General features: G+C 58.6%; 45 protein-coding genes, 1 tRNA gene and 3 pseudogenes. 6 read left to right on the forward strand and 43 right to left on the reverse strand.

The window, feature by feature from the left end:
- Positions 1 to 187: 187 nt before the first annotated feature.
- The 7 genes from KHU33_RS11055 to KHU33_RS11085 form a co-directional block, all read right to left on the reverse strand.
- Positions 188 to 1,234, reverse strand: coding sequence for an ABC transporter substrate-binding protein (locus KHU33_RS11055; protein ID WP_211462907.1), 1,047 nt, complete (start codon positions 1,232 to 1,234; stop codon positions 188 to 190).
- 242 nt (positions 1,235 to 1,476) lie between these two features.
- On the reverse strand, positions 1,477 to 2,598 hold the full coding sequence (locus tag KHU33_RS11060) for an NAD(P)/FAD-dependent oxidoreductase (RefSeq protein WP_211462908.1): 1,122 nt from the start codon (positions 2,596 to 2,598) through the stop codon (positions 1,477 to 1,479).
- Positions 2,595 to 3,980, reverse strand: coding sequence for an FAD/NAD(P)-dependent oxidoreductase (locus KHU33_RS11065; protein WP_211462909.1), 1,386 nt, complete (start codon positions 3,978 to 3,980; stop codon positions 2,595 to 2,597). Before KHU33_RS11065 ends, KHU33_RS11060 begins: the two co-directional genes overlap by 4 nt.
- A complete protein-coding gene (locus KHU33_RS11070) occupies positions 3,973 to 4,272 on the reverse strand; it encodes a (2Fe-2S)-binding protein (protein ID WP_211462910.1) in 300 nt (99 codons plus the stop codon). The genes KHU33_RS11065 and KHU33_RS11070 overlap by 8 nt, the downstream gene beginning before the upstream one ends.
- Before the next feature lie 28 nt (positions 4,273 to 4,300).
- On the reverse strand, positions 4,301 to 5,098 hold the full coding sequence (locus KHU33_RS11075; protein ID WP_211462911.1) for an ABC transporter permease: 798 nt from the start codon (positions 5,096 to 5,098) through the stop codon (positions 4,301 to 4,303).
- 25 nt (positions 5,099 to 5,123) lie between these two features.
- A complete protein-coding gene (locus KHU33_RS11080) occupies positions 5,124 to 5,975 on the reverse strand; it encodes an ABC transporter permease (RefSeq protein ID WP_211462912.1) in 852 nt (283 codons plus the stop codon).
- Entirely contained in the window at positions 5,968 to 7,044 is a 1,077-nt protein-coding gene (locus KHU33_RS11085; protein WP_211462913.1) for an ABC transporter ATP-binding protein, read from the reverse strand. Before KHU33_RS11085 ends, KHU33_RS11080 begins: the two co-directional genes overlap by 8 nt.
- A 187-nt stretch (positions 7,045 to 7,231) precedes the next feature.
- On the opposite strand from KHU33_RS11085, the gene KHU33_RS11090 reads away from it, so the two are divergent.
- Together KHU33_RS11090 and KHU33_RS26370 are read left to right on the forward strand one after the other, a co-directional pair.
- Positions 7,232 to 8,068: an IclR family transcriptional regulator gene (locus KHU33_RS11090; RefSeq protein ID WP_211462914.1), complete on the forward strand. Its 837-nt coding sequence runs from the start codon at positions 7,232 to 7,234 to the stop codon at positions 8,066 to 8,068.
- 440 nt (positions 8,069 to 8,508) lie between these two features.
- Positions 8,509 to 8,787: pseudogene (locus KHU33_RS26370) on the forward strand (ParB family protein); the annotation flags it as partial.
- Here the strand turns inward: KHU33_RS26370 and KHU33_RS26955 are convergent.
- From KHU33_RS26955 to KHU33_RS11145, 11 genes and pseudogenes are all read right to left on the reverse strand, one after another.
- On the reverse strand, positions 8,735 to 8,866 hold the full coding sequence (locus tag KHU33_RS26955; protein WP_456236949.1) for a hypothetical protein: 132 nt from the start codon (positions 8,864 to 8,866) through the stop codon (positions 8,735 to 8,737). The pseudogene KHU33_RS26370 and the gene KHU33_RS26955 sit on opposite strands and share 53 nt — an antisense overlap.
- A gap of 130 nt (positions 8,867 to 8,996) precedes the next feature.
- A complete protein-coding gene (locus KHU33_RS11100) occupies positions 8,997 to 10,382 on the reverse strand; it encodes a cation:proton antiporter (RefSeq protein ID WP_211462916.1) in 1,386 nt (461 codons plus the stop codon).
- Positions 10,383 to 10,428: 46 nt separating this feature from the next.
- Complete coding sequence (locus KHU33_RS11105) at positions 10,429 to 11,883, reverse strand: amidase (protein WP_211462917.1); 1,455 nt, start codon at positions 11,881 to 11,883, stop codon at positions 10,429 to 10,431.
- 64 nt (positions 11,884 to 11,947) lie between these two features.
- Positions 11,948 to 13,717, reverse strand: a complete 1,770-nt coding sequence (locus tag KHU33_RS11110; RefSeq protein WP_211462918.1) for an NAD(P)/FAD-dependent oxidoreductase — start codon at positions 13,715 to 13,717, stop codon at positions 11,948 to 11,950.
- 74 nt (positions 13,718 to 13,791) lie between these two features.
- Positions 13,792 to 14,436: a peroxiredoxin-like family protein gene (locus KHU33_RS11115; RefSeq protein WP_211462919.1), complete on the reverse strand. Its 645-nt coding sequence runs from the start codon at positions 14,434 to 14,436 to the stop codon at positions 13,792 to 13,794.
- A gap of 44 nt (positions 14,437 to 14,480) precedes the next feature.
- Positions 14,481 to 15,269, reverse strand: a complete 789-nt coding sequence (locus KHU33_RS11120; RefSeq protein ID WP_211462920.1) for a DNA alkylation repair protein — start codon at positions 15,267 to 15,269, stop codon at positions 14,481 to 14,483.
- Positions 15,262 to 16,920: an FAD-binding oxidoreductase gene (locus KHU33_RS11125; RefSeq protein ID WP_211462921.1), complete on the reverse strand. Its 1,659-nt coding sequence runs from the start codon at positions 16,918 to 16,920 to the stop codon at positions 15,262 to 15,264. Before KHU33_RS11125 ends, KHU33_RS11120 begins: the two co-directional genes overlap by 8 nt.
- 12 nt (positions 16,921 to 16,932) lie before the next feature.
- Positions 16,933 to 17,805, reverse strand: coding sequence for a class I SAM-dependent methyltransferase (locus tag KHU33_RS11130; RefSeq protein WP_230414189.1), 873 nt, complete (start codon positions 17,803 to 17,805; stop codon positions 16,933 to 16,935).
- 48 nt (positions 17,806 to 17,853) lie between these two features.
- On the reverse strand, positions 17,854 to 18,900 hold the full coding sequence (locus KHU33_RS11135) for a GNAT family N-acetyltransferase (protein ID WP_211462922.1): 1,047 nt from the start codon (positions 18,898 to 18,900) through the stop codon (positions 17,854 to 17,856).
- 369 nt (positions 18,901 to 19,269) lie between these two features.
- Positions 19,270 to 19,767, reverse strand: coding sequence for a MarR family winged helix-turn-helix transcriptional regulator (locus tag KHU33_RS11140; RefSeq protein WP_211462923.1), 498 nt, complete (start codon positions 19,765 to 19,767; stop codon positions 19,270 to 19,272).
- Positions 19,768 to 19,825: 58 nt separating this feature from the next.
- Positions 19,826 to 20,161 (reverse strand): annotated as a pseudogene (locus KHU33_RS11145) (tyrosine-type recombinase/integrase); the annotation flags it as partial.
- On the opposite strand from KHU33_RS11145, the pseudogene KHU33_RS11150 reads away from it, so the two are divergent.
- Positions 20,142 to 20,408: pseudogene (locus KHU33_RS11150) on the forward strand (IclR family transcriptional regulator domain-containing protein); the annotation flags it as partial. The pseudogenes KHU33_RS11145 and KHU33_RS11150 sit on opposite strands and share 20 nt — an antisense overlap.
- A 533-nt stretch (positions 20,409 to 20,941) precedes the next feature.
- Here the strand turns inward: KHU33_RS11150 and KHU33_RS11155 are convergent.
- A tRNA-Gly gene (locus tag KHU33_RS11155) sits at positions 20,942 to 21,017 on the reverse strand.
- A gap of 386 nt (positions 21,018 to 21,403) precedes the next feature.
- Here KHU33_RS11155 and KHU33_RS11160 point away from each other — a divergent pair.
- Positions 21,404 to 22,777, forward strand: coding sequence for a cytochrome C (locus KHU33_RS11160; RefSeq protein ID WP_211462925.1), 1,374 nt, complete (start codon positions 21,404 to 21,406; stop codon positions 22,775 to 22,777).
- A 92-nt stretch (positions 22,778 to 22,869) separates the two neighbouring features.
- Positions 22,870 to 23,154 (forward strand): high-potential iron-sulfur protein, encoded by a 285-nt coding sequence (locus KHU33_RS11165; RefSeq protein ID WP_211462926.1) that lies wholly within the window; start codon positions 22,870 to 22,872, stop codon positions 23,152 to 23,154.
- Between the two features lie 16 nt (positions 23,155 to 23,170).
- Here the strand turns inward: KHU33_RS11165 and KHU33_RS11170 are convergent, their stop codons facing one another.
- The 23 genes from KHU33_RS11170 to KHU33_RS11280 form a co-directional block, all read right to left on the reverse strand.
- Positions 23,171 to 23,947, reverse strand: a complete 777-nt coding sequence (locus KHU33_RS11170) for a response regulator (protein ID WP_211462927.1) — start codon at positions 23,945 to 23,947, stop codon at positions 23,171 to 23,173.
- Positions 23,944 to 24,501, reverse strand: a complete 558-nt coding sequence (locus KHU33_RS11175; protein WP_211462928.1) for a type II secretion system protein — start codon at positions 24,499 to 24,501, stop codon at positions 23,944 to 23,946. The genes KHU33_RS11170 and KHU33_RS11175 overlap by 4 nt, the downstream gene beginning before the upstream one ends.
- Complete coding sequence (locus tag KHU33_RS11180) at positions 24,470 to 24,910, reverse strand: type II secretion system protein (protein ID WP_211462929.1); 441 nt, start codon at positions 24,908 to 24,910, stop codon at positions 24,470 to 24,472. The genes KHU33_RS11175 and KHU33_RS11180 overlap by 32 nt, the downstream gene beginning before the upstream one ends.
- A 2-nt stretch (positions 24,911 to 24,912) precedes the next feature.
- Entirely contained in the window at positions 24,913 to 25,383 is a 471-nt protein-coding gene (locus KHU33_RS11185) for a type II secretion system protein (RefSeq protein WP_211462930.1), read from the reverse strand.
- Positions 25,380 to 28,169 carry a cohesin domain-containing protein gene (locus KHU33_RS26780; RefSeq protein ID WP_211462931.1) on the reverse strand — a complete coding sequence of 930 codons (2,790 nt, stop codon included), beginning with the start codon at positions 28,167 to 28,169 and terminating at the stop codon, positions 25,380 to 25,382. The genes KHU33_RS11185 and KHU33_RS26780 overlap by 4 nt, the downstream gene beginning before the upstream one ends.
- A gap of 17 nt (positions 28,170 to 28,186) precedes the next feature.
- Positions 28,187 to 28,738: a hypothetical protein gene (locus tag KHU33_RS11195; RefSeq protein WP_211462932.1), complete on the reverse strand. Its 552-nt coding sequence runs from the start codon at positions 28,736 to 28,738 to the stop codon at positions 28,187 to 28,189.
- A 1-nt stretch (position 28,739) separates the two neighbouring features.
- Complete coding sequence (locus tag KHU33_RS11200; protein ID WP_211462933.1) at positions 28,740 to 29,297, reverse strand: hypothetical protein; 558 nt, start codon at positions 29,295 to 29,297, stop codon at positions 28,740 to 28,742.
- Complete coding sequence (locus KHU33_RS11205) at positions 29,294 to 29,833, reverse strand: hypothetical protein (protein WP_211462934.1); 540 nt, start codon at positions 29,831 to 29,833, stop codon at positions 29,294 to 29,296. Before KHU33_RS11205 ends, KHU33_RS11200 begins: the two co-directional genes overlap by 4 nt.
- Positions 29,834 to 29,845: 12 nt before the next feature.
- Positions 29,846 to 30,712, reverse strand: coding sequence for a hypothetical protein (locus KHU33_RS11210; protein ID WP_211462935.1), 867 nt, complete (start codon positions 30,710 to 30,712; stop codon positions 29,846 to 29,848).
- Entirely contained in the window at positions 30,693 to 32,444 is a 1,752-nt protein-coding gene (locus KHU33_RS11215; protein ID WP_211462936.1) for a GspE/PulE family protein, read from the reverse strand. Before KHU33_RS11215 ends, KHU33_RS11210 begins: the two co-directional genes overlap by 20 nt.
- A gap of 4 nt (positions 32,445 to 32,448) precedes the next feature.
- Positions 32,449 to 33,681 carry a type II secretion system F family protein gene (locus KHU33_RS11220; protein WP_211462937.1) on the reverse strand — a complete coding sequence of 411 codons (1,233 nt, stop codon included), beginning with the start codon at positions 33,679 to 33,681 and terminating at the stop codon, positions 32,449 to 32,451.
- Between the two features lie 9 nt (positions 33,682 to 33,690).
- Entirely contained in the window at positions 33,691 to 34,155 is a 465-nt protein-coding gene (gene gspG / locus KHU33_RS11225; protein WP_211462938.1) for a type II secretion system major pseudopilin GspG, read from the reverse strand.
- Between the two features lie 770 nt (positions 34,156 to 34,925).
- Positions 34,926 to 35,558, reverse strand: coding sequence for an SCO family protein (locus KHU33_RS11230; protein WP_211462939.1), 633 nt, complete (start codon positions 35,556 to 35,558; stop codon positions 34,926 to 34,928).
- A 44-nt stretch (positions 35,559 to 35,602) separates the two neighbouring features.
- Positions 35,603 to 37,204, reverse strand: a complete 1,602-nt coding sequence (locus tag KHU33_RS11235; protein WP_407928270.1) for a c-type cytochrome — start codon at positions 37,202 to 37,204, stop codon at positions 35,603 to 35,605.
- A gap of 197 nt (positions 37,205 to 37,401) precedes the next feature.
- Positions 37,402 to 38,271, reverse strand: coding sequence for a LolA-like protein (locus KHU33_RS11240; RefSeq protein WP_211462941.1), 870 nt, complete (start codon positions 38,269 to 38,271; stop codon positions 37,402 to 37,404).
- 13 nt (positions 38,272 to 38,284) lie between these two features.
- A complete protein-coding gene (locus tag KHU33_RS11245) occupies positions 38,285 to 39,133 on the reverse strand; it encodes a LolA-like protein (RefSeq protein WP_211462942.1) in 849 nt (282 codons plus the stop codon).
- Between the two features lie 78 nt (positions 39,134 to 39,211).
- Positions 39,212 to 39,742, reverse strand: a complete 531-nt coding sequence (locus KHU33_RS11250) for a hypothetical protein (protein WP_407928271.1) — start codon at positions 39,740 to 39,742, stop codon at positions 39,212 to 39,214.
- A 59-nt stretch (positions 39,743 to 39,801) separates the two neighbouring features.
- Positions 39,802 to 40,125, reverse strand: coding sequence for a hypothetical protein (locus KHU33_RS11255; protein WP_211462944.1), 324 nt, complete (start codon positions 40,123 to 40,125; stop codon positions 39,802 to 39,804).
- Positions 40,126 to 40,240: 115 nt separating this feature from the next.
- Positions 40,241 to 48,820, reverse strand: coding sequence for an Ig-like domain-containing protein (locus tag KHU33_RS11260; RefSeq protein WP_211462945.1), 8,580 nt, complete (start codon positions 48,818 to 48,820; stop codon positions 40,241 to 40,243).
- A 16-nt stretch (positions 48,821 to 48,836) separates the two neighbouring features.
- Positions 48,837 to 50,462: a multicopper oxidase domain-containing protein gene (locus tag KHU33_RS11265; protein ID WP_211462946.1), complete on the reverse strand. Its 1,626-nt coding sequence runs from the start codon at positions 50,460 to 50,462 to the stop codon at positions 48,837 to 48,839.
- Positions 50,463 to 50,472: 10 nt separating this feature from the next.
- Entirely contained in the window at positions 50,473 to 51,972 is a 1,500-nt protein-coding gene (locus KHU33_RS11270; RefSeq protein ID WP_211462947.1) for a multicopper oxidase domain-containing protein, read from the reverse strand.
- A gap of 148 nt (positions 51,973 to 52,120) precedes the next feature.
- Positions 52,121 to 53,263 (reverse strand): sensor histidine kinase, encoded by a 1,143-nt coding sequence (locus KHU33_RS11275; protein WP_211462948.1) that lies wholly within the window; start codon positions 53,261 to 53,263, stop codon positions 52,121 to 52,123.
- A 529-nt stretch (positions 53,264 to 53,792) separates the two neighbouring features.
- Positions 53,793 to 54,398 (reverse strand): lytic transglycosylase domain-containing protein, encoded by a 606-nt coding sequence (locus KHU33_RS11280; protein ID WP_211462949.1) that lies wholly within the window; start codon positions 54,396 to 54,398, stop codon positions 53,793 to 53,795.
- 731 nt (positions 54,399 to 55,129) lie between these two features.
- On the opposite strand from KHU33_RS11280, the gene KHU33_RS11285 reads away from it, so the two are divergent.
- Positions 55,130 to 55,741, forward strand: coding sequence for a hypothetical protein (locus KHU33_RS11285; protein ID WP_211462950.1), 612 nt, complete (start codon positions 55,130 to 55,132; stop codon positions 55,739 to 55,741).
- Positions 55,742 to 55,834: 93 nt separating this feature from the next.
- On the opposite strand, the gene KHU33_RS11290 is transcribed toward KHU33_RS11285, so the two are convergent.
- On the reverse strand, positions 55,835 to 55,931 hold a 97-nt coding region (locus KHU33_RS11290), incomplete at its 5' end, for an integrase core domain-containing protein (protein WP_211462952.1).

Below are 55,931 nucleotides of genomic sequence, written 5' to 3' on the forward strand. Positions count from 1 at the left end.
CTATCTGACCCACGTGCTCAACTGCACTCAGTCTAATCGGCATCACTCTGCCCGACCGCCTCTACATCCTGATTATCCGATGTCGATGCGGCATGCTCAATATACGAGAGTCAAGTTTCGCGATGAAGCACTGCGAAAGTTGACTCTGACCCCAGATGACTCTTGTCCGGCCCTTGCCCGGCAAACTTCAACGCTCGATCATGCGGCTCCAGCGGTCGTTCCAGGCGGCGCGGTCTTTGTTGATGACATCCCAATCGACCGTGTTGATGTTTTTCATCAGCTTGTCGATATTGCCGATCTTGGCTTGCACCGATTCCGGGATCTTGACATTCTTGTTGATCGGAATCGCGTTGGCGTATTCCATCGCCTTGGCTTGCGAGCTGGCGCTCAACAGGTATTCCGCCAATTTTTGCGAGAGCTCCGGCTCGGAATTATTCTTCAGCGCGCAAGCGCCCACCATCAACATCACCGCGCCCTCTTTCGGCGTGGCGAATTCGGCGGGGATGCCCTTGGCTTTCAAATTCGCGATTGCGGTTGGCGTCAGCGGGAAAATGGCGGTTTCGCCGGTTTGCACCATCTCGGAGATTTTCGCCGAGCTGGACAGATATTCGAGCACGTTAGGACCGACCGTGCCGCCCCATTTCTGGAAACCCGGCTCGACGTTCTTGTCAGTGCCGCCGACCAGACGGTTAAACATCAGGAAGCTGTGCAGGCCGAAGGTGCTGCTCTGAATCGACTGGAACACCACTTTTCCCTTGTATTTCGGATCGGCGAAATCCATCCAGGAAGTCGGCGCGGCCCAGCCTTTTTCATCAAACATCTTTTTGTTGTAGCCGATGCCGACGGTGCCCAGTTCGATCCCCACCGCCTGGTCATTCGCCATGCGGGCGAAAGGATAGATCTCCTTGAATACCGGCGCCTCTTTCAATTTCTGGCACAAGCCCATGCCGACCGCGCGATACATGACGCCATCGTCGAGAAACACCAGATGCATTTGCGGCTTGTCTTTTTGCGCCGACATCTTGGCCATGATGTCGGCGGAAGTGCCCGGGACCACCACGATCTTGACGTTATTGGCTTTTTCAAAATCAGGGAATATATAGCTGGTGTAATTCTTTTCCATGCTGCCGCCGTTCATGCCGACATACAGCGTGCGTGTTTCGGCGTTACTTGCGGCAGCGACGCCTAATGCCGAAATGAATCCTGCCGCCAGGATAATTTGCTTGAATTTCATGTTGCCATCTCCTCAAAGATTAAACGCCCCCCAATACACCCAATACACCCAATACACCCGATATACCCGATATACCCGACACAGGCCTGCCACCTGTGTAACCTCAATCACATCGATGTCAACGTGGTTAAGGCGACCTCGAATAACTCCTGTTGCGTCATTCCCGCGAACGCGGGAATCCATTTTGATCACTAACTTGGATCCCCGCGTTCGCGGGGATGACAGAGTTTGTAGAGGTGGCCTTAACTTGTACCGCTGAATCTGGCAATGCTGAAAGCCTGGATTGGGGTCGCCGTAGTCTGCTGCACCACCAGCTCCGCCAGCACTTCCCCCACCGCCGGCGCTAACTGAAAGCCGGCGCCGGAAAAACCAAAAGCATGAAACAGGCCAGGAGTCGTAGCACTGGGCCCGAGCACCGGCTGATTATCCGGCAACGCGCCCTCGACGCCAGTCCAGCTGCGAATCACCAAAGCGTTTTGTAGCACCGGAATGAATTCGCAGGCCATTTTCATTGAAGCAAACATGGAGGCACTGCTGGGGCGTGTCGCCCCGATCGCCAACTGCCCTGTGCCGCGACCGCCGCCAAGGATAAAATTTCCACGCGTCACCTGGCGCACATAGAAGCCGCCGCCGACAATGCCGACGTTAGGTTCGACCAGTTTCGGCATCGCTTCGGTCACCCACATATTTGGATAAATCGGATATTCCGGCACATGCTCGCCAAACTGTTCTGCAAACGCGGCGCCCCACGCGCCGGCGCAGTTCAACAGGAATTTCGCTTTTACTTCCAGCCCGTTGCTGCAACGAACCGTAAACCGTTTGCCGTCGAAGCTGGCGGTTTCTACTGTCGTGCCTTCGCGGATGTCGGCGCCGTGGCGCTTTGCCGCCAGTGCAAAAGCCGCAGCCACCAAGCGCGGATTGGCATGGCCGTCGCCGGCGCACAGAGAGCCGCCGGCAACCTTGTCGCCCAGCCACGGGTAACGCTGGCGCAGCACTGCCCGTCCCATGATCTCAAGCTGCAGGCCAAATTCGCTGGCCTGCGCGCGGTAATCCTCCAGCGACGCCAGCTCCTCCTCGTTACGCGCCAGCTTCAGATGGCCGGAGACTATATATTCGCAATCGCTGCCGACCAGTTGCGGCAAGTTCTGCCAGATCGCATGCGAACGCTGCGCCAGCGGCAGTTGTACCGCGGGCCGGCCCTGACGCCGCACCCCGCCGTAATTGACGCCGCTGGCTTGCGCGCCGCACCAGCCCTGCTCCAGCAACAGCACCGAGCGGTTCATGCGGCGCAAGGCCAGCGCCGCCGAGCAAGCCATCAAGCCGCCGCCGATGATGGCGACATCCGCTGTCAAGTGCTCGCTCATGAAATCTCTCGCGCAGAATTGAACTCCACGCCGACCGCCACCGGAAACGGCTTGACCGGCGGCTGCCCGCGCAGCCGTCCGACTTGCGCGATTGATTTGCCGGCGCTGCACGCCAGGATTTCTGCGGCGGCGGCGCTGCAAACCCGTCCCTGGCAACGTCCCATGCCCACCCGGGTCAGCGCTTTGAGGCGGTTTATTTCAACCGTGCCGGCCTGCTCCACGCTATGGCGCAACTCGCCCGCCGTAATTTCTTCGCAGCGGCAAATGATCTCTTCATCGGCACACTCGCGCGCCCATTCGACAGGCACCGGGAATGCCCGCTCCAGCCCGCGGCGAAAGGCTTGAATGCTTTGCAGCGCGCGGTCAAGGCGGCGGCTCTCGCGGACGTCGACCGCTTTTCCCAAGTCTTCAAGCAAAGCCAGCGCGGCGCGCTTTCCCGCCAGTTCGGCGGCGTCTGCGCCGGCGATGCCGCCACCGTCGCCGGCCAGGTATACCCCTCTGACGCTGCTGCGTCCGGCCACATCGCGCTGCGGCAGCCATTGCTGATTGAGTTGATTGAATTCGAAGGCGCAACCGGCCAGATCGGCTAGCTGAGTTTCCGAGCGCAAGCCGAAACCGCTAGCCACGGCGTCGCATTCCAAGGTCTCGGCGCGGCCGTTCTTGTGCCATGTAATGGCTGCCACTTTTTGTTCGCCGGCGACGGCAATCTTTTGCACGCCCTCCACTACCTTGACGCCATGACAGCGCAGCCACGCGAGAAAGTACAAGCCTTTGGCCAAGGTGAGCGGTTGTTTAAGCAGATCAGGCGTGGCCCGCAACTTGCCGGAGAACGCCGCGGTATCCAGCACTGCCGCGATCCTGGCGCCTGCCTTGGCATATTGATAGGCCAGCAGATACAGCAAGGGGCCGCTGCCGACCAGGACCATGCGGCTGCCGATCACGCAGCCCTGTGCTTTCAACGCGACCTGCGCCGCCCCCAGGGTGTACACGCCGGGCAACAGCCAGCCGGGGAACGGCAAAATGCGATCGATGGCGCCGGTGCATAACAGCAGATGCGAATACGGCAGCGACTGCTGCTGGCCGCGGCCCAGCAGATCCAGTTGCCGGCCGGCGCAATTCCACACCAGGGTTTCGGGCAGATAATCGATATCGCTGCGCAGTCTGTCAAATGTACTGTGCAATGCATCCGCCTTGGCCGACTCGCTTCCGTATAACTGCTTTTTCGAACGCACGAATCCGGCGGGCGGCTGGCGATATATCTGGCCGCCGGCGCGCTGGTTTTCATCGACCAGCAGCGGCCGCAAACCGGCCGCCACCAGGATCTCGGCGGCACGCACGCCTGCCGGGCCGGCGCCGACAATCACGATCCGTGGCTCATTCATTATTCGCGCCTCCTGAAACCGAACTCAGCAAGCGCATGCCGCTTTGAATTTCGGTGCTGCAGGCGCGCACCGGCCGGCCGTCTTCAGTGCGCATCCAGCAATCCTGGCAGGCGCCGATCAGGCAAAAACCGGCGCGCGGCTGGCCGCTGAATTCAGACAGCCGCAAGCTATCGGCCTGCGTCAGGACCGCAGTCAATACGGTGTCGCCCGCCAGCGCGGTAACGGCGCGGCCGTCGAGCGTGAAGCTAATCGATTCACGCTGCGTTTCGGCGACTCTGGTAAATAAGCTCATCGCTTTGCTTCCAATTCCTGACATGGTCTCATCCCTGCTGGCCGATCAGCACCTTGTCCAGCCCGTAGACCCGATCCAGCAGCAGCATCGCAGCGCCGGTAATCAAGATCATCAACGCCGACACCGAGGCCATCATCGGATCGATCGATTCGGTGGCGTACATGTACATGCGCACCGGCAAAGTGACGGTAGCCGGGGTGGTCACGAAAATCGACATGGTCAGTTCATCGAAACTATTGATAAACGCCAGCAGCCAGCCGCCGGTAATGCCAGGCAATATCATCGGCAGGGTGATACGCCGAAACACGGTCCAGGCGCCGGCGCCGAGCGATTGCGCCGCCTGCTCGGCGCTTTGATCCATGCCCACCACTGCCGCCAGCACCAGCCGCAATACATAGGGGCTGATCACCACCACATGGGCCACCACCAGCCAGCCGAACGAACCGCTGACACCCATGCTGGCAAACAAGCGCATCAGCGCCACCCCCAGCACCAGGGTGGGAATGATCAGCGGCGACAGAAACAAGGCATTCAGAAAATCGCGGCCGGCAAAACTCAGACGTCCGATCGCCAGGCCGGCCGGCAGCGCCACGCACAGCGAGACCGTGGCCGCTAGCAGAGCCAATAGCAAACTGTTGTTGAACGAATGCACGAAATCGGGATGTTCAAAGATGGCTTTGAACCAGCGCAATGAAGCACCGTGGGTTGGCAGCGACAGCGTGTCTTCCGGCGTAAACGCGACCAGGCACACCACCAGCAGCGGCGCCAGGACGAACGCCACCACCAGTGCATGGAATATCAGTGAAACCGGGCCATTGTTGCGCATGCGATCTGTTCTCCAAATAACTCGACTAGCCCAGCGTTCTGGAATACTTGCGTTCCAAAACCCGGTTGTAACTCAACATGATGAGCAGATTCGCCAGCAGCAAAATGATGGCGATCGATGCGCCCAACGGCCAGTTCAGGGAGCCGAGGAATTCGTCATAGACCGTGGTCGCCACCACTTTCAGGCGGCGTCCGCCCAGCAAGCCTGGAATCGCAAAGGCGCTGGCGCTCAGGCCGAACACGATCAGGCTGCCGGACAGGATGCCGGGCAAGACCTGCGGCAGCACGATCCGCCGCAACACCGTTGCCGGCGAAGCGTTCAGCGACAAGGCCGCCTGGGCGACGGTGGGATCGAGTCTTTGCAACGAGGTCCACACCGGGATCACCATGAATGGCAGCATCACATGCACCAGCGCGATCACGATTGCGCCGGTGGTGTAGAGCAGTTTGAGCGGTGCAAAACCAAACCAGACCAACGTCGAATTGACCAGCCCGTTGGCGCTCAGCAGCATGCTCCAGCCGAAAGCGCGCACCACGACCGACACCAGCAAGGGGCCGAGAATAATGATCAGGAAAATCGAGCGCCACGGTTTCGCCATGCGGCTCAATACATACGCTTCCGGCGCACCGAGCAATATGCAGATGAGCGTGGTTAACCCTGCCACCCAGAAGGTGCGCAAGAAAATCGAATGGAAATATTCATCGCTGAAAACCTGCCAGTAATTATGCAGGCTGAGGCTGGCGCTGATGCCGGCATTCGAATCGAAGCCATAGAAGGACAGCAGCAAGGTCAGCAGCAATGGCGCCAGCACCATCGTGAAAAAAAGGATCATGCCGGGAGCGGTCAGCAGATACGGCAGCGACGGCGACTTAGCCATTCTGTGCCTCACGGTGTTCGCGCTTGACTATGTGCAGCGCATCCGCCGCCCAGCGTAGTGAAACCTCTTCGCCATCGCGGCATGCGGCATTGCCGCAGTTCTGCCAGGTAGCCAGCAAATCGCCGAGGCCGGTATCGATGCGATACAGCCATTGGTTGCCCAGAAACACGCCGGAGCGCACCCGGCCGCGAATGATTTCATCCTGCGGGCTGCAGCGTTCCAGCTTTTCCGGGCGCAGGCACAGCGTGACCCGTTCGCCGATCTGCAGCGTTGCATCGCTGGTGTTCAGCAATTGGCCGTGCACACTGAGTGCCGATCCGTGCCGATTGACGGCGGCAACCTGCCCCTCAAACAGATTGGCCTTGCCGACGAATTGCGAGACGAACTGGTTCACCGGACACTCGTAGGCATCGAACGGTTTAGCGATCTGTATCGCCCGGCCGGCGTCCATGACGACGACCCGATCGCTCATCGACAGCGCTTCCGACTGGTCATGCGTGACCATGATGGTAGTGGTGCCGACCTTGCGCTGGATCTCGCGCAGTTCGAGCTGCATGTCTTCGCGCAATTTGGCGTCGAGATTCGACATCGGCTCATCCAGCAGCAGCACCGGCGGTTCAATCACCAAGGCCCGCGCCAGCGCCACACGCTGGCGCTGGCCGCCGGACAATTCACGCGGATAGCGGTGGCTGAATTTATCCAGATGCACCAGCGACAGCGCCTTGCGCACCCGTTCTGCGCGTTCGGCCGCGGCGATCTGCCGCATTTCCAGGCCGAAGCTGACATTGGCGCTGACCGTCATGTGCGGAAACAAGGCATAGCTCTGGAACACGATGCCCAGGCCGCGCCGGTTGGGTTTCTCTTGGGTGATATCGCGGCCGTCGAGGATCACGCGCCCTGCACTGGCCTCGACAAAACCGGCAATCATTTGCAAGGTGGTGGTCTTGCCGCAACCGGAAGGCCCGAGCAGGGAAACGAATTCACCCTTCTCTACCGTCAGGTTGAGTTGTTCAACCGCGGTGAAGTCACCGTAATGTTTGGATAGGTTTTCCAGCTGTAGAAACGACATCGACTTGTCTCCCATGACGGTCGGTTTTGATCCCAATACGCTTACCACCAAGCTATTTCCGCAATATAGTGAAAAGAAAAATCAGGGTCAATGCAATATTCCATATAGCAGACTAATTATTTGATATATTCCATTTAATGGACAATTATTAGATATATATATAAATTAATTTCATTTGGAGGAAATAGTGAAAGATCAAGATGTTTCTGCCGGAACCAGTCTGCAACGCGGCTTCGCGATTATTCGCGCATTGGCGGCAAGCAATGGCGACGGCGCCAAGCTGACCCATATCGCCAGCGCAACCGGCCTGGCCCAGCCCACCGCGCACCGGATTCTGCGCGCACTGACAGGCGAAGGCGTAGTCGAACAGGACGAACGCAGCAAAGCCTATCGATTGAGCGTGGATTTTTTTTCCTTGGCTGCGCGCGCCGGCCATCGCGGCAATTTGCGCGATATCTGCCGGCCGATCCTGTTGCGGCTGTCAGCCGCGCTGGGCGACACCATGTTCCTGCTGGTGCGCAGCGGCTACGACGCCATGTGCCTGGACCGCAGCGAGGGGCCGTTCCCGATCCGCTCGTTCACCGGCGATATCGGCGGCCGGGTCGCGCTCGGCGTTGGTCAGGGCGCACTGGTGATTCTTGCCTTCTTGCCGGAAGCCGAGCGCGAAGAAATCATCCGCTTCAATCTGCCGCGCCTGCTGGATCTGGGTTTATACGACGAGGTGTATTTGCGCACCGAAATCAAGCGTTCGCTCGAACTTGGTTACGCAGCTAGTCATGGCGTGGGCTTGCTGCCTGGCATGGCCGGGATTGCGGTGCCGGTGCTGGACCGGCAAGGCCGCGCGGTGGCAGCCTTGAGCGTTGCCACGCTGGCAGAAAGATTAAACGCCGACCGCTTGCCGACCGTGGTGCAGATACTCAAGAAAGAAGCAGCGATCGTCAGTGCGCAGATCAATCCGTTCGATCCGGTGTTGCGCCGGCCGGCGCAGATACTCGGCGGCTTGCCGATTGAAGCGCCTAAATGATTTCGCTCTTTGCTTTACTCAGCCGAATGACAAACGACCCGGTCGCAGATGCGAACGAGTCGTTAAATAAAGCCTGATGCTTATCCCGGCCTCGGGCAACTCCTACTGCGTCATTCCCGCGAACGCGGGAATCCATTTTAATCACTAACTTGGATCCCCGCGTTCGCGGGGATGACACAGTTTGTAGAGCTAGCCTTATGTGCCGATGTTGTGCGGCGACAGCATTCTGAAGATGCTGTCGAAGACGGCGTGTTGATGCCGACAGATAAGCCGATAAAGGAGAAGACTCCCAAGACCCAGTCCTATCTGGAAAGTGGCCCCGGCGAAAGGTGAATCTACTCTTGTATCGGCTCGCTGCTGAACAATGATGGCGCAACGATAGCGAAACTCCGAAAAAAAACCATGCACGCAAATACTCGGCGAGACACATCAGGAGAAAAATCAAGGCAGGATTTTTTACTGAAACGGTAAGGAAGATTTGTTCATCTTCCTTGCCTGGAATTGTCGACACGCACATGGTTGTAACGCCGGACGAGCTGTATCCGTATGAGTTCGATCCTCGAGTGACACGCAATCCGCGACACAACGAGATCAAGGAGTCAATTCGCGAACGCGGGCTAGATGCGCCACCGCCGATTACACGACAGCCTGGCGCCGCGCACTACATTATTCACAATGGCGGGAATACACGCCGGGCGATATTGCGCGAACTATGGGCAGCAAAGCACAGAGCGGACACCAACGCCCCTGAGTAATGGAGTCAGGAATTGCTTCCCAGGTGTGTCCGATGCTGCACATCCAACGCAATTTCGTTTGCGAATCGAAATAGTGCACCGAAAAACACCGAGCACAATGTGCCTGGGCCAAGATATCGGGGTGCCGCCTTTTACTAGGAATGAGCCCGAAGAGCCTAGCGGACGTCCAAACCTCAACGCTCTTTCAGTGCCGATAGATCGACTGCTGCACTACTACTTTTCGGGCTGCCCTCTAGCTCGCGTCGCTGCTCGCTCATAAGCCAACGAATTAAAGGCGTCGTAATGAAAGTACTGGCAATTGCCATGATCACTAGCATGGTGAAGATCTGCTTTGGCAGGACACCCAGGTCGTACCCAATATTCAAGGCAATGAGCTCCATCAATGCTCTGGTATTCATGGAGACACCGATGGCCGCTGCGCTGCGTCGACTCTCTCCCATGATCCGGCTGGCGATGTAGGCGCCGCCAAACTTTCCGACAAATGCCAGCAGGCAGACCAATCCGCATATCATCCAGGCACGGGGAGTATCCAACGTCCCGATATCAGTACGCAGGCCTGTATAAGCGAAGAACACAGGAACAAAGAAGACGTAGACAAAGCTGCTTACCCGCTCCTTCCATTTCTCCACAAACTCCCTGTTATCGTGGAGAGCCACGCCGATTACGAATCCACCAATGATGGCGAATATCCCCAGATGGCTAGTAATGGAAGCCGAAATGAAGAGAAGAATCAGCATGTACGCAATGGTCTTGGTATTGAGTCCTTGACCACGAACCATCGTTTTCGACAGCCAACGCAACAGCAGTGGCCTGACTACGATGAATACGATAGCGACATAGGCGACGATAGCGGCGGCATTGAGCGCGAATGAGACGGGTTGGAACTGGGAAACCACGATTGTCGAGACAACCCCAAGCAACATCCATCCCAAGATATCATCGAAGGCGGCAGAGCCAATCGTGATAGCTGCGGTCCGAGTGTGCGAGAGACCAAGTTCCATAAAAATGCGGCCCAAGATAGGGATGGCCGTTATCGACAAGGCAGTAGCAAAGAACAAACGGAACGCTAACAAATTAGGGCGAGGCTCACTGAGCGTATCCCAGAACCAGGCCGCAGCAAAGTAACCCAAACTGAACGGAACAACAATTCCTACGACGCTAATAACGATAATTGCGCTGCGGCCTCGACGTAGATGTTCTTTGAACTCGAACTCAAGACCAATCTGGAACATTAACAGGATCAGTCCGACCTGCGCTATTCCGACAAATATCGAGGAGGTATCCGGTGCAAAAATCGCCTGCATAGCATCCGGGAATATTGCTCCAAGTAGACTCGGTCCAAGGACCACGCCCGCAAGGATTTCTCCGGCGACCGCGGTTTGACCGAGCATCCTGCGACTGATCCAGACGACGATTCTGGTCACGATTAGGATGATGATGAGCTGATACAGAAGTTGCGCCGTAATCTGCTCTGCAGACGATCCAACTGCAGATTGCACCTGCTGCATCAAACCAGCTGATTGTTCGGCCATCGATGCCATTCCATTAGAAGTACTCATGAACTTGCCCTTGCAGATTAAGAAATTTTCGTACGAATGTTCGGGGTTAGGCAGTAGTCGGTGGCATACGCCAGCCACCGAGCGCGCACTCAAGCTCGAGAGCGACAGAGAGGGTTAGATGGTCGGCGCCATGGGGGCCGACGATTTGGACGGAAAGTGGCATCCCCTTCTCGTCCATACCCACCGGGGCGACAGTCGTGGGCATTTCCAATGCGTTAAACAATGCACACAGGCCGATATCGAAAGGACGGAGAATCGTATGCCCATGCAGGGGAGCCGCACGCGAAACCGGGGGTAGTAAAAGCACGCCATCAGTGCCCAGGGTTTCATTCAATCGCGAGCGCAGATCCATACCGAGGGAGTAGTACTCGAACATGGTGGAGCTGCGCATAGGCATCCACCGTTCAGATAGGCAAGCAAGCACAGCAGGGAAAGTGTGATTCGGCCGCCCGATCGAGCGCAGCAAAATTTCTTGGGCGAGTGCCGGAAATTTTCCCTGACCGATCATTGCCCGTATACCAGGTCCGCCGACAGCGCCAACAATCGCAGCCCATATCTTGAAGGCGTGTTGCAACGCGGGATCGCTCCAAGGCAAAACCACAGCCCCGCGCTGTTCGAGCGCACTCGCCGCAATGCGTACTGCCTGGGCCGCGGAGGCTCCCACAGTCCTGTCTTTGCTCAACAGTGGCTCCGGACAGACGAGTACCCGTCGCCCATTTAACATTGAGGAAGTCGGTTCAAGCCTAGGCCGTGACTCCATGTTGAGGTCGCAGCCGTCAGGCCCAGCGATGACCCGCAGGACCAGCATAAGGTCCTCAGCGTGACGGGTGAGTGGACCTGGCGCGAAATACTTGGCCATGCCTTGCGCGCCCTTGCATTGGCGGAACATCTCATCCAGAGGCGTATGCCCAGTCAGCGGAGCAAGACCGCTTGATGGCTTGTGGCCGAAAACGCCGCAATAGGCAGCAGGAATCCGTATCGATCCTCCTCCGTCGGTCCCTAAGCCAAATGACGATCCGCACGCGGCGACAATAGCCGCCTCCCCACCGCTGCTTCCGCCGGCTGTGCGACTTCGATGCCACGGATTTGATGTTCGACCGTAGACGATGTTGTCCGACTCGGGCCACAGTGCCATTTCGGATTGGTTTGTCAGGCCGATCACAATTGCCCCCGCCGCGCGAATTCTGGCAACGACGGTGGCGTCCTGATTGCAGCGTGATCGATTGCGTAGCTTTGATCCGCATGTCTGCGGCAGTCCTTTGAATCCCAACCCTTCCTTGACGGTGCACGGTAGACCATGGAGGGCACCTAGAGGCTCACGACGCAGAGCTTTCTTTTCTGCCAAGCGGGCTTCTTTGAGCGCATCATTAAAACGCTCCACGACTATCGCGTTGAGACGCCCATTCACCTCACGCGCCCGCTCAATGTAGGCGCGTACCACTTCCACTGGCGAAATCTCGAGCGTACGAATCAGCGCTGCGGTCTGCACAGCACTAATCATGAACAAATTGCTGCCTGAAGCGCCGGATGAGGCAGGAGGCAACTGTGGCCTTTTATCCCTTGGGTCAGTCAACTAACGAAACCTCTGTCTGAAGAGGTTTGTGTTGCTCGATGCTCGGCGCCCGTTCACCCGCTTCTTGCATGCTGTTCAGTGGGGGGCAACCGGCACGATCGAATTCGGGGAGCTTGAGGAACTCCCCGCTCGTCTCGAAGGGAGACGCTAGCAGGGACGAAGATGGCCCATACTTGTAGAACAATGAAGGACGCACACGAAGAATCAGTGCACGTATCGCATCTTTCGACGCCCCGAAAAGATGCCGAAATGCCAGCCGCGCATGCGTCGGCGTCGGGCGCCAACGTACAAGCGCCATCAGTTTCAGTCGAAAAACAACGAGCAACCAGAAATAGCGGGAAGCATACCTGGGGCGTGCCGCTTCATCCGCACGATAGAGATCAAAGTTGACGGATCTCGAATACAGATTCGGTAGTAACTGAGGATCCACCGTTGGGTTGCTCATGGCGACAGCGTCCAATAGGCATGGGAAGGGATATGGGGCCGGTTGCTCGTCAACAGAATAACGAGGAAGCAATTCGGCGAACTGGCGGGCCTGGTTTCCATCGAGGAATCCGCCATTCATATACGTTGGCAGAAGAATATGGAAATACGCCATGTTCGCAAACAGCAGAGTCCATGCCATCTTCAACGGATCGTGCATGATCTCGTACCATTTGCTCCATGTGTCCTGCAGAGCAAGCTGCGCCTGAATATGGGCCTCCAGACAATCAACATACGATTGATGAAGGCTGCCGTCCTGGTCTTTCTGAATCATCGCAGCAACGTGGGGAATCTGTTGTGCAACGTACGCTAAGCCTGCACTGTTGGCGGGGTCGAATGTGAACGCTGCGTCACCGATGAGGAACCACCCGTCAACCGAGTAGTGCTTCGTCGATTCATACATATAGTTTCTGTAAGAGTTAACGTCATGCACAGTTCCTGACCGAATCATGTCACCCAAAGCAGAATGATCTTTCTCTATGTGGTTCAAGAAGTCGTCGATGCTTTGTATGTCTTGCTCATGCATATCCGGCCGATAAGTGATGCCGACGCTAACAAAATCTTCACCACTCTCCGAGCGCATCGGAATGATCCAGACCCAATAGCCACGGCCATAGAAGTGGTGCGTGACGTAATAGGGGTCGTAGCAATGATGCTCAACCCGATGCACTTGGATGTTCGCGAGCCGAGTACGATCGAAGCTCTTGAGCCGGAACCAGAAGGAGCTCCGCTGATACGTTGGAGCTTTCTTTAGTTCGAACTTCCGCGCCAAGAATCTATTTCGACCAGAGGCATCAACTACCCAGTCCGCTTCTATAGACCAGGCACCGCCCTCACGCAATTTGATGCCGATCCGATGTAAACGACGCTCCCCAATATTCAACTCGATATCCGTCGCATCGCCGTCTACGAAAGTAATCCCAAGATGTTCATTGATCTGGCGAATGTCCCTATCAAATGTCCATCGATTCAGGTTGAACGCGGGCATGCGGATGACGCCTGGAGCCTCGTGGACGACATATCGAGAGTTCGACGCAGAGGCGAGTTTGAAATAGTAGGTGAGGCCATACTTGTGATAGTGGCGTTCTTCTAGCAGTTGCGAGAGACCCAACGCCTTGAGAAAGTGCGTGGTCAATTCCACGGTCGACTCACCGACCAGTGGGCGAGAACGATCCTGCCTGCCGACCACGACAACTTCGATATTTGGCAACCGCTTGTGAAGGTACATCGCTGCAAGATTACCGGCGACACCAGCACCAATTATGACGATCTTCTTCATGTACTCGGATCCATTCTGCGTCAAGCACTGCTTAAAGGTAGATGCCGACTCCTCGAAAGGAGCCGGCAACAGTATTACAGGGCGAGTAGCACCTTAGTTATTTCTGCAGGCTCCATGCGACGGGTGTAGTCCGCGTCTACAGCAGCGTAGGCAGTCCGACGATCTTTATCAATAATAAATGTTGATGCCAGTGGTAATTCGTAGTTGTCGTCTCCATTGGCGACCGGTAGATCCACTCCAAGAGCGGAATAGATCGGACGCATGTTCTCAGCGAGCGTAAACACCAGTCCATACAAGCGTGCGACGTTGTTGCCGACGTCGCTGAGCACTGCGAACTCAGTAGCCAATTGCTCGGAAGTCTTGCTGGTCGCTTCGGGAGTTTGGGGAGATATAGCTACCAAGGTGGCGCCAGCCGCCTTTATCTGCCCCAGTTCACGTTGTAGTGAAGCTAAGGTGAGATTGCAGAAAGGACACCAGAGTCCGCGATAGAACACGAGGACAACGGGGCCGCGCCCGAGCAGTTCATCGAGGCGTACGAGTTTTCCCTGCGCGTCAGGCAACTCGAACAAGGGAGCCAAGGCTCCAGCCTTCAGTGCCTTGCCCGCAGCTCCCGAGGCCACCAGCGCCTGGGAAGCTTGCCCCATTGCCGATGCTACATCCGCGGGGAGCTTCTCGCCCATTGAGGCTTTCAACGCGTCGATTTCAGATATTAGTGACATTCCAATCTCCTTTTTGAAACAAATAGCCGCTTCTTAGTGACCGGTCATCCCGCCACTTTCCGCAGACTTCTCATGGCCTTTTTGGTGATGCGTAGGGTGGTCGCATTGCCACTGCCTTCCCATCGTTCGCAAAGGTCCTTCACCCATTTCGGCGTTGTCTTACTTGCATCATTCAGCCAATTCGCTACAGAGTCCTGGACGTATCTCGACGGATCCGTCTTCAATGGCTCAAGCAGTGGCTCGGCCACCGAGGGGTTCGACTTCAAGAGCCCGATGTGTTTGCTCCAAACGCCACAAGGACGCGTGCTCTCGACCGCAAATCGCCGCACGTTAGGGTCTTGCTCTGCGGTCCATGGCACCAACAGCTTCACTGCCTCGATCACGTCTTCAGCAATGTAGGGACGTACCGCCATCCATGCCCATTCACGGACGCCAAAGTGGGAATCCGCGGCGAAGGGCCGTGCCGACTCCAGGCGCTCCGATAGCGGAATATCAATAGCCGCTCGAATTGAAGCGAACGCCGCCCAAGAGCGCACAGTGTCCGAGGGGTGCTGGATCAGTTGTTTCAATACCGTGCCTCCCGACGCTTTTTTTCGTCCGCGGAGCATCTGATCAAGCGCACTGCCTATGGCCGGGAGTTGATGGCTGATCCCCTTGCCTTCAACCAGGCGCAGAACTGCAACAACGTGAGCAACGTCGTCACCAAATCCCAATGAGGGGAGCACTGCCTCAAGTAGAGATGCCTGATTGATGGCCAAGCACTCCGCTAGGTTTGTGGTCTCGCCGAGGCCGCGTTCAAGTTCTGCAATTCTTTCAGGTGAAACACTAGACATGATGAGGCTCCTTCTGGATCGTGGTGATGGCAACTGCCTGCTCCTCGAACGGTAATGTCCACCGCCCGGGTGAAATCAGATCCAACGGGTCTAGTGCATCCTTAATCTTCTGTGCCGTTCGCCAGAACGGTGTCTCACTGTTCGTCACCATCGCCGCGTATCTGGGGTGGAGTCGGTACGGGAGAAAGCCTGCCCTGCGGCCCTCGGCGAAAAGTGCTCGCCAGCATTTATCAGCCCGACGTGCGGATTCGGCACAAGTGGCATCGAATAGCAGAGGCAGAGTGCAGTCGAAGCTGCGCTCGGAAACACTGGTTAAGGTGATGGGAGCCTCGAACGCGTGCGCCGCGCAAATAGCGCGTACAAGATCAACGAATCGGCGAGCGTCCGCTGCGCGAATAGGAACGATCGGTGCGTACCAGAGTAATCCGCATCGGTCTCGTGCCGGATCGAGATCGCGGTCCGGCGGCATCCCGCTCTTCCAATAGGCCAATGGCAGAGCCAACTCATTGGGCCGGCCCTCAAGCAGAGCCAAACCTTGGCGCATCGTTTCAAGTGTTCGAGCGAGACGCCGTGACCGGTTCCCGGGTATCCATCTGGTCAATGCGGCAATTCGCCTAGCCTTGGTCGAACTCATGAAGAGCACGCGACCGGCAACGCGAGATAAAGCGGATCGGATCGCCTTCCGACTCGCGGCGACGTGGCGACGCGACCCGTAAATTGCACCAACCCCCATCCACGGCGCCGCTCCTGCACGACGGGCCAACCTTTCGATAACCTCTGCCGCCAGAATCTGACCTTTATCAGCCTGCCCCTCCGGAAATCTCTCCGACATTGCCAGAAATCGGGAAGCGCTCATTAGATTGATGCCACCGACGTTGGAGCCTTCTTGCTGAAGAATCCCACGCACTGAGTTCACAGCAACTTCCAGATCAGCATCAGAGTCGATCCAGAAGTAGAAGGCCTCGACGTGTTCTGGCCGTCGTGCCAGTGCAACAGTCATACCAGTCACTATGCCGATATTGCCCTGAGAAAAAAGTCCGTCGACGTAGGGACCTACCCCCCACTTGAAGCCGTTTGACACGCCGGCGTCCATCATGGGTGAGCGATAGACCGTTCCGTCGGGTAGAACTGCTTCGATAGCGACAACGGCGGCAAAATGATCTGCGATCGGCGTAAGGCCATAGCCTCTTTCCAGCGCATTGCCAAGTAGGCTACAGCGCGGGCCAGCTCCCGTGGTGGGTACCATGAAAGATAGCCCCCGCTCTTCCAACCAGGACTGTAAGACGCCCTGTGTGACGCCTGGCTCCAAAGTTGCCAGGCCTAGCTCGACATCAAACTCCCGAATATGGCTCATTAGGGAAAGATCGACGATCGCGCAACCATCCTTTGGAGCGTTCGCTGTTCCATACCCCCAATTTCGCCCTGTGCTAACGGGATAGAGCGGTATAAGAAACTGCACGGCTATCCGTACGACTTGCTGCACCTCACCGAGCGTGGCCGGAAGCAGGATGGCAACTGGACTCGTCGAGAAGTCACTGGTGTCCAAGCTATAGACTCGCAATGCATCGTTCTCGAACTGGACCGCGTCATCACCCAGTGCCTTCCTCCAGGCACACAGCGCGCCCTCAATTCGGTTTGTCATTGCATTCATATCGACCCCGTATTACAGCGCGTTGCGCAGACCACCAAGATTTAAGAAGAGAGAAAGCTGGCGCACATCCGCCTTGCGAGCCCTAGGAAGCGCGTGGAATCGCCGCTTCAATTCCGGCTTGGCGGCCAACAGCTTTTGGCAGTGCCCAGGGGTTTTCACAACCACTTGAAACGGACTCACCACTGTCGCGTAAACACGCCCTCTACCGCGTAGAAAGCAAAGAACAGCGCGTTCAAAGTCAGCTTTCGTGAATGCCGCATGCAGGGAGTGGTAATAGTCGTCGATCAGTTCCTGACTCTCTCCTTCCGTGGCGCGACCAACGAAGTACGGGATGGATTCCGCGTTGCGCAACCGACCAAAGTCGTTGAAATACACTCGACCATTGGGTTTGAGGACACGAGCTATTTGCTCGAATGTCCTGTCCAAACACTCCTCGTCGGGAAGGTGGTGAAATGCCATCGATGACACGGCCACGTCGATGCTCTGATCAGGAACCCCCACCAACGTCGTCATGTCCGCATACTTAAGCTCCACGTTGTAGATTCCTTTGGCCCTCAGCATCTTTGCGGCCTGGTCGAGCATTGGCTGAGAGAGGTCCACACCAACAAACTCAGCGCGAGGGTTCAGCTCTGCCAATTGGCCCAGGAGATTCCCTGGCCCACAGCCAAGATCCAGCACCACATCACCCGGATGAACGAGTTGGCACATATGAGCGAGGTGATAGAGGTAGGCGCCGGACAAAGCCCCATTCTGACGGCCGCCATTGGTGTATGCCGAGACAGCCTCTCGCTCATTCATAATCTGGCAAGGCTCAGGAGTGCGAGCTAAAGGATCCCGCTCAAAGATTTCTCGCGCGATTATTCTTAGCAGCTCAGGTACGGGCATTCCTCATCTCCAGCAAATAAAGTCGTCTTAATTCGAAGTCACGAGATTTCATCCCGCACTGCGGCCAAGGTCTTGCTGCAATTCGTCGAGTCCTGGATAGAGGCCCAAGAGAACTCGGCGCACCTGTATCGGCAGGCTACGGAGCTCAACCCGGCAGGCGAGCAGATGTGCATCTACCTCTTCCTCCGACCAGGAGGGAGGCCGCGAAAGGTCGTACGGAAAATGTTGGGAGGAAGGAAGATCGACGCAGCCCATAACCTCCTTGACAAAGAACTGATACAGATTGGTTCTACTTCCGGCCATAGAGAACTCCATCGTTGCGCGATCATAAATGCGACGATATCGATGAAGTGCACCGGCCAGATCAATTTGCAGCGGTGTCGAAAGGGCGCCATTCAAAGCATGGTATTTCTGGTCAGGCCCAAGACGCTCGAATAGGAGGCCATTGCAGTAGAAGTTGCGAACGCGAGGATGCACAGCAACAACCAAGTTCTCAAGCATGCGATGGTGCCGTGCCCAGCGAAACAACGCGTTGTAGAGCATCAGCGGGACTCCCCGCCCTCTAGCTTCCGGCGTCACTGAGAGCGTCCCAACCTCGGCGAACCGTCTATTCTTGTGGCGCAGTCCGGCGACTTCAGCAGGATGGATAACCTCCATAGGCAGCCCAATAGGGGAGTCCTCCACCAAGGAAATCGTGCCGATGACTCGCCCTTCCTTCTCTGCAATGAGGGTGGAAGATCCCGGCAGAACGTGGAAAGGAGAGAACCGTAGCCCTGACCGCGTCGGCGTTGAAATGCCGCGATCAACATAGGAGGCCTGGACCAACCGAAACGCTTGTTCGCGCTCATCAGACGAGTTGGCCAGCTTAATACGGACACCATTTAGCTCGTCCGCCCCCACCTTGACACGGCGAACGAACTCGCGTCGGTACCATGATGCGGGAACAAACGATTGCAGGGACCAGCGTCCTTTTTTGACGTGATCGGCGACGACCTCAATAGCAATTTTTGGCGAGGTTGACCCCCTACTACTACCCATCAAAAGCATAGTTTTCTCCTTCTCTGACGGAACTCCCCAGCCAAGAACCAGCGTCATAGTCGTTGCCTATGAGGCCTACCTTCCGAACTTACAATTGTAATTTGCCACAATATTGTATGGTGGCGAATTATATAATCGGAGTTTCAAAATTGTCAACAAGATCAGCCCACTTTGAGCAAGTTCGAGACGTTAATTAGGAACAGTCTGATGAGACTGGGGCCGCCCTCGTCAACACTCCGTTAGAGGATGAAGTGTGAAGGCAGGACGAGAGATTATTGATGGCGAGCGCAGCATTGGTTGAGGTCTTGCCGACGCGTGCCTGTTGTTACGTTTGCCAAGCTGGCTGGTAAATCTCGGGATCAGGTCAACCGCGATATCAAGGCGGGGCGTCTGCTGACGTTGAACATAGTAACGGGGGGCAGCGCATCAGGGGGCTTGTGTTTCAACGCTAGCCGCCACCTTTTCTAGCAGGCGGCTGAACGTTGAGCGCTCTTGTACCGATAAGCCGCCAAAGAGACTAGCGATCCATTGGCTGTGATCATTGAAGACGGCGCCCGCCATCTTCTTACCCCTGTGCGTAAGTCGAATTTTCAGTGCGCGTCGATCGGCAGGGTCAGCATGACGCTCTACGAATCCTTCGCGCTCCAGTCCGTCAAGCAGCCCGGTAACCGTGCCCCGGGTCACCCCGGCTTTCTCCGCAAGCACATTGGGGGCCAGGCCCTCTGCAGCTGAATCGAGGAGAAATAGCAATACGAATCTACCCTCCGACAGACCATGGGGTGCCAGTAGTGCGGCACAATCCCTGTCTATAGCCGCCGCAAGCGAGAGCATCTGGAAACATAGGCCAATGTTCTCCAGGTCTGGCAGCTTGCGTCGGTCGGCTTCATCTAAAAGCGACAGATATTTCTGTTCAAGATTTTTCATGAGGGCATCATATTATCTGCTGCCTTACTACAATTCAAGGCAAGTTCTTTGAGGCGCGCAGCGGGACAATGCAGGGAGGGATGCCTGAGGGCGGCTTGCCGTCTTTACGCATTTCTAGCTGCAGCTGTTTGACGACTTCCGGAGGGATGATCCACAACCCAATATCGAGATAGAACTGGTCAGGATTCGCCAGGCGCAGTTCACCCGTACGCCCCCCCCCCCCCCCTGTCAGCAACAGCAAGCGCAGCCCGAACTGGGTCTGCAACGTTCCTTTGTCGGCACGCAGCTTGCGCAACATTGCTGGCAACTCCTCCATGCGCAGGAATAGATTGTGCGAAACGGGCAGCTTGGGAGCCGCTACAACGTCCAGATCGGAAGCCGGGCGCGAAGAAATCATCCGCTTCAATCTGCCGCGCCTGCTGGATCTGGGTTTATACGACGAGGTGTATTTGCGCACTGAAATCAAGCGTTCGCTCGAACTTGGTTACGCAGCTAGTCATGGCGTGGGCTTGCTGCCTGGCATGGCCGGGATTGCGGTGCCGGTGCTGGACCGGCAAGGCCGCGCGGTGGCAGCCTTGAGCGTTGCCACGCTGGCGGAAAGATTAAACGCCGACCGTTTGCCGACCGTGGTGCAAATACTCGGCGGCTTGCCGATTGAAGCGCCTAAATGATTTCGCTCTTTGTTTTACTCAGCCGAATGACAAACGACCCGGTCGCAGATGCGAACGAGTCGTTAAATAAAGCCTGATGCTTATCCCGGCCTCGGGCAACTCCTACTGCGTCATTCCCGCGAACGCGGGAATCCATTTTAATCACTAACTTTGATCCCCGCGCTCGCGGGGATGACACAGTTTGTAGAGCTAGCCTTATGTGCCGATGTTGTGCGGCGACAGCATTCTGAAGATGCTGTCGAAGACGACGTGTTGACGCCGACAGATAAGCCGATAAAGGAGAAGACTCCCAAGACCCAGTCCTATCTGGAAAGTGGCCCCGGCGAAAGGTGAATCTACTCTTGTATCGGCTCGCTGCTGAACAATGACGGCGCAACGATAGCGAAACTCCGAAAAAAAACCATGCACGCAAATACTCGGCGAGACACATCAGGAGAAAAATCAAGGCAGGATTTTTTACTGAAACGGTAAGGAAGATTTGTTCATCTTCCTTGCCTGGAATTTGGAGCGGGAGAAGAGTCTCGAACTCTCGACCTCAACCTTGGCAAGGTTGCGCTCTACCAACTGAGCTACTCCCGCGTATGGAGTGTTTGCAATCCAGGAGCATCAACATCCCCCCCTGCATCGCTAGAGAAATAATTTCTTATTTCGTAAAACAGGCGAGATTCTAGCACAGGGTTTTGAAATTGCAAACCAAATCCTCTGTAAATTCTGCTTGGGCTGCTGCTTTGCCTGATCAAGCGTCCTTTTGACGGCCTCAAATACAACACGCCGCCGCCATTCCCGGAAAATTTTCCGACGCACTTCATTTCGCTTTAGCAAGCCATCGCATGGGGAACATTACGAAGTAATCGTAGTAATTCTACCCAATGACGCGCGCGCCCGAACAGTCTATTTTTTATTCATACGATTGCGAATTGTGAATCGTGCGACGTTTGCAATAAAAAAATCAGGGGGAATTCGCAATGAATAACATGTACACGTTTCTAAAACGCGTGGCCGCCATTGCGTGGCTGATTATTCTCGCTGTGTGGCTGATTATTGGTTTTGGATTTATATCCAACGCTCACGCCAATCCTCTTTTCGCGAGGCAGACCAGCCTGAAGTGCTCGTCCTGTCACACCATCTATCCCGAACTAACGCCGTTCGGCCGCAAATTCAAGCTGGGCGGATATACCTTAGGCGAACGCGAGAAAATCCCGCTAGCCTTTATGGCGATCGTCTCGCGCAATTCGATCAGAGACAATACGGACAAATCCACCGGCGATAAGCTTTTCGCGAAGAACCGCGAACTGGTGGTCGAGGCCGCCAGCCTGTTTACCGGAGGCAAATTCACCGATTACGCCGGCGGCTTTGTGCAATGGACCTACAACAATCTCAGCACGACGGACAATCAGAGATATGTCGGGCACGGCGCGCTGGACAACACCGATCTGCGCCTGGTGAAAATGACGGGATCGGAAGAAAAACCGACGTTTTTCGGTCTGACTTTGCACAACAACCCTACCGTTCAAGACGTCTGGAATACGACGCCGGCCTGGAGTTTTCCGTACTACAGCCCGACTATCGCAGGCCCGGGCCGCGGCGTGGCAACCTTTCTTGAGTCCGGCGTGCGGGTAGCCGGCATCGGCGCTTACACTTACCTGTTTGATTCGCTCTACGTAGAGGCGACCTCGTATTCGACGGCCAAAGGTCCACTTTCAGCTTTACGCTGGGGCACGCCCGACGTTCAAAGGGTGTCGTTATCAGGCTCTAATCCTTACTGGCGCATCGCTTACACCTTCGGCGGCGACCATCAGAATCTCACCATCGGCAACTTCGGATCGAGAGTCACGATGGCTGCGCCGGATGCAACTCCCCAGGGCAATCGTTTCACCGATCTGGGATTCGACGCTACGTATCAGTTTTTCAGCAAAGATGATCACCATATCATCACAGCGATGGCTTCCACGATCCACGAGAAAGCCGATTGGCGGGCCGGTTTCCCGAACGGGAACAACGACAATCCGACCTCGAACCTGCGTTCGACCCGGGCCAAGCTCAGCTATCTTTATGACCGCACTTACGGCATTACAGGCGCTGTGTTCAAGCTCACCGGCGACGCCGACTTCGCACGTTTCCCTACCAACAATGGCAAACCGGACACCTCCGGCTATATCGTCGAACTGAATTATTGGCCGCACTACATTTTCAATTGGGATCCGCAGGCGAACGTCCGCTTCGGGTTGCAATACACCGGCTATACGAAATTCAATGGCAGCAAAACGAATTACGACAGCACGCTCAGAGACGCCAAGGATAACAACACGCTTTACCTGTACGCCTGGTTTATGTTCTGACGGCTGTCAGGCGATTTCCGGGTGCCGGCGTGAGCGCAAGGAATAGCTGCGGGCGATCAAGGTCGGCATATTTCACTCGGAGGTGAATCGCCATGAATCAAGAAAAAAAAACATCGCGCCGGATTATGCTATTCCGTAGCGGTATCGTACTGGGAGCGATCATTCTTACGCGACTCGCGACGGACACGCCGGCCAAGGCCGGCTCCATGAGCAAAGGCATGCTGCACTACCAGAACAGTCCCAAGGATGGAAAAATGTGCGCCGACTGCGCTGCGTACACTCCGCCGCCCTCGCCTGATGCAGGCACCGGCACTTGTAAAATTGTGGCAGGGCCGGTCAATCCTCAAGGCTGGTGCATGGCATTTTCGCAGCGCTAAAGGGTAGTTCTGCAGATCATTCCAGCGAGATCGCCGTGCCGTCAGGCGGCTTTTTGGAAGACATGTCTGACGACAAAGCCGAGCCGCCGTTCGCGCCGTTGACAGTGCCGTTGACAGCATTAACGCCATGCGACGAATGATTGGCGTGCTCGATCAAGCCCATGTCCAAAGCCATCAGGATCAGTTCTGCCGCATTGCGCAAGCCCAGCTTGTGCATCAGATTGGCGCGATGTTTTTCGACGGTCTTGGCGCTGATATTCAGGAATTCGCCAGTCATGCGATTAGTGCGCCCCTCGGCAACCAGCTTAAGGATGCTGCGCTCACGCGCGGTGAGCTTGTTCCAGGGCGTCACCGCCTTCGGCGTATCGCCGCGATGCAGGAAATCGTTGATCAAGTGCATGGAGACATCGGGGCAGATATATTTCTTGCCGCTGATGACGGTGTGAATCGCAATCACAAACTCATCATATGAAGCATCTTTCAACACATAGCCATCCGCCCCCACCCGCAGCGCTTCTGTCACATATTCGTCGGTCTTGTAGACGGTCAGCACCAGCACCCGGATATCCGGCATGCGCCGCTTGATCTGCGCCGTGGCTTCAATCCCGTTCATGCCGGGCAGCGATAAATCCATGAGGATCATATCCGGATGCAATGACAGCGCTTCGCGAATCGCCTCTTTGCCCTCGCGCGCCTCGCCCACCACCTCATAGCTGGGCAGCGCCGTGATCATTGAGCGCAGCCCGTGCCGGAGCAGATTGTGGTCTTCGACTATCAGAACTCGGTAGGTCATGGCTTTCCTCCGATGGCTACGGGTGGACGTAATGATTGCGATGGAGACTGCGATCTACGGCCGGCTTTTCCAGGCACAGGCGGACTAAACAGGAATCTCCATTGATTGTAGGTCTCAAATCCCTCAAATGCACTATCGGCGCGAGAAAAACCGCTGCGTTTGATAGTGGGTTTTGTCGAACTGCTGACTACGCCGCTGATCTGTTCGCCATTGCGCAGCAATTCAAATGCTTCGCCGGTGACCGGGTCTGCATAGGCGCGCCGCAAATGCCGCACCGGCGTCGGAAAGCGCTGATCTGCAAGTAAATCGTCAATACTCGCCGGCAGCATTTTGCCGGCCCCTGGCGCGGCGTAATAGTAGTGCTGGATCGCCAACCGGTACTGGTCGCCGACGTACAACAGTTCTGCCTCGGTTTCGCGCTGCCGTTCGACCGACCATACTTCGACCGCGCCCATCAGCGCCACGGCCATCAATGCCAGCGTCAACAGCAACGCCAGCAAGACGACGCCGCGCACGCGACGCTTAATTAGCGGTAGTGGTGGTAGCGGTATCATTCTCGCTCCCTTTGGCCTTTGCCGCGCTCCGTACATCATAGACCCCGCCCAGGGCCGGATCAAGGGGAGCGATGGCGATCCAGTTGGGGCTTTCTGTCAGCGGGTCTAGCGGCACGCTGCGCAAATAGCGCTTCTGTACCAATTCGTCGAGTGTTTCCGGATAGCGGCCCTGGTCGCCGAAGAATTTGTCGAGCGCATCGCGCATGGTTGCCAGGTTTTGCTGCTGCACCTTGACCTTGCCGCCGTCGAGCGCGACAAAATAGCGCGGCGCCGCGAGCGTCAGCAGCAGGCCGATCACGGCCATGACGATCACCATTTCGATCAGCGTGAAGCCATGCCGGCGGCCGCCGGTTTTTTGGCCGTGGCGCTTGCTGCGCGAGAGTGGAAACAGTGGCAACGGTCGTAACATGATTACCACTCCTTGTAGGCGATGCCATTCAAGCCCTTGCCCGCCGAGAGCGAGGCGACGTCATACACATCGTTGCCTGGCATCGGGTCATCGGCCGGGCTGGCGTAGCTGCGCAAAGCCCAGGTCTGTGCTGCCGGCTGAGCCGGATCGGGGTAGAACGGGTCGCGCGGAACACGGCGCAGGAAGACCAGGCGGGAATGATTGATATCCCTGGCGTCTTCGACACCGTCGACCAACACTTCCAGCGAGGGCGGGTAGCCGGAATCACCGGCCTCTCTTGCAATCTGGCCGGTATCGGCGGCTGTTTTGTAGTTGTCCAGCGCTACGCGGATCTGGCGCAAGGCCAGTTTCAGCTCGGTTTCCTTCAGACGGGTTGCCGAAATTTCATAGAGCGGCAGAGCGACCATCGCCACCAGGCCTACCAAGGCCAGTGTGATGACCAGCTCTATGAGCGTAAATCCGCGCGGTTTCATGGCTCGATCTTCAGCTGCAGCGGTTGTGGCCGCGAGATATTGCGCAAGGCGCCGCCGCCGCTGATGCCAAGCTGCGCCAGCTGCATTTCCACCAGTGTCTGCTTGCTCGATACCTTGGCCGCAAATGTCAGATTCATCAGCGCCCCCGAGCCGGCAAAGAATTTACCGGCGTCGGCGTCGAGCGTCATGTTGACGCGGCCGGCGGCGTCGTTGACGACCGGATCGATATTACTGACGCCGACCCGGCTGCTGACTGCTCCCGGGCTGGCGCCGACGAAGGACAGCACGCGCGGGTCGTAGAGGATGTAGAACGGCAGCGAGTGAATGCCATTGAAGCTTGAAGCGTTAAGCGTGACCTTGAATTGATCCCCTGCCTTGACACTGTCAGGCTTGCCCCAGGTGATCTGCGGCCTGCCGGTGGCGCCTGCCTCGGTGCTTGCGCTAGGCGCCGGACTTGCAGCTGGGCTTGCCGATTGTGCGCTCCTGTCCGCTGCGCTTACAGCCAGCGCCGGGATGGCAGCGGCTGCCACCACCGGCGCCACGCTTGCGGGCGTAGCGGCGATGGCGGCCGCCGGCACTTCTGCGGCTGCCGTGGCTGCTGTGGCCGCTGGCGTAGCGGCGGCCAAGGCCTTATCGGCTGGCACAGCCGCTGCTTCATCCATCGGCGGCGGCTTGACAGATTCCGGCGCAGGTGCAGGCACCGGCGTAGATGGCGCAGGCGGCGCAGGCGGCGTAGGCAGCGCTGGCGGTGGCGCAGATGGGTAGGCGCCATCGGACGGGGCCGGATTGACGACAGTCTCGACTCCCTGCGGCTGCGTCGCCGACGGTGTCGGCGCGCTAGGCACCACACCGTTCAGGATGGCTGGGGTAACCGGAGGAACAGATGGCGCGGCTACGGCAGCCGGAGGCGGCTCTGGCGTGATTGCAGCTGCCGGAGCCGGAGCCGGTGCAGCGTCGGCATGCGGCATGCTGCTTACCCCGCCGCTGGTGCCGGACACGCTAGAGATCGGATCGAGGCGGAACTGGCCTGAGTGAATCGTGGTTTCGGTGCCGGACCAGACGTCGCGCATGGTGTCTTCGGCAATTCCTTGGGCACGCACGATGCGAGGAGTGATCGATAGCACGATCTCGGTCTTGGTATGGTCGCCATTATGTTCGGAGAACAAGCGCCCGAGAATCGGCAGCTGGCCGAGGCCAGGCACTTTGGCGGCGGCGTTACGGTCGGAATCGCTGATCAGGCCGCCCAGCACCTGGGTTTCACCGTCGCGCAAACGCAAACTGGTCGATGCGCTGCGAGTGCCGATCTGATAGGCCAGCGAACCGGACGGCCCGGAGATTTCCTTGACGATATTGCTGACCTCCAGGTTCAGCTTGATGCCGACCTCGCCTTCCGGATAAACATGCGGCTCAGCTTCGAGCTTGATGCCGACGTCGATATACTGGATCGAACCGGTGACCACCGAACTGCCGGTCTGCACCGGTGTCACGGTATTGGTGATGATAGGTACTTTGTCGCCGATCAGGATCTTCGCCTTTTCGTGATCGCGCACGCGGATGCGCGGGCTGGCCAGCAGATTGGCGTCGGTATCCTGCAGCTTGAAGCCCAAGCCCAGCGAGAACGGCGTGACCTGCAGCTGGCTGCGCGTCAAATCGCCGAGAGCACCCAGCGTCAGAGCGCCGGAGGCCCCGGTCGGGGTCGATATGGTGGCGCTGTTGGGCCAGGTGATGCCGAGGTCGGTCAGGCGATCGCGGGAAATTTCCAGCACCTCTACTTCCAGCATCACTTCGGCATCCGCCAGATCGTGCGCGGCGACCACCTTTGCGGCGACATCCAGCGCTTCCGGCGTATCCCGCAAGACCAGCGTATTGGTGCGTTCATCGACCAGCGCATCCTTGATCTTGAGCACTGACTTGAGCACTGTCAGAATATATTTCGCATCGCCGTTCGAAATGTGGAAAGTGCGCACTTTCAACTCTTGATATTCTTTTTGCTTGGCCGCCGTGGCCGGATAAATGAACATCGTGTTGACGTTGAGTACCTTCTTCTCCAGCTGGTTCTGCAACAGGATCAGATTGACGGTGTCTTCGACCGAGCCTTCATGCACAAAAATGGTGGTCTTCAGATCGGGACGCACGTCGCGATCGAAAATCACGTTGAGACCGGTGGTGCGCGACAGCGCCTCGAACACCATGCGCAGATTGGCGTCGCGGAACTGCAGCGTGACCGGTTTCTTCATTACCGATTGAGAAGCGGTCAACGCCTCTTTGCTGCGATGCTGGCTGCCGATCTCGTCATTGATCTTGCGTAATAACTGCTGGGCGTAGGGATTGGCCGGATTTTCCAGCACCACCACCGCAGTGCGTTCGCGCGCCATATCCAGTTTGCCGGCGGCAGCCAGCTTTTCGGCCTCGGCCAGTATGTCCCGATGACGCACGTCCATGTCTATGTCAGACACGCCGCGCCGCGCACGCTCATTTGAACTGTCCAGCTGCAGCGCCTCCAGATAGGCGTCGCGCGCTCCCTTGGTATCGCCGGCCGCGCGCAGATCGTCGCCGTGCCGTATCAATTTCTTGGTTTCTTCGTCGAGGCGGTTGATGTAATCAAGCTTGTACACCAGATTGCCCGGGTCCAGCCGCATGGCTTCGCGCAGGCTGGCAAGCCCTGCCGCGGCATGGCCTTCTTTAATCTGACGCTGGCCGTCGGAGTGCAGGCTCTGCGCCGCGCAACCGCCCAGCGCCAGCACCACCAGCAGCAACGCGAGCGAACGCCCCCAGCTTTTTGACACGGTTTGGATAAGGCACATTACAGCCCCCCAGAAATCAAAATGGATTGCCGCTGGTTGAGCGGAAGATAGGTCAGGACAATTTCCTTGGCGCTGACGGCATCGATACGATAGCTGCCTTCAACGGTGTCTCCCGCCTTCACCAGCAGCAGCTGGTCGTCCTTTGCCAGAAAGGCGGTCGGCTTGGCTTGATCCTGCAACAGTCCGACAAAGTTGAAAGGCATCGGCGGTGCGGTCGGCGGTGGCGGCGGCGGTGGCGGCAATTCCTTGGGCGGCGGCGGCGGCGGCGGCGTCCAGCTATTGGCGGCGAATAGATTGTTGGCGCCGGCCTGCTCCAGGCTGGCGCGTGCCGGCGGCGCTATGGTTTTTGGCAGAACTGCCGCAGCAGCAGCGGCGGCCGGCTTGTTGTTTTCCGCGTGACGATTGCTTGCAGGATTGCTTGCAGTCCGCGTCACAGGTTCAATCAGCTTGGATTCGGCAGAGCCGCCGGAAAGCACCATGACGCCGTAGGAAACCAGCGCAGCGGCCACCAGCACCAGTCCTATTTGCCGCCGTGAGAATCGCTCGCGCATGTCAGGCTCCGCGGTAGACAAAAGTAAAATGGATGCGCGCATCCTGGATCGTGCTGTTCACCGCGGCGCGTTCGATATGCAGTTCGGCCAGCGAGGCGTTGGGTAGCGCATTCAGCACGCCGGCAATAAAGCTGCGCAAGGTGTCGTAGCTGGCTTTCACCGGCAACACCACCTCATAGCTCACGAAAGCCGCGCCCTGCGCATCGGCAATGTGATATTCGCCCTTGCTCAGATCGAGCTTGGCCAGTTGCGCCTGCTCCACCAGCCGTCGCAGATCGCTGGCGTTGCGGTCGATGGTTGGAAACCAGGCGGTAAAACGCAGCAGCTGCTCGCTGGTTTTCGGCTGGACCCGATGTTCCAGCCTGGCCCGGTTCAAATCGACCAGCGCAACTCTGGTCTGCAACTTGATCTCGCCGGCATTTTTTTCCCAGCGCGGCGCCACAGCGCAGACCAGCAGCAAAGTGAGGCCGAGCATTAAGCCGCCCACCGCACCCGGCCAGCCGACACGGCGCGCAAGCGCGTAACGCAGCATCAGCGCGATTGAGCTTATGCGGTTCATTGCTCCTCCCAATGCGCCTGGATTTGAAACCGTACCGGCGCGCCTGGCTGCGTCTGTATCTGATGCGAAGTCAAGATGACCCGCTGCAGGCCGGGCTGCCCCTGCAGATAGGAGAGATAGTCGAGCATGGTGGCAAGGTCTTTCGCCTCGCCGACCAGATGCAATTGCCGGCGCGATGCGATCGGCTCTACCGACAGCAAGGCTACATGCTCCATCGGCGCCGATTCGAGTACCTTCAGCAGGCGCTCCCAAGGGGTGTTCAACTGGCTCGCGATCTGTGCCGCGTTCTTGAAGTTCTGCAATTCGGCAGGCGTGACTCTGGCGCCGACCTGCTCTGCGTTTCTTGCCGACTGCAGGCGCGAGATCAAGGCGTCATACACGGTTTGTGCGGCCTTGCGAGTGCTGTAGGCGGACGACAATTGCACAGCCGCATAGATGCACGCCACAGCCCCCGCCAGCAGAAGTACGACCCCGAACGCTGGCAGTTTGCGGCGCTGGCTGGCAAAATCGAATTCGAGTTTTTGAAGAGCGGCCATGGCGTTCGGCTCCTATGCAAAATCCGAGGCAAAATCGGGAGTTGCGGGTTTTGCGGACACTGCCGCCGCATCGGGTGTCATTTCCGGCTGCAACTGCGCCGATACACGCTGCCAGCGGCTGCGTGCTGCGCTCGGCATGTCGTCTATGTCGGCGTCGAAATATATCGGCAAGCTGGCGTGATCCGGCACGCACAGGCGGCGGCAAAACGCCTCGCAACACTCGTTCAAGGTGGCCCAGTCTTTTCTTGACAGGCGTTCGGCGGCAAGCGCCTGCCATTTTCCATCGTGCAGCCAGCCGAGCATTAAAGCGCTGCCGCGCAAACGCGCCAGCAGCGCGTTATTGCTCTTGTTGTGTGCAAAGCAGCCGTTCCAGAATGCGGCGAAGCCCGGTTCCAGCCGGTTCAGGCGGCAGCCGGCATCGTCGCTGGCCAGCCTGATCGCATCCACCAGGGCCGACGGCATGCCGCAAACGACTGCGCTCAGTCCGTCCAGCTGGACCGAACAGCGCATCAGCAGCGAACTGGCGTCGAGACCCAAGGTATCCGCCAGCCCAAGCGCAGCCAGACGATTCAGCTCGACCGGCGGCAAGCGGCGCGCATCGACCTTCAGCACATCGTAGTGCACCAGGGTATCGGCCACTTCAACATTCAGCTTGCACGATCCGTACGCCGAGCGCCCCGCCCCGCTGTTCAGTTGCGGCAGGATGTCGCGCAGCGTCTTGCCGATGCCGTCGTAGGCGCCAAGGCCGCCCAGGCCGCCTTCCGGCCTGGCGACCGGCACGACGATTTCGTTCTGCGGCGGGCCAGCCTCTGGCATCAGCGCCGTCACCTGATGCGGTTCGATCATCATTTGTACCGGTTTATTCCACAGGCGTAACACGATTGATCTCCTCAAGAGTGGTCATGCCTGCCGCCACCAAGGCAACCGCGGCTTCGCGCAGCGTTTTCAAGCCGTTCAGCCGGGCTGCATGCTTGATCTTGGAAATGGCGGCGCGCTCCACCATCAGATCGCGCAAAATATCGTTCAGCGACAGCGTCTCTGCGATCGCACGGCGGCCTTTGAAGCCGCTGCCGCGGCAATGCGCGCACCCTACTCCGTGCTTGAAATTGAAGCTGGACAAGGCCAGCGATGAAGTACCCAGGCCGGAGCGCAGCATCAGTTCCTTGTCGGGGTGATCCTCGGTCACGCACATCGGGCAGTTGATGCGCACCAGCCGTTGCGCCAGGATGCCGTTGAGAGCGGAGACGAAGCTGTAGGAATCGACCCCCATGTTGGTGAAGCGGCCGATAACGTCGAACACATTGTTGGCGTGCACGGTGGTAAACACCTGATGACCGGTAAGCGCCGCCTGCACCGCGATCTGGGCAGTTTCCGGATCGCGTATTTCACCCACCATGATTTTGTCCGGATCGTGGCGCAGTATCGACCGCAGTCCGCGCGCAAAGGTCAATCCCTTTTTTTCGTTGACCGGGATTTGCAGCACGCCGGACAATTGATATTCGACCGGGTCCTCGATCGTCACGATCTTGTCGAGGCCGGTATTGATTTCCGAAATTGCCGCGTAGATGGTGGTGGTCTTGCCGCTGCCGGTAGGCCCGGTGACCAGCAGCAAACCGTAAGGAAGTTGCGACAGCCGGCGCACGAATTCCTTGGCCGGCTCGGCGAATCCCAGGGTTTCCAGGCTCAAGGTTTGCAGCTCGCCCGACAAATGATAGCGGTCGAGCACCCGCAATACCGCATCCTCGCCGAACAGATTGGGCATGATCGAGACCCGCAGATCGATTTCACGGCCTTCGGTCATCACCTTGAAGCGGCCGTCCTGAGGAATCCGGCGTTCCGCAATATCGAGCTCGGAAATCACTTTGATGCGCGACAAGACCTGGCTTGCCAGCTCGCTGCCATCCAGGCGTTTGATCATGCTCAGTACGCCATCCAGCCGATATTTGATGTTCAGGCCCTGCGGCTGGGTTTCGAGATGGATATCGCTGGCGCCGGCGCGCAGTGCGTCGTAGATGGTCGAGTTGACCAGACGCACGATGGTGCTCTCGGTACTGCTGATGTCTTCAATCGAGATGGACAATGCGCTGCGGTCGATGGTGTTGACGGTATCGGCAATGCCGACCGAATCCATGGCCCGCACCGATTTCTCGATGACCGCCAGATAGGAGCGTACATCGCCGACAGTGGCCACGCCCCAGTTGACCGGCTGCTCGGCACGGCTGCGCAAACGGGCGTTGATCCAGCTGCGGGTCCGCAGATCCAGAGGATCCGCCGTCACCAGCAGCAGCTCGCCCGCCGGTTCGACGAACGCCAGGCACAGCCGTTTGCCAGCCTCGATAAACGACAGCAGTTCAAAGTCCGGCTTGAATTGCCGCATCATGGCCATGGTCACCGGCCGCATCCTGAAGTAGGCGGCGGCGGCCTGCAGATAAGCGGTGGCGTCGTCGCCGAAGCCCTGCGCTATCTGTTCGATGGTCTGCAGAGTAGAGCCGGCCTGCTCCTGCAGCTCGCGGATGGCTTCCGCATCCAGAGCACTGCCGGCCCCATTGGCCCCATTGGCCCCATTGGTTCCATTGGCCGAATTGAAAGCGGGAATATAGATATTGTCCATGGCGTCACTGGATACTGGATGCGAGGTCGAAAATCGGCAAATACATGAGCACCACGATGGCGCCGATAATGAGGCCGATGCACAGCATCAAGACCGGCTCGAACAAGCGTGTCGCGACGTCGATGGCGCGGCTCAGGGTTGCCTCCTGAAAAGCGGCGATGCGCGCCAGGATCTCGGCCAGCTTGCCGGTGCGCTGCGCCACCATCAGCATGCGCAAGGCGACCGGATCGGCCAGGCCGACATGCTGCAACGCCGGGCCGATGGCGGCGCCCTCCCGGATCGACGCCACCGCGCGCACCAGCTTGCGGCTGTCTTCCGGCGTTAGCAGCGAGCCGCACATATCGAAAGCGCGGACCGCAGGAATGCCGCCTTCGATCAGCATGCCGCTGGTGCGATAAAACTGTGCATGGCGGAAAATCCGGATCAGCGGCCCGACGATAGGCAGGCGCTGCAGCACCGGCAGGTTCCAGCCGGCACGCGAAGCATGGCGGATCGCCCAGACCAGCGACAGGAAAGCGCCGATAAACAGGGCCGCGACCAATTGCGGGTGAGCGTGGATGGTTTTACCGAGCTGGATCAGAACCTGCGATGCAAACGGAATCTCGCCCCGGGTAGATTCAATCAAGGTGGAGAACTTCGGCACCACTACCGCCAGCAGGAACAACACCACCAGCGAACCCACCCCCAGCAGCATCAATGGGTAAACCGCCGCCCCCAAAGCCTTGGAGCGGATGGTGCGCAGGGTTTCGAAATTGGCGGAATAACGGCGCAGCGCAGCCGCCATGTCGCCGGTCTGTTCACTGGCGGAGACGCTGGCGACCAGCAGTTGCGGAAAGACATCGGGCCGCTCGCTCATCACCGCCGAGAAGTTGCGGCCCTCCTTGAGCGCTTGCACCATTTTTTCGAACATGCGCCGGGTTTCGGCAAGGCGTTCTTTTTCGGCCAGGGTTTCGAGAGCGTCGATGATGCCCAGCCCGGCGTCCAGCAGCGCCGCCAGCTCATGTGCGAACAGTGCAATGTCGAGGCGCGTGCGCGCTACCCTGATCCCGCGCCGGCCGCCCCAGGCGAAGCTGCTGCGGTGCGGTGCGCAGGACAAGACACGCAAGCCCTCCCGTTCAGCCAGCCGGGTCGCCGCCGCGGCGTCGATGGCAGCAATCCGCAACGACCGCATCACCCCCGCCTGTGCTTTGGCGACGATATCGAATTCGACGATGCGGGTGAGATGCGGACTGCCCATGGCGGCCACCTAATTAGACATCCAGTTGCCGACGTCAGCGTTCTCGCCGGTACCGCCAGGCTGGCCATCTGCACCCAGTGTGCTCAGGTCCAGTTCGCCATGATCGCCAGGCGATTTGTAGATATAAGGACGGCCCCAGGGATCTGCCGGCACCGCCTTCTTCAGATACGGCCCCTGCCATTTTTCTTCGTTATTCGGCTTTACGAAAAGGCTATCGAGACCCTCCTCGGTAGTAGGGTAGTGCCCCACGTCGAGCCGGTATTGATCGAGCGCCTTCTCCAGCGAGACAATCTGAGCGCGCGCGATTTTGGTATTGGATTTGCCGATCTGGTCGAAATAACGCGGAGCGACCATACCGGCAAGAAGGCCGATGATGACAATGACGACGAGCAGTTCAAGCAGCGTAAAACCTGCGCGCCGTTGGTTAGGGGCCGGCGCAGGATGCTCCAAACTGGCGGCAGCGAGACGCGTCATTATTATTCTCCCTAGGCCGGCGTGTGGTATTTTTTTCGACGGTTCTTCTGTGCTTGGATTTCTAGAAGACCCTGCGAGACCGACCCCTATGCTCTTCAGAATACTACCGCCTGTCTTAAAAGCTACTGGGTATATTCCCTCCATTTGGGGGGGTGTATGGGTAGTTATCCTCAGCCTTCTAAATAGACCTGCTTTCCGCAATGAAGCACGCCAGCGCAAAGCCCCGAAAAAGCATCACCCATACCCGCCGCCTGGTTTGAAATAGTAGGAAATCCCAGTAGAGCGAGAACAGCTCCGCAGTCGAAAAATATTCTCTTCGAGCAATCGATAACGACACCACGGCAATCACCGTTGAAGTTGTTTTTGAAGTTGCAGTTGCAGTTGACGTGAATTCCGCATTGGGACGTTGCCAAATGTGGTGCGTGTCAGTCGGGAATTGTGGGAAGACATGTCTGAGCGCAGCGAGTTGGTCTTCCCACCCGACTGGCACGCGCCACATTTGGGGACCTGACCGAAGGGAAGGCAACGGCTTTGCGGTCGCCTTTTCTTTGCTTACTTTCTTTTGGCGAAGCAAAAGAAAGTAAGTAGCTGCCGGGCTACCCCCGGCATGTATCCACGGAGTAGAAAACGTTTCAAGTAACGACGACCGATCGTTCTTTGAGTGCAAAGGCATGTACTCCGTGGCCCGTTAATTGGGGTCAGAGTAATTTTCGCGAAACCCGCGCGAAAAAAAACTCTGACCCCAATTAACTATTGCTGGAGCTGCCGGCTCACTTCGACGCCACCAATTCATGGTAAGCCCCCAACAACTCCGCCACAGTAGCAAAACCATCGATCCGCAACCAAGGCCTGCCAGGCGCAGCCCGCAACAGCATCACCGGATTATGCTTCATCTTGTCGCCCCGATAGACATCGAAAGCCCGCTGCGTAGCAACACTCGCCGCCACCGTCCCCGTGTAATGCTGCCACTCCGGCCCCGCCCCGTATTTCTTCGCATACTCCGTCAAACGCGCCGGCGTATCCTGCTCCGGATCGATCGAAATCGACATCATGTGCACCTTGTCCCGCTCGCTGCCAAGATCGCTCTGCAACTGCGACAGCGTCTGGCTGATCATCGGACAGATCGAGGTGCAAGTGGTGTAGATGAAAGTCAGGATCACCGGCCGGCCGTCGTTCAGCTCATTGATAAGCGACACCGCTTTGCCATCCTCCCTCACCAGCGAAACCGCCGGCGGCGTGTAATCCACCGTCGAACGCATGATCTCCGACATCATGTGATGGTGGTGAGCATGCGGATCCGGTGTGCTCACAGCGGACACGCTAGCGGCAAAGGCCAGCGGCGCAATCGCCCCAATGGCTGTCAGCGCCAGGGTAGCGGCCAAGGATTTGATGACTGTTTTCATGGCAATTGCTCCTAAAATTGGACTAATCTCACATCACCTCGCCGCTACGGCACAACCCAGTCGCTGTCAGCCACCAGCCGCACGCCGTGCGCGTCGGCAAACCGGACGATATAGCCGCCCTTGGAGGCAAAGCGCTGACCCGACGCCAGCGTCAGGCGCGGATAGTAGCCGGTGAGGATGCGGCGTTCCAGCATGTCCTCGATGCGCTCGACCAGATAGTCGCCGACAAACGTATCGACCATGTGGCTGAGCGTCTCCGCCAGCAGCCCGCAGGCAAGATAGGTGTCAGCCTGAACCTGCTCCGCCACCACAGGAATATGCCGGATCGAGAACCAGCCGAACGCATAGTCGACCCGGTAGCGGCGGCGCTCCGGCAGATCAACCGGATAGGCCAGACGTGTGCTGTAGCGCCAGCTCGACGGCAACGGCGCCTGCTCAAGACCGCCCATCAGCCCCGACATGAAGACGGTAGTCGACGCTGCCGGCGCGGGGATAGTTTCGAGCGCGGCGATATCGGCCGGGCGCAGCCACAGCACCAGCGTATTGGTGCGCGCCCCTCCCTTGAGCGCCTTGGCGATACTCTCGCCGGATTCGAGAACCCGGCTCGACACCGCAATCCCACGATGTTTGAGCGCCACGGCGAGCGCCTGGGCGCCCGCCTCGCCGCTGTCGCCGGCGCGATAGATCTGGCGCACGCTCTTCACCCCCTTAGCACTATCTGCATCGAGAATATTTTTTGCGATCAGTTCTGCTTCCAGCAATACGCCCTTGGACAGATACAGCGAATAGAAATCGCTGTCACCGCCTACCGGCGTCTCGACGTTGGGAAACAGGCAGGGTACCGCCTCATGCTCACAGAAGGCATGAACCGGCGCCCAGTTCTTGCCGCCCAGCCCCGACACCACCGCAAACACCGGCTCCGCGGCCAGATGCTGTTTCAGTTGCTCTTCCCAGCCTGCCGCCGGGCCGGTCAGTTCCCAGACGTGCAACTGCCAGCGGCGATTCACCATGAACATCATTCTGCGCGAGGTGCGCAAGGGTGGCGTGGCGCCAAGCGGGAAGGCGTTCTTGTCGGTGAAGTATTGTTCCAGCACAGCGAGCATGCCGCGCCGTTTCACCGGATCTGCATCCGGCGTAATGATGGTGGCAAAGTGCAGTACCGTATCCGTGACCCCGCGCGGCCGGCGCTGATCGAGACGCTTCAGATAAGCGATCAGCGCCGCCATGTCGGCGTCGTTCAGCGCGAACTGCGGCATCAGGTAACTGAGCGGCTTGCCTTCCGAGTTGATGCCGGCGCGGATCGCCCTGGCGATGGTCTCATCGGTGTACGGCTCGCGATCGGCGCGTATGCCGTCGACGTAGGGCAGGTCGAGATCCGCCATGTCTTTGGCGCGCGGATGGAACAGATAACGACCGGTGATGGGCGGGATGATGTCGCGGCCGGCTTTGGCGCCAAGGCCGCTGGGCCGATGACAATTGATGCAGGCCGCAGCGGCGCCCTGCAGCCGCACCCCGGCCTCGCGGGTGGCCTCAAGCGGCTGACCCGAGCCCTGTATGCCGTGCCGGAAGATCGCTTCGCCGGCGTCTGCCGGCGCGCCGCCGCTGGCCTCGCTGGCCGGCGCCAGTGCGAGCGGCGCGGCGCACAGGGCGCCGGCATGAAACACCAACGCCAACACCAACGCAAAAAAAGGCACAAGCGCGAGCGATGCGGGCCGCCACACTTGTGCCAAAACAACCCCTCGAAAAAATATTCTTATCCTTGCAAAACCGCTTTCTCTGCCGAGCATCGGCCGAGCCGGCCAGATCGGCTCAGCGCTCAGCCTCGACAGTTGCGCGGCCATGGCTAACGGGCCGGCCGGCCGGTTTCCCGGACTGCCTGCTCGGTGTCGGCGCCTATCGAAACCGCATTGGTACGCCCCTGCGTGCCGGGCTTGCCGAAGCGCCAGTCTTCCAATGGCGGATTGAGAGCGATCTTTTCAATCACCAGCTTATTCTTGCGTTGGGCCGTGCCTACGCCGGTTTCAATCGTGGCCGGAATCTGCAAACCTTCGACCTTCTGGTAGTTGCGGTAAAACACCGATACCGTCGCTGAATGGCCGAGCGCGGTGTGGGTCTCGCGGTCGTATTTGAGGTCCAGAAAAGTCTCGGCGTCGACCCACACGTGATGACTGACGCCGGACGGCAATCTGACGCTCAGCCGATAGGCCTTATGCCCCTCCACTTCATCCAGCCCGTCCAAGGCCACGGCAATCCCCTTGGCCTGATAGTCGATGAGCGGCCCATCGATGACCTGTTCCTCATGCGCAAACTTCAGCTCATCCGCTGTATAGGGTTGCAGATCCGGCTTGCCGTTGCGGCTCGGACGCAGTTTCCAGCCATTGGCGCCGTCATACACGCGCACTGCCACCTGATTGAGCGCCGTGATTTCAAAGCGCGTCTTGTTTGGACGTTTCAGTTCAAGCACAAACGGCAGAGTCGGCAGCACCACATTCGCGCTCTCGACGTGTCCGACCCAGATCATGGTCTGGATCTTGCGCCAGGCGTCCGCCCCGCCCCTCGCGGCAACGTTTTTCTCGACGATCTGGGCCGCGCTCAAACCAGGCTCGCTGCTTGGCCCCGCCGCCGGCTCCTCGGCACAGGCGAGCGTTGAAACACAAGCGAAAATACAAGTGGAAAGCACCCACCGTACGATCCGGTTTGAAGGCAGGTTCATGGTCGGCCATCCCTTATTGGCTGGATACCTTGGCTACCGCCAGCTGCGGTTTGGCAAACATGGCGTCAGTCGTGGGTGGATTCAGCGTTACGTGCTGAATGCTGATCTTGTGGCTGGCTTTGGCGCCGGCCACGACCGTCTCCAGGAGGTACGGCACGGTCAAGCCGTTTTCGGTCTTGTAGTCGCGGTAGTAAATGGCGACGTTGTGCATCCTGCCGTCAAGTTTGCGCGGTTCGCCTTCGATTTTGAGTTCCAGGAAACTCTTGGCGTCGATCCACAAGTGCCGCTCGACGTGGTCTTTTGTCGTCAGCTTCAGTTTGTAGGCGCTGTGCCCCTCCACCTGTTCCATGCCTTGCAATTCAACCGTCGAGCCCTTGGCGGCGTAATCAATCAGCGCCCCGTCCAGCTCGGTCGAGGCAGCGGCCGACTTGGCTTCGGCAGGGGTGTAAGGCTCGACTTCGTCGCGGCCCAGGTAGGGCCGCACCTTCCAGCCTTGCACGCCATCGTAGACCTGCACTGCCGTTTGCTCCTGGAAGCGCAGTTCGAAGCGGCTCTTGTGCGGCCGCTTCATGGTCATCACGAACGGCAACGACACCTCCTGCTTGCCGCCGACATCGATTTTCCCCGACATGCTCATGCTGCCGACTGCGCGCCAGGCTTGCAGCCCGCCGCGCGCCGCCACATTCTTGTCGACGATCTGCGCTGCGCTCAAGCGGCTTGCCGGCGCGCTGACGGCTGCTACAGCTTTTTTAGCTGCAGGCTTAGCGGCTGCGGGTTTGGCGGCTGCGGTGGCTGCAACTGTCATGGCGGGCGTGGCCGCAAGTGACGCCAGGCCAAAAGCCAGCAAGAGAAATCGTTTCATGAGTGCATCCTCCTTAACTTATTTATCTCGGCTTACTTATTTATCTCGACTCATCCATCACAAATCGCTCGCAGCTGATCATTCAACCAGCAGCCCGTCAAAATGAAAGGAACCGATCACCACATTGACACGGTCCCCCGCTTTAATCAGATTGCCCTTGTTGGAAAACACCATCCAATACTCCTGCCCGATTTCCGGCGTACCGGTCTGCCGCAGCTGGCCGATTTTGTCCATGACCGGGATTTGCAGCAAGGCATGGCTCTTTTGCCCGAGCAGGTAAGGCGTCGCAATCTTTTCGCTCAATGCCTTGGCTCTGACCGGGTCGATAACCCGGTAGCTGAAGCGAATCAGGTTGCCCGATGCGGTGCGGCGCACGATCAGATTGTCGACACCGCCGTAAGCCTGGTAGAAAGTCTTGGCGTGCCTCGGTATCTTCACCGGCTGATAGGGAGAAGACTTGCCGGCCGCCGGCCGCGCAGCGCCAGGAACAGCCGCCGGAGTCTGCTGTGACTGGGCGGATCGCGCCGAGGCCGCAGCGGCCCACAGGCTGCACGCCAGCAGCGTCGCGATGGCCGCCATCGTCGCTGATCTCACTGTCTCTGCGGACATGTTCATGTTTTTCCCTGTTGACCACGTTGGCCACGTTGGCGACGTTGGCCCCTCTTGCGCTAGTTATTTGCCGCGAGGGCGTCGGCGCACGCCGCTACCACCTCATCCTTGGTTGCCTTCCTTAGTTGCTCGGAGATAGCCTCATAGGCCTGCCGATACGCCTCAGTCCTGCGTGCAGCTTCAATGTCTGCATCAGGCATATCGGAAATCAAGGGCGTCAGCAATTCCTTGTACTTGGCGCTGTCGGTCGGATTGACTTGGCCGCATCGGGCAACGATGGCTTCCATTTCGCCGAGTGCTGCTTCATCCACCGGTGGTTCGGCCGTGACCGCCAGCGGCAAAGCAACTGCTGCGCACCAAGGAACGAGCAGATAGAGTTTCATGCTATTTCTCCTTCAAACACGTTGCCGTCGATGACAGCCGGGTGCCGATCGCACCCGGCCCACCAGCGGAAGATTTCCAGACTGCCCGCCGGGTTCCTCCCGCGGGCAGCATCACCTAAGCTTTAACACCCTTGCGTCGAGCGGTTCCAGTGAGACGCACCGGTGAACCCGAGATAGGGACGTTAGCCTTGATGACCAAGGTTCCGCTCGCGGTACCCGCCGCAGTCGGCGCGAACACTACATTGATCGTGCACCTGGCATGGGCGGCCAGGACCGCATGGCAGGAGCCGCCTGGCGTCGCCCGGGCGAACGGCCCGGTGAATGTCAGGCTGATGTCCTTCAGTGCGGCGTTTCCGGTGTTGTGCAGCATCAGGGTTCGCGACTCTCTGGTCATATTGATCCCAGCATTTTGGAACAGCGAGGAGATCGACGTTAATTTATCTTTTTCTTTATCGCCCACCGTATTTCGGAATAGCAATGCGACCGGCGTTGCGTTATTGAGCACTGCATTTCCGAACGCCAATGCGATCGGCGTTACATTTGCGATCGGGGCGGGCGCTACCGCCAACTCGACCGCGCCGATATCGTAGCCGCCGGCTTGCGGCCTTCTGGTGCCAAAGATGTCATATGGAGGCGCATTGACCCCGGTGGCGGTATTGATCGCCGGCGACCCCGCCGCAATGGAGTAGTTGCCAAGCGGCGCACCGTAGCCGGGAGCCCCGGATGCGACGGTCGTATTGGACAAAGACAGCGGTCCGTAGAACATATTGATCCACTGGTTGCCTTCATCCGGCGTTGCCGCAGGCATCAAGGTGAACAAGGGGTTGGGCAGGACCGCATCGGCGATGCCTGGAGGCACGGCGTAGCCGTTGCCGCCACCTTCCGGCGGCACCCGCGAACCGTTGCAGTACTGACTGACAACGCCTGGATTGGCGCCCAGGTTGTGTGCCCCCGGATAGTCGGCGGCGTCAGTCAGGATCGAGTACCGCGGGCTGAGCGCCAAGCCCGAGCCATGGTCGCTCGGCCCCCCGTCGCCAAAGGCGCCGATGTCCCAGTAGACCGCGTTAGGGTCGCAATAGCCCGTTTGATGGCCGGCCTGGTTCAAGGCCGGATTCAGCGTCACCAGGTTTTGCAAGCCCGGTATTGCTGGATTAGGGCCGCCAACGGTGATATAGAACGAGCGGTTCTGCCAGAACAGATTATTGGTCAGCACCGGGTTCGAGAAACACGCGCTCGGCACCGGGTTGGCAGAGCAATTAACGCCGGTCTGTGCCGCGATCAGGTTTGGCGTGTTGCGCGCCGTCTCCAGACCTGCCGGCTCATATTGCGAGGTGGTGGTCGGGCTGCAGGTCGTGTCCGCGCCAACTGTGGTGCAGTGCGGTGGGCCTACATTGGCCTGGGTGGCTGCGGCCGTGTTGAACAGTACTCCTGCCGAAGCAGTCGCGTCGTTGGAAACGATCGTGTTGTTGATGATGTTGACGCGCACCGCATCCTGCAGCGAGACGCCGCCTCCGGCCCAGCCGGCGACGTTATTCGCAATGATGTTGTTGGTGACGGTGACCTTATACCAGTCATTCGGCCTGTGAGGGCTGCGCTGGACGTCGGTGCCGTTGATGCTTTGCAGCCGCAGGCCGCCGCCTTTACCGCTTTCGGCGGTATTGCCGACGATCAGGTTACTGTCGATCATCAGCCCGGGCCCGGCGCCGTCGGCAAGCTCCGGCGCGCAGTCCATGTCGATCACCGAGTTCTCGCAGAAAGTACCGTCCGGGGGCACGCCTTGGGCGATGATGCCGCCGCCGTAGGTGGGCAAGGTCGGATTGTTGCTCTGGTTGAACAGGACCCAGTTATGCGAGATGTCGCCGTTATAGCTGAAGCCGAAGTGCGCGACACCGCCGCCGTCGCCGCTGCTCATGTTGCCGCACACCCAGTTGTAGTTGAAGCGGTAGTTATCGGCGCCCGAGCAGAAGGTGACGCCGCCGGCCGAGGACGGCGTGGTCGAGTTGATTTCGTCGCCGTAGGCAGCGTTCAACATGACCGCATTGTGATGCACGTTCACATGGGTGTTGTACTCGAACGGTAACTGGGTGATGCCATCCGCAGACATGGTCCCGGGCGGAACCTCCACCAGGCCAACGGTAATGCCGCCGGTGAGCGTTCCGGCATTGCCGAAGACCCGGTTGTTGGAGACTTCCGTATAGTGGTTCCAGCCGTGCAAGAAGATGCCGCCGCCGCCTTGAGAGCTATTGGTGAAAGTGATGCCATCGATGCGCGACGGGTTGCAGAAGAAGTCGCTTGGATAGTTGGTGCAATCCGCGTTGCTGGGAGGGAAAGTGAGCTGCGTGCAGACGGCGTCGTCAGTCGTGCCGAAGCAGTTGGGGTCGGCTTGCAGCACGCCGCCTACCAGCACGTCCCGTGCTCCTTTTGCCAGGACCGTGATGGCTGCGCCTTCATATGCGCCCAGCAGCGTGGGTTCTATCAGGAGCTCGCCCAGATTGCCGTTAAGGTTACTGTCCCAACTGATAACAGGCTCACCCGGTATCCCATCCACCTTGCGCTGCATGGTCGGCGCACAAGAGTATGTGCCGGTCGGGTCATAAGGGTTGCCCGATGAAATCACGCCACCGTTGAGTGACACGCCAAACAGACAGTCAACCTGGCGCCGCCAAGGATCCATCTTGCCCGAGGGGTGGGTGTTGGCGTTGACCGTCACGGAGGCAGCGCCTACGCCTTGCAGGCGGAGCGGCTTCCACATGAGCAGCATTTCGCTATAGGTGCCCGGGCCGACGATCAGCATGTCGCCTGGGGTAGCGTTGTCGATCGCGCTCTGGATAGCGTTACCCGCGGCATTTTCGCCATTGATGTAAGTCGGCGTGTTGCCGCCGATGGTCACGGTAACCGTGTCGATCGATTTCTTGCCGTTGCCGGCCGTGATCACCAGCTCGCCGCAAGTGGCCGGCAGCAGCGTGCCGCGTTGCTGGATCGGGCAGCTCGACTGCGCCGGGCTCAACAACGGCGCCAGCACCTTGATCTGCGTATCGCTCCATGAGGTCACCGTCGCATTGACGCCGCCAATCGTTACCGATCCGCTGCCCTGCGTTGCGCCGAAACCATAGTGGCGCGTGATGAACTTCTGGTTGTAGGGCGCCGTGGTGGCTGAAGGTCCGGAGTAGGCATGGTTCAGTACCGTGGCGTCACCGGTGTTATTGATCGTGTTGATCGTCAGTACGCTACCCGCCACTTTGACCCAGGGACCGGCGCCGCCGCCGGCAAGCGTATCGCCAGCCACTGTCGAAATGGCAGGTGTAGCGTCCGGATAGGCGCAGTCAGGCGGGTTGTAGCCTTCGGCGAAGGCCGAGACCGGCACCACCGGCGTATCCATGTACTGGGTCGATCCGGGCATGAACGGAATCTCGTAACAGAACTGGCTGTAGGCCGGATTGAACAAGGGGTCGAGCATGGTCTGGCCAGGGTGCGCCGGATCGGGGATCGGGCCTGGGTCGTTCATGCAGACGACCATCATGGTGGGGGCGTAGCCGGTTGGATTCGGCGGATTGACTTGCCAGGTCGAATAATTCAAGCCGTTGTAAATGCCCCACTGGTCGGAATACGTGCGGGATATTTCATTGCCGGCGAAATCCTTGAAGGAGATCGGCACGTTCGGAACCGCGAATTTCTCGCCGAACTGCGGCGAGTACGGATCGAATTCGGAAGAAAAATCGTCCAGCATGAAGCCAGTGTAGTGCGCTGCGACGTGGGCGGAACTGAACACCCAGAATTTCGCCAGCACCGTCATCTGGTTATCCAGCTGCACTTCCTTGCGGTCGCACAGGTGCCGCGAAGCCCCCGCGAACGGCGCTACTTCCTGTGCCCCCGGGAACAAGCTCATATAGTCGGGCACGATGCGCAGTGCGCCGACGCAGGGCCAGAAGGCTTCGACACTGCCGGTGTCGCCCTCATGCCGGGGGAAAGTAGTCGAGCCCAGATCCTGGGTCGGATTCTGCGCATTGTTCTGGTTATAGGAGGAATTCACCGCGGCCTGGTCGGGCACGATGAAGATGTTGCCGATGCCGGCGAACTGCTGCGTCACCGGTGCAATGTAGTTGTCGCCGATGAGGATGTTCTTGTCTTCCTCTTTCACCAGTTCATAGCCAGGCGGCACGATGATTTCCACCACGTACTTGCCAGCGGGCAGCATGACGGTGCCGTCACCGCTCGGATTGGCGACGCAAACGGTACAGTTGCTGGCGGTCGGCTTGCCGGTGGTTGTACTGGTGGCCGTCACGCTGGGGAAATGATACATCCCGTCGAAAGGCGCAGGCTGCAGCTGGTTGAAAGCATGCATGCCGTCATAGCACTTGAACTGGCCATTTGCTGGCAGGGCACGGTGCGACGGATCGAGCCACTGGGTCGTGCCCTTCAAGGTAAAGAAGAAGGGATCGGTGCTTTCCTGGCCCGGACAGTTCATATTGGGCACGCCGTCCGAGCGGAAACCCTGGGCCCAATCGTCCCAGCTGCTGGTCTGGGTGGTATCGACCAGCGTCAAGGTAGCGCTGCCGTCCGGGGCCGTGTTCTTCTGATACAGGTTGACGGTCACGTTCGGCACGTTCGGCGTCCACTTGGTGTGGATCAGCAACGTGGGATCGTCGAATGGCCGGGTCGAGGCGTAAATCACCTCGCCTTTGATGCCGCCGTTCTCAGTCGGCGCGAACGGCGTCTTGCCGAACTCGATGAATGCGCTCTGGCCGGAGAAGCCTTGCCAGCCGACCGTGGTCACCGACGGCGGCTGGATGCTGCCGGTGGACGGATTGGCGGCACTGCTGCCGGGGCCGTTCTGGATCGAAAAGCCGGTGCAGTCCGCATTGTCGCAATACACCGCACCCGGTACCCGTTGCGCTACAGGGAGATGGGCCGTGGCCGATTCCAGCGTGTTGGCAAAGTTCGCGGCGATGGTCGAGGCGCCGCCGCCAGGGGTGCCGTCCGGCGGGCCGCCGGCGTCATACACCGTGTGCACGCCGGTCTGTTTGAAGCGCGTCGTGTCGGCTTCCACCACATACCAGTTAAACAAGGGGAACACTTCGTTGAACGGCACATAGCCGTTGAGGTCCGTGGTGCCGAAATTGGAAATGCTGCCATCGCGGAAGCGGACGATGGTCGGCACCAGCCCCAGTCCGGGCTCGTCAGCTTGGGACACGCCGTCGCCGTTGAGGTCGATGAAGGTCCGGGTGTAGAGATTGGTGTGCCATTGCAGCACCGGCAGATCGCCGACGTCTTTCACCTGATTCCCCGTCAGTTGCACCGCCGTCGCCAGGCCGTCGACGATCTGGTCGTTCCATTGGTCAAGCACGGTCAGCCTGAAGGTGCCGTTGGGGATACCGCTGAAGCTGAACTTGCCGTCGGCGTCGCACTTGGTGAAGGCAATATCCTCGCCGTCCGGATCGCCCAGGCTGACATAGCACTGGGTGAAGCTCAAGGAGCTGCGCGAGCCGCTGCCGTAAAGATGTTCGTTAGGCGGACGGCTGTAGTGCAGATTGGTGATCCTGCCCGTGACCGAATTGGTGCACGAGATGCCGCTGCCGGATGGGGCGGCGTCGCACATCCCGGTTGCCTGCGCATTGGTGCGGCGGTCATTGATGATTTTCGGATTGGCGAAGCCGATGACGACGTGGAAGCCGGCCGGGCCGAACTCCTGGAAGTAGGCTGGCCCGCCTATCTTGATGAAAGCGTCATGGGATTTTTGTCCGTCCAGCGTGTTGGTCTGGTGCCACTCCTCTCCCCGGGCGATACGATCGGCTGCCGGCGTGGCGACCACAGCGTATTTGCCGGGCATCAGGTTGGCAATGATGGCCTGCCCGACCAGGGGCGAGAAGGTCTTGCCATCCGACTCGTATTTCGGACAAGTTGGAATCATGCCGACCAGTCCGTCGGTCGACGCTGAAATCGGGCAGGCATTGAGTCCGGTGGAGGGATCGATCATTCCCTGCAGGGAGTTGGATAGCGGCATGTTGAACATGTCGTAGCTCATCTGTCCGGTCGGGTCGCCGGTGGCGCCGGCATCGTCCCAAAGCTTGATCTCAAACCCTCCCAATCCGGGCTCGCGGGCTGTCCCGAAGGCAGCGGTGGCGATGCCGCCGCTGACGTCGAATTCACCATTCAGAGGGGCGTCATCCTCGAACACAAACACCGAGATCTTGGCAGTCTGCATCGGCGTTTGCGGCACCAGCACGTTGACCGTTTTCATGGCGGGTGCGATCGGTGCGCCGCTCATGCTGTGGCCGCAGGCTCCGCTTCCAGGTGCAAAATCCGCGCCGCCAGGGCCTGAAGAGCAATCCAGAGCGATGCTGAATTGTCGCTGCGGCCCGGTCGGGTTGCTTGGATCGACCGGTTTCGGAGCGCCTGCACCGCTACTGAATGAGTTACCGGCGTCGCCCGGCAAAATCGAGATGTAGTAATGCTTGGCCGGGTCTAGAGCGACCTGGCTGGGGTCGACTGCGACCTGTTGCACAGCGGTGGTACGGCAAGTGCCGTTGCCGATGTCGCACACGGCTGGCACGTGCGCATTGCTGACCGGGTCGAACACCGTCTGCCCTGCCTCGCAAGCGACTTTGCCGACACAGCCGGAAGCCACTACCGGCATGTAGCTGACATGGAAACTGGCGCCGAGGCTAGGCACCGGCATGGGCGGGCAAGTGGCCGGCCGCGTGGCGGAGTTCACCTGGCATGCGGGGTCGATCTGGAAGGTGCGGTCTTCCTCGATGATCCAGCGGTAGTCGTTGAGCTGAACCGGAGTCGTCGTCTTCACGCTGGGCGCGTCAAATACTTTGACGACCAGGCCGCTGCCGCCCTTGAATGTCACAGTCACGGTGGCCGGAGCCGAACTGGTGTTCTGCGAATTGATTGCTGTGTATTGGAATGACACCGTCGCGGTAGAGGCGCCGCTGGGGACGGTCGCCGGCGCCGCGTTGAAAGAGCCGTCCGGGTTCAGGGTCACAGTGCCGCCGACGACATTGGTGGCGGCGGAGGCATGCAAGGGATGTCCGCCGGGATCCTTATCGTTGCCCAGCACGCCGGGCGGGCTGATCTGCAGCCGCGAGGCGACGTAGCTGGTGTAACTGTCGTTGTTGGCAATCGGCGCGCCGCTCAGGCAGCCGGAGGCGGCGGTACAGGCGGCCAGGGTCACTTGCGCCGTGATCGCCGGGTTGCCGTTCGCCATATAGGTAAAGCTGTCGGAGACGGTGCCGGCATTCGGCACATAGGTAAACGTGCCGTCCGGATTCAAGGTGAGCACGCCGCCGGCAGGCGGCGTCGCCACCTTGACGCCGTAGACCCGGATGTCGTTGGCGATCACGCCTTTGGCAGGATCCGAGACGGTCAGGGTATTGCCAGGGACCAGGAAGTAATTGTCAGGATTGGCAATCGCATTCTGGGTGCCGGCCGCCACCGGCAGCGCGCCGCCGTTGACGCTGACATAGGCCAGCATGCCGCCGTCGCGCTGATTGTTGGTGGACAGGCTGAGCTGGCGGTCGAACACGGGCAGCGCCAGGCCCCCCGCAGCCGGGGCATTCATCATCACATCGTAGGTCTTGCCGGCGGCCATGAATACTTCGCTCTGGACCCTGTGCATGCCGGGCAACGGATTGCCGTCTTCAGCGATGAGCGAGAAGCCGGAAACTGCCGGGTTGCCGGTTTGCGCGCCGACCACAGCAGGCACATGCATGCGCAGGCCGGCGTTGACGAAACGCAGCAAAACCTGGCCGGTAGCGGCAGGAGCGACAATCGAAATGGCGGACCTGGTTTCGTTGCCGCGGTCAAAGCTGACGCCATTGATCAGGTAGTAGCGCGGATCGTAATTCACGGCTGGCGGATAGCAGGTGTGAAAAGTCGGCGAGGCCGGATTGCCGCAGCCGCCGGGCTGGCCCGACCATACCGCTGTCTCGCTGAAGCCGGTAGTCGCTACTGCCGTCGCCACAGCGGTGTTTTGCGCAGCGTCGATTTCGCTCAGCAGCAGCGGCACATCGGCATCGTAGCCGATACCGGGATACGCCTGGGCCTGGGCAGGACCGTTGGCAGGAGTCCTTACCACCAGCACGCCGTACAGGCCCATCGGTCCCTGAATCGAAGGATGCGTGCCCGACTCGATCAGGTAGGTGCCGGGTTTGAGGTTATTCCAGGTCATGGACTGGGTCATGCCGTACGCTACTTCGGTAGCGAACGACTGCACCCGGGGCCCTTGGGCCGGCGGCGTGAACTTTGCTGGCGGGGTTAACACCGCGTTAGCGACGGGCCAGGTGGTCGCAGTCTTCGCCGAATGCGTAGGGCTTGGCGTGCTGGTTGCGGTACTTCCCAGGCCGCCGCCCAGCTGCCCTACGATCACCAGCGAAGTCGGCACGCTGGCCGGCAGGCTATTGGTGAGATTGATGGTCAGGGCTCCCGGCGGCACGGTAATCACCACCGGCGACCAGGCTGCCCCGGCGTTCGGGTTAGCGGCAGCGCAAGTGGCAGGCGCCACCGCAACTGCGCTGCAGGCGTAACCCCACATCGGCACCAGTTGTCCATCCGGGAGCGTGGCGTTGGCGGCCCGCGCCGTCAGATTGACGCTCTGTGCGAAGGCCCCGCCACTCGCCATGACTAACATCGATGCCGCTAGTCCTGCCTTGACCAAGCCTGACAGCATGGCTTTGACCTGATTGGTTCTCATCGCATTTCTCCTGCTTCTAATTGGCTTCGTTTATCAAGAAAGCCTGCGGATCCACGAGCATCATCATCATCATGCCGCCCGGGAAGATATTGCTGGTAGTGATCTCGCGTTCATTGTGCGAGTGCCACATGAAGGCAAAGCCTGCTTCGCTCTTCGACGGGTTAGCCTGCGTGTTGTTGGGCGGAATAGAACTCGCGGGGCCGACAGCGCGGGCGGTCGCATCCGGCCCGAGATAAGGACTGCCGCCATACCAAAAACCGTCGGTCAGGATGTTCGCATCGGGCAGCGTCACCGGGCCGCCGCTGCCGACCGCCCCGAACGCATGCGCCTCCAGCGGCTTGTCGTGATCCTGGCACCACTCGTAGTAGTTAGGCGCGAGCGGATCCGCCGTGTAATAACCGTTGGCGTCCGGAATGCAGACCACCGGCTTGCCGAGGTAAGCCGGGAATGCCTGGTCGGTGTACAGCGCGCCGGCGGTATGGCCGTAGACGTCCCAGTTCAGCCCTCTGCCGGTCCAGTAGAAGATGCCGTCCATCGCCAGGCCCGGCGTGGTGGTGGTGGTGAACAGCAGCGGTCCGGCCGGCTTGGTCGGATCGGTCTGGCTGAGCAGCAGGTTGCCGTCGCGGGCGAGAATGCGGACGTGGTTGCCGTGCTCGTGGAACGGATGCTGCCAGCGGCCGTTGCCGATCACCCGCAACAGCACCAGCTCGCCGGGATGCATGTGCGGATTGCCGTTGTACGGCTGGTGCGGGTACTGCACCGCGTAGTTCGGATCCATGTCGTCAGGCATGGAGCGGCCGTTGATCAGGAAATAGGCTGGGTGGTAGGGCTCGGTCTCGACCACCATGCAACCGGTGGACTGGGCGCACGCCACGCCAGCCTGCTGCTGCGCCTGGGAGTGGATGCGCGGATCCATCTCGGCGAACTGGAACAGGTACTCGCGGTCGTAGCAGCTGGCGCTGTGGTTGTAAGCCGCTGCGGCGTTGCGGTAGTCGGGCTGGCCGTCCGGCAATGTCGCGGCGACGGCGCGGCAACCGGCCGGCACTGCGGTCGGCAACACGATGATCGCGCCGTACAGTCCCATCTCGATCTGCAGGTCGCTCTGGGTGCCGCTGTAGTAGCTATGGGTACCCGCCGTGCTAGCGATGAAGCTGTAGGTGACCGAACCGCCGTGCGCCGCTTCCCGCGTCAGCAGGCCAGGTACGCCGGTTGGCGTGGCGGGGCAAGATCCGTCCGGGTTCATGACGGCGGTGCAGACATTGAATCCGGGGAACAGGATCGAGGTATTGCCTGCCGCGGCCGGCAGGTTGTTGGTAAGTACCAGCGTCACCCTGTCGCCCTGGTGAACGATCAGGGTCGGCCCCGGCACCTGCATGCTCGGGCAGGCCGCCCCCGGCATCCCTGCCGGCGAAAAGCCGGACGGCGCCGTGCTGCAGCCGTAGCCCCAGGAATAGACGTTCATGCCGTCGGGCTGGCTGATAGTGCTGTCCGCCGCATTCAGATTGAATGTCGTCCCCGTGATGCCCGGAGCGGCGGCTTGCACCGCCGGCGGACAGAGCAGCAAGAGCAGCAAGGGCAGCAAAAACGGCGCGGCGAGCCGCGCAAACTTCGCGCTCCGATGGTTGTCGATTATGTGGCTCACGGCTGTTCTCCTAGACGCAGGACTTGGTGGTCGGGTTCACGCTGTTGCAGATGTGGACCTCAGTCATCAAGCCGCCGAAATTCTCGGCATCGTTCGACAGGTGATCAAGGTTCGGCGTGTACAGGTAATACACCGCGCCGACCGGGTGGTTGACGGTGTCGCTGGCGTCCAGGATGACGTCGATCGACTCGCCGCCGCCGAGCGTGATCGAGTTGGTGTTATAGGTCAGGTCGTTGCCGGACAAGTCGCGCAGCAAGCGTGCGTTGAAACCGATCACGTGCATCGGGATGCCAAGCGAGGCCAGCGTCTGGAACTCGGTAACGTCGAGATCCGAGATTCTGAGCAAGGCCTTGCCGCCAAGCGGAATATTGATGATGGTCGGCAGCGGCTGCGAAAAATGCTGCGTGCCGTCCGACACTTCGGTCGACATCGGGCCTGGCGTCACGGTGTCCGGGTAGCTGCGCCCGTTCAGCAGGAAGTGCTTGTCCTTCATGTCGGTAAACGCCTCTGGATTGAAGGTCATGCCGACGAAGTGGAAGTTGGGATCGAAACCGTGGATCTGTACCGGATACTCGACGTCATAGGCGGTCGAACCGTCGCCGTCGTTGTAGGCGTACAGTGTCGGCGTGCCAGATTTGTTGTTGAGATGCGTGGTTGTATTAACCGGCGGCAGCGGCGCCGGGCACAGGATGTCGCCAGCGCACCTGGTGCGCGCATCACCCTGTTGCGCCAGCAAGCCGGCATACAGCGTGCCGCTGGCCACCCGATTCTGGCGCGGCCGCACATAGATCTGGCCTACCATGCCCATCTGCAGGTGTTCCGGCGGCGTGATGTGGCAATGCCAGAAATAGGTGCCCGCTTCCGGCGCCAGGTAGTAATAAGTGAAACTGGCGCCGATATTGATGGCGACCGAAGCGTCCGGCACACCGTCATAGAACGAGGAGGCGTTCGGATAACCGTGGAAGTGCACGGTGTGCTTCTCGAACAGGTCGGGACGCATGATCATGCCGACGTTGGTCAGGGTCAGATAGAATTCGTCATCCTCGTCGATCGCCATGGTCGGCGCCGGGATGTTGCCGTTCATGACGCCGATATCCATGATCGGCCGCGGATCGACATGGCCGGTAATCTGACCGGCGGGAATCGAATCCGGATCAGGGGTGAGGCCGACCGCGCCGTTGAAGGTCGGATCGCCGACCGGATCGCCGATTGTGTTGAACACCGACGCCGGCTGCGTACCCGGCATGCCGTTCCTGATGTCGGCCAGGCCGGACAAGGGACCGAAAGAGAACATATAGGTCTGATTGCCGTCGCCCATCGTGGAGTAACCGTCGCCACCCGAAATCTGCTGGCATTTGATGGCGCCGCTGACACCCGCCGTGGCGACGGCAGGATGGAGCACCGTGCTGGTCGGGCATTGCACCCGGAACGACTGGGCGTATACCGGCGATGCAAAGAATACCAATAGCAGCGCGTACAAGCCGCGGCTAAATAACTGTGTGCTGAACATATGACCTCCATCATGTTCCGCCAGCGCCATGCGCTCGGAACCTCGCCGTTTACTTCATCTACAACCGTGGTCGCCGACTCCCATTTTTCTGTCCAACCCAGCGCCATCCCAATATCATTGCGCTCCGTGCTGCGGCGCCATGACTTCATCAATTCGACTGCATGCCGTTGGTCCCCCCGCGCATCACCACCGAATGGAGCTTCCAGCGAACCTCCACCGTGGTGCCGCTGCCGGGTGCGGATTTGATCGCAAAAAAACCGCCGGTAGACTCCGCCCGCTCGCGCATGCTGCGCAAGCCGATACCCTGCTGGTTGACCGGCCCGCCTGCAAATTGCTTGGCGTCGAAGCCGATACCGTTGTCGCGAATGCCCAGGATCAGGTTGCCGTGATCGCTCAGCATCGAGACCGCGACCGTTGAGGCGCAGGCGTGCTTGGCGGCATTGTTCATCGCCTCCTGGACGATGCGGAAGATTTCCGACTTGAGATGCGCTGGAATCTCCGCTTCCTCGACGTTCAGATGGCGTTCCAGCTTTATGTTGTCGTAGGCATCCTCGTATTTGCGGCAATGCCCTTCTATGGTCGGAATCAAACCCAGATCATCGAGCGTGCTGGGCCGCAGCTCGCTGGAAAGGCGCCTGACGTCATCCATCGCGTCGCGCAGGCGCTGCACGGTCTCGTCGAGAATGTGCCCGCCCTCCTGCACCTTGCCCTGTTTCAGCCTGCGCGAGGCGTCTTCGACCATGAACTTGATCATCGCCAGCACCTGTCCGATACCGTCGTGCAATTCCGACGAAACACGTTTCAGCTCGACCTCATGGGCGACAATCAGGCGATTGGCAAAATGCTGAAGTTCCAGTTCGGAGTGCTGCAGCGTATGCGACGAAGCCTGGCGCTTGGCTTTTTCTGTCAGGACCAGCAAGATAGAACGCGTCGCGCCGTCGCCATGATCGATCGGAACCGGCACCACAAACACCGCACTCTTGCGGCCGCTGCGGCCATGCAAAACCAGGTCGAATGGCTCGAACACGCCGCTGCTTTGACTGAGCAGATTGCTGAGGGCGCTGCCGCCGTCCACAACCAGCCGCATCAGCATCGTGCCTAGCAGTTCCGCCACTTTGAACCCGAGCATCTCGGCAGCGCTGTCATTGATGCTGGAAATGACGCCCAAGTTATCGACGACAAGCGACGAAATCCCGAACAAGTCCGTGAGCTCGCCGAATTGCGGCTCCGACAATTCGATCTCGCTGCGCATTTTCCGCATCACGCCAAGCACCTGCTGCAATTTCAACATAGCCGTACTCCCTCTAGGCTTTTCTTATTTGAGCGCCTCCTGCCGACCCGCGGACGTCTACCATCGAAGCCGCGGCGCCAGGAAGCGAGGCTGGAGTGCCGATTGATGAATGCGATGATGAATAGAGGTTGAGACGGCGCTTCGGATCACGCCAAGCGAGACAGCGCTGCCGATCAGAGCGTCAGCACGCGGATGGGTGCGGCACAATTCAGCCACAGATAACCAAGACGTATTTACACGACGATAGGCCAGCATGCCAGCTCTCCCTGTGGAATGCCTGTTCCGTTCGGACTTTTTATGGCATTCGCTCATACCTACCACTTTGATTCATCCGGCACTAGCCGTCATTGGATGAACACCCGCAGAATCCGGTAGGGTATGTCCGACTAAAATTTAGTTTAGGCGAACAATCGTTAGGTCGATATGACCTGAAAAAAATATATCCAGCGCGGCGATGCTGCGTATTTGCAAGCGCGGCTAAAAGCCGCAGTGAATGCGCCGGCCCTGCCGCCGGTTTGCAATGCCGCCTTTATCTGTAATTCGCCAGCACTTTTGGAACATATTTCTGCGTCTCGCTGTAATTCGGAATCCGGTAACCGGCGCGGATCACAGCTTGCTCACCGGCGTTATAGCCGGCCAGCGCGAGCTTTATATCGCCTTGAAATAATTTAAGCAGCCACTGGATGTATTCGGCACCGGCACGAATGTTTTCTCGCGGATTGAATGCATTTGAAACACCAAACCGGCGGGCAGTTGCAGGCGTCAACTGCATTAACCCGCGCGCCCCCTTCGGAGATAAGGCGCGTGGGTTATAACCTGATTCGACCTGGATCATGGCGTGCAGCAGATTAGGGTCAAGGCCATGCTGACGCGCAGCATCCTCCACCATGTTTTTGAAAGCCTTGGGAATTGCAGAAATATTTTCGATCGGTGCAGCGGCAGAATCGACTGCCGCGTTGCCTGCCTCTGAAGGCGATATCAATAACTCCGTCGCCTCAGGGCTGCTGAAATTAGACAGAATAACTGCCCCCCCTGCGCTCACGCCGGTATACACCTGGGCGCATGCCGTATCCGGCGCGATTAACAGCGCCGCCCAGCACAGCAGAAAAACGGGTGATGGTATTTTATTTTTCATCTTTGCCCCCCCATAGCAAAGATATAAGCTAAAACCCCAAGCAAAGAACTTGATGCAAACCCCTATTCAGGCATGGGTACTATTACCACCTATTACCCTCTTCTTTGGAGTAGTTAATGAGAACCATTTCAAAATATTGCTTAATATTGCATCCGTTGAGAATATCGATTCCTATCTAACATCCTTAATATCCGATAAACATATTTAAATAAAAATAAATCAATAATTAATATCCTGAAATTGAAATATTATAAATATTAATTAGCAATCATAAGAAATTAATTACTCACATGAAATTGAAATATTCAAATATCAGATAATAATCAAGCAATAATAGTTTCTATAAAAAAACTCATCAAGTTAATAGCCGAAATTAATTTGAACTAAATCGCGCTATACTCTTCAAAATTTTTCGGCACGTGCTTATCTTCATTCCGTGCCGGCAATTTTGTTCTTGAGCCAATATATTTCCACGCTCAGTTTTTTGATGAATCCCCCTAGTGAATAGGCCCTGTTAGCCCGGGTATTTCACTATTCTTAAAAGGAGATCGAATGCCTCAATTCCCATTTGATGGAATTAACAACTATTCGCAACAGTTTTAAATTCGCAATATTAATTATCGTCTTTTCTTGAGAAGTTAGAAAAACACCACTTTATACTTTGTAAGAATTTGTAAAAATAAAGAGGGACTCTCAAACTATTATTTTCACAATTTAAATAAGGATTCCCAATGGAATTATTTCGCCTGAGTATCGTTTATCTTCACCTTATCGCTTGTTGTGTCGCTATCGGTCTTGTTCTCACCAGTGACATCGCCATGGTCAATCAACTCATTAAAGGCGACACTGCAGAAAAGCAGGAAGCTGCTCATTTGAACTCCCTTAAAAAGACGGTTTCCCTGGCACTCGTTGCGTTATGGATAACCGGGTTTGCAATCGTTTGGCTTGACGTCTCTGCCAAAGGATTTACGTATTTTGCCAATCCCAAGATGCAGGCTAAACTGACCATCGTGGCGCTGTTGACGCTTAACGGCTTCGTTCTCCACAGTGCGGTGATGCCAGCCATGGAAAAGGCGGGTTCGCTGCTGCAGATGGCGTTCAACCAGCGCATGCTGGCAATTTTCGCCGGAGCAGTGTCGGCAGTATCCTGGTTTTACGCCGCAATGCTGGGTGTCGGCCGTCCACTGGCCTGGAAATACTCGCTGGTGCAATTGCTGGCCGCCTACCCGGCCCTGATCGTCGCAGGATTTGCTGCGATGGTAACGCTCACAGTGTGGTCCAGATACCGCAGCGAACTGGATTTCACCCAGTTTGCCGAGGCACACTCCGCAGAGATGAAGTAATTTAATCTGCATGCAGGGCGCAAAAGAACAAGCGCCCTGCAACGGCGAACCGATTTCTGGCCTGTGTCCAGTCCTAAAATAGGTTGACAGGTTTTATTGCAACACAAACGCTCGATGCACCGCATCGGGCGTTTTGTATTTCAGGGCCGTATGCGGCCGTTCCCGGTTGTAGATCCGAACGGATTGCGCC

The organism is Collimonas silvisoli (assembly GCF_018305005.1).
Lineage (GTDB): Bacteria > Pseudomonadota > Gammaproteobacteria > Burkholderiales > Burkholderiaceae_D > Collimonas > Collimonas silvisoli.

Coding starts and splice junctions, on each gene's coding strand:
- KHU33_RS11055 (WP_211462907.1), bottom strand. CDS start 1,234: ATGAAATTCAAGCAAATTATCCTGGCGGCAGGATTCATTTCGGCATTA.
- KHU33_RS11060 (WP_211462908.1), bottom strand. CDS start 2,598: ATGAGCGAGCACTTGACAGCGGATGTCGCCATCATCGGCGGCGGCTTG.
- KHU33_RS11065 (WP_211462909.1), bottom strand. CDS start 3,980: ATGAATGAGCCACGGATCGTGATTGTCGGCGCCGGCCCGGCAGGCGTG.
- KHU33_RS11070 (WP_211462910.1), bottom strand. CDS start 4,272: ATGAGCTTATTTACCAGAGTCGCCGAAACGCAGCGTGAATCGATTAGC.
- KHU33_RS11075 (WP_211462911.1), bottom strand. CDS start 5,098: ATGCGCAACAATGGCCCGGTTTCACTGATATTCCATGCACTGGTGGTG.
- KHU33_RS11080 (WP_211462912.1), bottom strand. CDS start 5,975: ATGGCTAAGTCGCCGTCGCTGCCGTATCTGCTGACCGCTCCCGGCATG.
- KHU33_RS11085 (WP_211462913.1), bottom strand. CDS start 7,044: ATGTCGTTTCTACAGCTGGAAAACCTATCCAAACATTACGGTGACTTC.
- KHU33_RS26955 (WP_456236949.1), bottom strand. CDS start 8,866: ATGTGCAGCATCGGACACACCTGGGAAGCAATTCCTGACTCCATTACT.
- KHU33_RS11100 (WP_211462916.1), bottom strand. CDS start 10,382: ATGAGTACTTCTAATGGAATGGCATCGATGGCCGAACAATCAGCTGGT.
- KHU33_RS11105 (WP_211462917.1), bottom strand. CDS start 11,883: ATGATTAGTGCTGTGCAGACCGCAGCGCTGATTCGTACGCTCGAGATT.
- KHU33_RS11110 (WP_211462918.1), bottom strand. CDS start 13,717: ATGAAGAAGATCGTCATAATTGGTGCTGGTGTCGCCGGTAATCTTGCA.
- KHU33_RS11115 (WP_211462919.1), bottom strand. CDS start 14,436: ATGTCACTAATATCTGAAATCGACGCGTTGAAAGCCTCAATGGGCGAG.
- KHU33_RS11120 (WP_211462920.1), bottom strand. CDS start 15,269: ATGTCTAGTGTTTCACCTGAAAGAATTGCAGAACTTGAACGCGGCCTC.
- KHU33_RS11125 (WP_211462921.1), bottom strand. CDS start 16,920: ATGAATGCAATGACAAACCGAATTGAGGGCGCGCTGTGTGCCTGGAGG.
- KHU33_RS11130 (WP_230414189.1), bottom strand. CDS start 17,805: ATGCCCGTACCTGAGCTGCTAAGAATAATCGCGCGAGAAATCTTTGAG.
- KHU33_RS11135 (WP_211462922.1), bottom strand. CDS start 18,900: ATGACGCTGGTTCTTGGCTGGGGAGTTCCGTCAGAGAAGGAGAAAACT.
- KHU33_RS11140 (WP_211462923.1), bottom strand. CDS start 19,767: ATGAAAAATCTTGAACAGAAATATCTGTCGCTTTTAGATGAAGCCGAC.
- KHU33_RS11160 (WP_211462925.1), top strand. CDS start 21,404: ATGAATAACATGTACACGTTTCTAAAACGCGTGGCCGCCATTGCGTGG.
- KHU33_RS11165 (WP_211462926.1), top strand. CDS start 22,870: ATGAATCAAGAAAAAAAAACATCGCGCCGGATTATGCTATTCCGTAGC.
- KHU33_RS11170 (WP_211462927.1), bottom strand. CDS start 23,947: ATGACCTACCGAGTTCTGATAGTCGAAGACCACAATCTGCTCCGGCAC.
- KHU33_RS11175 (WP_211462928.1), bottom strand. CDS start 24,501: ATGATACCGCTACCACCACTACCGCTAATTAAGCGTCGCGTGCGCGGC.
- KHU33_RS11180 (WP_211462929.1), bottom strand. CDS start 24,910: ATGTTACGACCGTTGCCACTGTTTCCACTCTCGCGCAGCAAGCGCCAC.
- KHU33_RS11185 (WP_211462930.1), bottom strand. CDS start 25,383: ATGAAACCGCGCGGATTTACGCTCATAGAGCTGGTCATCACACTGGCC.
- KHU33_RS11195 (WP_211462932.1), bottom strand. CDS start 28,738: ATGCGCGAGCGATTCTCACGGCGGCAAATAGGACTGGTGCTGGTGGCC.
- KHU33_RS11200 (WP_211462933.1), bottom strand. CDS start 29,297: ATGAACCGCATAAGCTCAATCGCGCTGATGCTGCGTTACGCGCTTGCG.
- KHU33_RS11205 (WP_211462934.1), bottom strand. CDS start 29,833: ATGGCCGCTCTTCAAAAACTCGAATTCGATTTTGCCAGCCAGCGCCGC.
- KHU33_RS11215 (WP_211462936.1), bottom strand. CDS start 32,444: ATGGACAATATCTATATTCCCGCTTTCAATTCGGCCAATGGAACCAAT.
- KHU33_RS11220 (WP_211462937.1), bottom strand. CDS start 33,681: ATGGGCAGTCCGCATCTCACCCGCATCGTCGAATTCGATATCGTCGCC.
- gspG (WP_211462938.1), bottom strand. CDS start 34,155: ATGACGCGTCTCGCTGCCGCCAGTTTGGAGCATCCTGCGCCGGCCCCT.
- KHU33_RS11230 (WP_211462939.1), bottom strand. CDS start 35,558: ATGAAAACAGTCATCAAATCCTTGGCCGCTACCCTGGCGCTGACAGCC.
- KHU33_RS11240 (WP_211462941.1), bottom strand. CDS start 38,271: ATGAACCTGCCTTCAAACCGGATCGTACGGTGGGTGCTTTCCACTTGT.
- KHU33_RS11245 (WP_211462942.1), bottom strand. CDS start 39,133: ATGAAACGATTTCTCTTGCTGGCTTTTGGCCTGGCGTCACTTGCGGCC.
- KHU33_RS11250 (WP_407928271.1), bottom strand. CDS start 39,742: ATGTCCGCAGAGACAGTGAGATCAGCGACGATGGCGGCCATCGCGACG.
- KHU33_RS11255 (WP_211462944.1), bottom strand. CDS start 40,125: ATGAAACTCTATCTGCTCGTTCCTTGGTGCGCAGCAGTTGCTTTGCCG.
- KHU33_RS11260 (WP_211462945.1), bottom strand. CDS start 48,820: ATGAGAACCAATCAGGTCAAAGCCATGCTGTCAGGCTTGGTCAAGGCA.
- KHU33_RS11270 (WP_211462947.1), bottom strand. CDS start 51,972: ATGTTCAGCACACAGTTATTTAGCCGCGGCTTGTACGCGCTGCTATTG.
- KHU33_RS11275 (WP_211462948.1), bottom strand. CDS start 53,263: ATGTTGAAATTGCAGCAGGTGCTTGGCGTGATGCGGAAAATGCGCAGC.
- KHU33_RS11280 (WP_211462949.1), bottom strand. CDS start 54,398: ATGAAAAATAAAATACCATCACCCGTTTTTCTGCTGTGCTGGGCGGCG.
- KHU33_RS11285 (WP_211462950.1), top strand. CDS start 55,130: ATGGAATTATTTCGCCTGAGTATCGTTTATCTTCACCTTATCGCTTGT.